The sequence below is a fragment of the Pseudomonas sp. Sample_14 genome, from assembly GCF_004307515.1.
Classification (GTDB): Bacteria; Pseudomonadota; Gammaproteobacteria; order Pseudomonadales; family Pseudomonadaceae; genus Aquipseudomonas; species Aquipseudomonas atacamensis.
In genome coordinates this window covers 1-54,713 of record NZ_RCOC01000045.1, presented here as the reverse complement: position 1 = coordinate 54,713, position 54,713 = coordinate 1, and the positions used below count along the sequence as shown (strand labels likewise).

63 protein-coding genes and 1 pseudogene (1 of these 64 running past the window's edge) are annotated in these 54,713 nt (G+C 60.1%); 51 read left to right on the top strand and 13 right to left on the bottom strand.

Going from position 1 to position 54,713, the window contains the following annotated elements:
* On the bottom strand, positions 1-445 hold the start of the coding sequence (mutS, locus tag D8U61_RS11015) for a DNA mismatch repair protein MutS (protein WP_056783236.1). 2,138 nt of this gene lie to the left of the window's left edge; 445 of the gene's 2,583 nt are visible here — the first part of the coding sequence; it begins with the start codon at positions 443-445; its stop codon lies off the left edge, out of view.
* A gap of 201 nt (positions 446-646) precedes the next feature.
* Here mutS and D8U61_RS11010 point away from each other — a divergent pair, with 201 nt between their 5' ends.
* The 42 genes and pseudogenes from D8U61_RS11010 (at position 647) to recX (ending at position 33,250) form a co-directional block, all read left to right on the top strand.
* Complete coding sequence (locus tag D8U61_RS11010; protein ID WP_110600122.1) at positions 647-1,390, top strand: XRE family transcriptional regulator; 744 nt, start codon at positions 647-649, stop codon at positions 1,388-1,390.
* A 518-nt stretch (positions 1,391-1,908) separates the two neighbouring features.
* Positions 1,909-2,325 (top strand): tail fiber assembly protein, encoded by a 417-nt coding sequence (locus D8U61_RS11005; RefSeq protein ID WP_024011843.1) that lies wholly within the window; start codon positions 1,909-1,911, stop codon positions 2,323-2,325.
* Between the two features lie 263 nt (positions 2,326-2,588).
* Positions 2,589-2,861 carry a tail fiber assembly protein gene (locus D8U61_RS11000; RefSeq protein WP_241663618.1) on the top strand — a complete coding sequence of 91 codons (273 nt, stop codon included), beginning with the start codon at positions 2,589-2,591 and terminating at the stop codon, positions 2,859-2,861.
* Between the two features lie 139 nt (positions 2,862-3,000).
* Complete coding sequence (locus D8U61_RS10995) at positions 3,001-3,339, top strand: phage holin family protein (protein WP_016771446.1); 339 nt, start codon at positions 3,001-3,003, stop codon at positions 3,337-3,339.
* A 71-nt stretch (positions 3,340-3,410) separates the two neighbouring features.
* Positions 3,411-3,932 carry a hypothetical protein gene (locus D8U61_RS10990; RefSeq protein ID WP_130926910.1) on the top strand — a complete coding sequence of 174 codons (522 nt, stop codon included), beginning with the start codon at positions 3,411-3,413 and terminating at the stop codon, positions 3,930-3,932.
* 3 nt (positions 3,933-3,935) lie between these two features.
* Positions 3,936-4,544 (top strand): phage baseplate assembly protein V, encoded by a 609-nt coding sequence (locus tag D8U61_RS10985; protein ID WP_130887792.1) that lies wholly within the window; start codon positions 3,936-3,938, stop codon positions 4,542-4,544.
* 14 nt (positions 4,545-4,558) lie between these two features.
* On the top strand, positions 4,559-4,891 hold the full coding sequence (locus D8U61_RS10980) for a phage baseplate protein (RefSeq protein WP_130926909.1): 333 nt from the start codon (positions 4,559-4,561) through the stop codon (positions 4,889-4,891).
* Positions 4,888-5,883 (top strand): baseplate J/gp47 family protein, encoded by a 996-nt coding sequence (locus tag D8U61_RS10975; RefSeq protein ID WP_130926908.1) that lies wholly within the window; start codon positions 4,888-4,890, stop codon positions 5,881-5,883. Before D8U61_RS10980 ends, D8U61_RS10975 begins: the two co-directional genes overlap by 4 nt.
* Positions 5,880-6,515, top strand: coding sequence for a phage tail protein I (locus D8U61_RS10970; RefSeq protein WP_130926907.1), 636 nt, complete (start codon positions 5,880-5,882; stop codon positions 6,513-6,515). Before D8U61_RS10975 ends, D8U61_RS10970 begins: the two co-directional genes overlap by 4 nt.
* Complete coding sequence (locus D8U61_RS28080) at positions 6,516-8,129, top strand: phage tail protein (RefSeq protein WP_241663617.1); 1,614 nt, start codon at positions 6,516-6,518, stop codon at positions 8,127-8,129. It begins immediately after the preceding gene.
* A gap of 9 nt (positions 8,130-8,138) precedes the next feature.
* Positions 8,139-8,756: a hypothetical protein gene (locus D8U61_RS10960; protein ID WP_110645910.1), complete on the top strand. Its 618-nt coding sequence runs from the start codon at positions 8,139-8,141 to the stop codon at positions 8,754-8,756.
* A gap of 100 nt (positions 8,757-8,856) precedes the next feature.
* A complete protein-coding gene (locus D8U61_RS10955; protein WP_039762525.1) occupies positions 8,857-9,042 on the top strand; it encodes a hypothetical protein in 186 nt (61 codons plus the stop codon).
* A 2-nt stretch (positions 9,043-9,044) separates the two neighbouring features.
* Positions 9,045-10,211: a phage tail protein gene (locus D8U61_RS10950; RefSeq protein WP_110600111.1), complete on the top strand. Its 1,167-nt coding sequence runs from the start codon at positions 9,045-9,047 to the stop codon at positions 10,209-10,211.
* Positions 10,211-10,717 carry a phage major tail tube protein gene (locus D8U61_RS10945; RefSeq protein WP_016771436.1) on the top strand — a complete coding sequence of 169 codons (507 nt, stop codon included), beginning with the start codon at positions 10,211-10,213 and terminating at the stop codon, positions 10,715-10,717. The genes D8U61_RS10950 and D8U61_RS10945 overlap by 1 nt, the downstream gene beginning before the upstream one ends.
* Before the next feature lie 152 nt (positions 10,718-10,869).
* Positions 10,870-11,451 (top strand): phage tail assembly protein, encoded by a 582-nt coding sequence (locus D8U61_RS10935; RefSeq protein WP_024011850.1) that lies wholly within the window; start codon positions 10,870-10,872, stop codon positions 11,449-11,451.
* Between the two features lie 128 nt (positions 11,452-11,579).
* Positions 11,580-13,841 carry a phage tail tape measure protein gene (locus tag D8U61_RS10930; RefSeq protein WP_130926906.1) on the top strand — a complete coding sequence of 754 codons (2,262 nt, stop codon included), beginning with the start codon at positions 11,580-11,582 and terminating at the stop codon, positions 13,839-13,841.
* On the top strand, positions 13,841-14,224 hold the full coding sequence (locus D8U61_RS10925; protein WP_130887800.1) for a phage tail protein: 384 nt from the start codon (positions 13,841-13,843) through the stop codon (positions 14,222-14,224). The genes D8U61_RS10930 and D8U61_RS10925 overlap by 1 nt, the downstream gene beginning before the upstream one ends.
* A complete protein-coding gene (locus D8U61_RS10920; protein ID WP_016771432.1) occupies positions 14,217-14,429 on the top strand; it encodes a tail protein X in 213 nt (70 codons plus the stop codon). The genes D8U61_RS10925 and D8U61_RS10920 overlap by 8 nt, the downstream gene beginning before the upstream one ends.
* A 9-nt stretch (positions 14,430-14,438) precedes the next feature.
* The gene (locus D8U61_RS10915) at positions 14,439-15,461 is read left to right on the top strand and encodes a phage late control D family protein (protein ID WP_130887801.1); all 1,023 of its coding nucleotides are present in this window, start codon (positions 14,439-14,441) and stop codon (positions 15,459-15,461) included.
* A gap of 157 nt (positions 15,462-15,618) precedes the next feature.
* Positions 15,619-16,202 (top strand): annotated as a pseudogene (locus D8U61_RS10910) (hypothetical protein).
* The gene (locus tag D8U61_RS10905; protein ID WP_024011856.1) at positions 16,199-16,381 is read left to right on the top strand and encodes a DUF2635 domain-containing protein; all 183 of its coding nucleotides are present in this window, start codon (positions 16,199-16,201) and stop codon (positions 16,379-16,381) included. The pseudogene D8U61_RS10910 and the gene D8U61_RS10905 overlap by 4 nt, the downstream one beginning before the upstream one ends.
* Complete coding sequence (locus D8U61_RS10900; protein ID WP_130926905.1) at positions 16,381-17,877, top strand: phage tail sheath subtilisin-like domain-containing protein; 1,497 nt, start codon at positions 16,381-16,383, stop codon at positions 17,875-17,877. Before D8U61_RS10905 ends, D8U61_RS10900 begins: the two co-directional genes overlap by 1 nt.
* Positions 17,878-17,944: 67 nt before the next feature.
* Positions 17,945-18,292 carry a phage tail tube protein gene (locus D8U61_RS10895; protein ID WP_007908779.1) on the top strand — a complete coding sequence of 116 codons (348 nt, stop codon included), beginning with the start codon at positions 17,945-17,947 and terminating at the stop codon, positions 18,290-18,292.
* Positions 18,289-18,585: a phage tail assembly protein gene (locus D8U61_RS10890; protein ID WP_024011858.1), complete on the top strand. Its 297-nt coding sequence runs from the start codon at positions 18,289-18,291 to the stop codon at positions 18,583-18,585. Before D8U61_RS10895 ends, D8U61_RS10890 begins: the two co-directional genes overlap by 4 nt.
* Before the next feature lie 130 nt (positions 18,586-18,715).
* Complete coding sequence (locus tag D8U61_RS10885; protein ID WP_130926904.1) at positions 18,716-20,482, top strand: phage tail protein; 1,767 nt, start codon at positions 18,716-18,718, stop codon at positions 20,480-20,482.
* A complete protein-coding gene (locus D8U61_RS10880; RefSeq protein ID WP_130926903.1) occupies positions 20,479-21,714 on the top strand; it encodes a DNA circularization N-terminal domain-containing protein in 1,236 nt (411 codons plus the stop codon). The genes D8U61_RS10885 and D8U61_RS10880 overlap by 4 nt, the downstream gene beginning before the upstream one ends.
* Before the next feature lie 4 nt (positions 21,715-21,718).
* Positions 21,719-22,768 carry a phage baseplate assembly protein gene (locus tag D8U61_RS10875; RefSeq protein WP_130902026.1) on the top strand — a complete coding sequence of 350 codons (1,050 nt, stop codon included), beginning with the start codon at positions 21,719-21,721 and terminating at the stop codon, positions 22,766-22,768.
* 151 nt (positions 22,769-22,919) lie between these two features.
* On the top strand, positions 22,920-23,429 hold the full coding sequence (locus tag D8U61_RS10870; RefSeq protein WP_110645920.1) for a phage baseplate assembly protein: 510 nt from the start codon (positions 22,920-22,922) through the stop codon (positions 23,427-23,429).
* Positions 23,429-23,827 carry a phage GP46 family protein gene (locus D8U61_RS10865; RefSeq protein ID WP_016771422.1) on the top strand — a complete coding sequence of 133 codons (399 nt, stop codon included), beginning with the start codon at positions 23,429-23,431 and terminating at the stop codon, positions 23,825-23,827. Before D8U61_RS10870 ends, D8U61_RS10865 begins: the two co-directional genes overlap by 1 nt.
* Positions 23,817-24,863, top strand: coding sequence for a baseplate J/gp47 family protein (locus tag D8U61_RS10860; RefSeq protein ID WP_130926902.1), 1,047 nt, complete (start codon positions 23,817-23,819; stop codon positions 24,861-24,863). The genes D8U61_RS10865 and D8U61_RS10860 overlap by 11 nt, the downstream gene beginning before the upstream one ends.
* Entirely contained in the window at positions 24,851-25,450 is a 600-nt protein-coding gene (locus D8U61_RS10855) for a putative phage tail protein (RefSeq protein WP_130926901.1), read from the top strand. Before D8U61_RS10860 ends, D8U61_RS10855 begins: the two co-directional genes overlap by 13 nt.
* Before the next feature lie 13 nt (positions 25,451-25,463).
* On the top strand, positions 25,464-26,558 hold the full coding sequence (locus D8U61_RS10850; RefSeq protein ID WP_130902024.1) for a phage tail protein: 1,095 nt from the start codon (positions 25,464-25,466) through the stop codon (positions 26,556-26,558).
* Positions 26,559-26,565: 7 nt separating this feature from the next.
* Positions 26,566-27,138: a tail fiber assembly protein gene (locus D8U61_RS10845; protein ID WP_130902023.1), complete on the top strand. Its 573-nt coding sequence runs from the start codon at positions 26,566-26,568 to the stop codon at positions 27,136-27,138.
* A 15-nt stretch (positions 27,139-27,153) separates the two neighbouring features.
* Positions 27,154-28,080: a hypothetical protein gene (locus D8U61_RS10840; RefSeq protein WP_071174567.1), complete on the top strand. Its 927-nt coding sequence runs from the start codon at positions 27,154-27,156 to the stop codon at positions 28,078-28,080.
* Entirely contained in the window at positions 28,080-28,550 is a 471-nt protein-coding gene (locus D8U61_RS10835; RefSeq protein ID WP_130926900.1) for a phage tail assembly chaperone, read from the top strand. The genes D8U61_RS10840 and D8U61_RS10835 overlap by 1 nt, the downstream gene beginning before the upstream one ends.
* Positions 28,550-29,437 carry a phage tail protein gene (locus D8U61_RS10830; RefSeq protein WP_125925216.1) on the top strand — a complete coding sequence of 296 codons (888 nt, stop codon included), beginning with the start codon at positions 28,550-28,552 and terminating at the stop codon, positions 29,435-29,437. The genes D8U61_RS10835 and D8U61_RS10830 overlap by 1 nt, the downstream gene beginning before the upstream one ends.
* Positions 29,438-29,884, top strand: a complete 447-nt coding sequence (locus D8U61_RS10825; protein WP_125925217.1) for a phage tail assembly chaperone — start codon at positions 29,438-29,440, stop codon at positions 29,882-29,884.
* A gap of 113 nt (positions 29,885-29,997) precedes the next feature.
* Positions 29,998-30,564 carry a glycoside hydrolase family 19 protein gene (locus D8U61_RS10820; protein ID WP_125925218.1) on the top strand — a complete coding sequence of 189 codons (567 nt, stop codon included), beginning with the start codon at positions 29,998-30,000 and terminating at the stop codon, positions 30,562-30,564.
* Complete coding sequence (locus tag D8U61_RS10815; RefSeq protein ID WP_130926899.1) at positions 30,543-31,061, top strand: lysis system i-spanin subunit Rz; 519 nt, start codon at positions 30,543-30,545, stop codon at positions 31,059-31,061. Before D8U61_RS10820 ends, D8U61_RS10815 begins: the two co-directional genes overlap by 22 nt.
* A 67-nt stretch (positions 31,062-31,128) precedes the next feature.
* Positions 31,129-31,629 (top strand): CinA family protein, encoded by a 501-nt coding sequence (locus D8U61_RS10810; RefSeq protein WP_038861108.1) that lies wholly within the window; start codon positions 31,129-31,131, stop codon positions 31,627-31,629.
* Between the two features lie 83 nt (positions 31,630-31,712).
* Complete coding sequence (gene recA, locus D8U61_RS10805) at positions 31,713-32,771, top strand: recombinase RecA (protein ID WP_024011876.1); 1,059 nt, start codon at positions 31,713-31,715, stop codon at positions 32,769-32,771.
* Positions 32,772-32,779: 8 nt separating this feature from the next.
* Entirely contained in the window at positions 32,780-33,250 is a 471-nt protein-coding gene (gene recX, locus D8U61_RS10800; RefSeq protein WP_041478085.1) for a recombination regulator RecX, read from the top strand.
* Between the two features lie 59 nt (positions 33,251-33,309).
* On the opposite strand, the gene D8U61_RS10795 is transcribed toward recX, so the two are convergent.
* Complete coding sequence (locus tag D8U61_RS10795; protein ID WP_130902021.1) at positions 33,310-34,425, bottom strand: TIGR00730 family Rossman fold protein; 1,116 nt, start codon at positions 34,423-34,425, stop codon at positions 33,310-33,312.
* Between the two features lie 341 nt (positions 34,426-34,766).
* On the opposite strand from D8U61_RS10795, the gene D8U61_RS10790 reads away from it, so the two are divergent.
* The gene (locus tag D8U61_RS10790; protein WP_016770569.1) at positions 34,767-34,964 is read left to right on the top strand and encodes a hypothetical protein; all 198 of its coding nucleotides are present in this window, start codon (positions 34,767-34,769) and stop codon (positions 34,962-34,964) included.
* Here D8U61_RS10790 and D8U61_RS10785 read toward each other — a convergent pair whose 3' ends face one another.
* Positions 34,965-35,390, bottom strand: a complete 426-nt coding sequence (locus tag D8U61_RS10785; RefSeq protein ID WP_007908738.1) for a PA3611 family quorum-sensing-regulated virulence factor — start codon at positions 35,388-35,390, stop codon at positions 34,965-34,967. It abuts the gene before it with no gap.
* A 189-nt stretch (positions 35,391-35,579) separates the two neighbouring features.
* Here D8U61_RS10785 and D8U61_RS10780 point away from each other — a divergent pair, with 189 nt between their 5' ends.
* The 3 genes from D8U61_RS10780 to D8U61_RS10770 all read left to right on the top strand — a co-directional run bounded on the left by D8U61_RS10780 (position 35,580) and on the right by D8U61_RS10770 (position 37,636).
* Positions 35,580-36,326, top strand: a complete 747-nt coding sequence (locus D8U61_RS10780) for a tRNA-uridine aminocarboxypropyltransferase (protein WP_125925221.1) — start codon at positions 35,580-35,582, stop codon at positions 36,324-36,326.
* A 223-nt stretch (positions 36,327-36,549) separates the two neighbouring features.
* Positions 36,550-37,200, top strand: coding sequence for a response regulator transcription factor ErdR (gene erdR / locus D8U61_RS10775; protein ID WP_016771412.1), 651 nt, complete (start codon positions 36,550-36,552; stop codon positions 37,198-37,200).
* 73 nt (positions 37,201-37,273) lie between these two features.
* Positions 37,274-37,636 carry a diacylglycerol kinase gene (locus D8U61_RS10770; RefSeq protein WP_016771411.1) on the top strand — a complete coding sequence of 121 codons (363 nt, stop codon included), beginning with the start codon at positions 37,274-37,276 and terminating at the stop codon, positions 37,634-37,636.
* Here the strand turns inward: D8U61_RS10770 and D8U61_RS10765 are convergent.
* On the bottom strand, positions 37,633-38,559 hold the full coding sequence (locus D8U61_RS10765; RefSeq protein WP_024011881.1) for a LysR family transcriptional regulator: 927 nt from the start codon (positions 38,557-38,559) through the stop codon (positions 37,633-37,635). The two genes, D8U61_RS10770 and D8U61_RS10765, sit on opposite strands and share 4 nt — an antisense overlap.
* 132 nt (positions 38,560-38,691) lie before the next feature.
* Between D8U61_RS10765 and fpr the strand changes: the two genes are divergently transcribed.
* Positions 38,692-39,471, top strand: coding sequence for a ferredoxin-NADP reductase (gene fpr / locus D8U61_RS10760; RefSeq protein ID WP_007908723.1), 780 nt, complete (start codon positions 38,692-38,694; stop codon positions 39,469-39,471).
* 173 nt (positions 39,472-39,644) lie between these two features.
* Here the strand turns inward: fpr and tsaA are convergent, their stop codons facing one another.
* The 6 genes from tsaA to rimO all read right to left on the bottom strand — a co-directional run bounded on the left by tsaA (position 39,645) and on the right by rimO (position 44,930).
* Positions 39,645-40,343, bottom strand: a complete 699-nt coding sequence (gene tsaA / locus D8U61_RS10755) for a tRNA (N6-threonylcarbamoyladenosine(37)-N6)-methyltransferase TrmO (RefSeq protein ID WP_130926898.1) — start codon at positions 40,341-40,343, stop codon at positions 39,645-39,647.
* Between the two features lie 166 nt (positions 40,344-40,509).
* Entirely contained in the window at positions 40,510-41,280 is a 771-nt protein-coding gene (locus tag D8U61_RS10750) for an SDR family oxidoreductase (protein WP_130926897.1), read from the bottom strand.
* A gap of 180 nt (positions 41,281-41,460) precedes the next feature.
* Positions 41,461-41,928, bottom strand: a complete 468-nt coding sequence (locus tag D8U61_RS10745; protein ID WP_016771408.1) for a DUF1456 family protein — start codon at positions 41,926-41,928, stop codon at positions 41,461-41,463.
* Positions 41,929-41,998: 70 nt separating this feature from the next.
* The gene (locus D8U61_RS10740; protein WP_024011885.1) at positions 41,999-42,709 is read right to left on the bottom strand and encodes an rRNA pseudouridine synthase; all 711 of its coding nucleotides are present in this window, start codon (positions 42,707-42,709) and stop codon (positions 41,999-42,001) included.
* Between the two features lie 191 nt (positions 42,710-42,900).
* Entirely contained in the window at positions 42,901-43,374 is a 474-nt protein-coding gene (locus D8U61_RS10730) for a GNAT family N-acetyltransferase (protein ID WP_130926896.1), read from the bottom strand.
* Between the two features lie 218 nt (positions 43,375-43,592).
* Positions 43,593-44,930, bottom strand: a complete 1,338-nt coding sequence (rimO, locus tag D8U61_RS10720) for a 30S ribosomal protein S12 methylthiotransferase RimO (RefSeq protein ID WP_024011887.1) — start codon at positions 44,928-44,930, stop codon at positions 43,593-43,595.
* Positions 44,931-45,219: 289 nt separating this feature from the next.
* Between rimO and D8U61_RS10715 the strand changes: the two genes are divergently transcribed.
* Positions 45,220-47,121 (top strand): potassium transporter Kup, encoded by a 1,902-nt coding sequence (locus D8U61_RS10715; RefSeq protein WP_024011888.1) that lies wholly within the window; start codon positions 45,220-45,222, stop codon positions 47,119-47,121.
* 195 nt (positions 47,122-47,316) lie between these two features.
* Here the strand turns inward: D8U61_RS10715 and D8U61_RS10710 are convergent, their stop codons facing one another.
* Positions 47,317-47,643, bottom strand: a complete 327-nt coding sequence (locus tag D8U61_RS10710; RefSeq protein WP_024011889.1) for a DUF3077 domain-containing protein — start codon at positions 47,641-47,643, stop codon at positions 47,317-47,319.
* 474 nt (positions 47,644-48,117) lie between these two features.
* Between D8U61_RS10710 and D8U61_RS10705 the strand changes: the two genes are divergently transcribed.
* From D8U61_RS10705 to D8U61_RS10695, 3 genes are read left to right on the top strand one after another with little or no spacing between them, the layout of a single operon-like run.
* Complete coding sequence (locus D8U61_RS10705) at positions 48,118-48,885, top strand: MarR family transcriptional regulator (RefSeq protein WP_123442999.1); 768 nt, start codon at positions 48,118-48,120, stop codon at positions 48,883-48,885.
* Between the two features lies 1 nt (position 48,886).
* A complete protein-coding gene (locus D8U61_RS10700; protein ID WP_123442998.1) occupies positions 48,887-49,585 on the top strand; it encodes a hypothetical protein in 699 nt (232 codons plus the stop codon).
* Positions 49,582-50,265, top strand: a complete 684-nt coding sequence (locus tag D8U61_RS10695) for a serine/threonine protein phosphatase (protein WP_125925226.1) — start codon at positions 49,582-49,584, stop codon at positions 50,263-50,265. Before D8U61_RS10700 ends, D8U61_RS10695 begins: the two co-directional genes overlap by 4 nt.
* A gap of 186 nt (positions 50,266-50,451) precedes the next feature.
* On the opposite strand, the gene D8U61_RS10690 is transcribed toward D8U61_RS10695, so the two are convergent.
* Positions 50,452-51,747, bottom strand: coding sequence for an AcvB/VirJ family lysyl-phosphatidylglycerol hydrolase (locus D8U61_RS10690; RefSeq protein ID WP_130902016.1), 1,296 nt, complete (start codon positions 51,745-51,747; stop codon positions 50,452-50,454).
* Positions 51,747-54,386, bottom strand: coding sequence for a bifunctional lysylphosphatidylglycerol flippase/synthetase MprF (gene mprF, locus D8U61_RS10685; protein ID WP_125918034.1), 2,640 nt, complete (start codon positions 54,384-54,386; stop codon positions 51,747-51,749). The genes D8U61_RS10690 and mprF overlap by 1 nt, the downstream gene beginning before the upstream one ends.
* Positions 54,387-54,713 lie beyond the last annotated feature (327 nt).

Below are 54,713 nucleotides of genomic sequence, written 5' to 3'. Positions count from 1 at the left end.
GCACGGCCAGACCGAACAGACGCTCGTCGCCCAATACCGCTGCAATCAGGTTATCGCGGCGTTCATCGAGTAACGCTTCGTCGCTGACTGTCCCCGGCGTGATGATCCGTACGACCTGGCGCTCCACCGGGCCTTTGCTGGTGGCCGGGTCGCCGACTTGCTCGCAAATCACCACCGACTCGCCGAGCTTGACCAGTTTCGCCAGGTAACCTTCCGCGGCGTGGTAAGGAATCCCACACATCGGAATCGCCTGACCCGCCGACTGCCCGCGCGCGGTCAGGGTGATGTCCAGCAACTTGGCGGCTTTCTTCGCATCTTCGTAGAAGATTTCGTAGAAATCGCCCATGCGATAGAACATCAGCTGGTCCGGGTGCTGATTCTTCAGGCGCCAGTATTGCTGCATCATCGGAGTGTGGGAGGACAGGTCGGAGACGGCTTTATTCATCGGATGTCGGGCAACTCGTTAAAAGATGTAGGGCAAAGCGCGGGCAGTGGCCGGGCTTTTCCGCGATGGGCGCAAGGTTACCATGGGCAGTCAGCCCGACGCAGGCACTGCGGTCGGGTGAGCGTGGACTTGTAGAGAAAAGTTGATCTATGCACGATTTATGCAAATAAGCATTTGTCTTCGGGAAAAACTTCAAGCACTATGCGCGTTATGCAAAAACGCAACGTTTCCTCCGTCTTAAGAGCACTGCTCGACCAGCACGGGATCTCCCCCACGGAGCTCCACCGTCGCACCGGCGTGCCTCAATCAACGCTCTCGCGGATTCTCAGCGGGAAGATTGTCGATCCTTCGGATAAACACATCTCGAAGATCGCTGAATATTTCAACGTCAGCACCGATCAGTTGCGCGGGCGCGCGGACGTCGCGCCAACGACCGGCGGCACTCGCGCTGACGTGCATGCGGAACTCAAGGACATAAGCCTGTGGGACGACGACACGCCCGTCGATGACGACGAGGTGTCGGTGCCCTTTCTACGCGAGGTTGAATTGGCTGCTGGATCAGGAAGATTCGTCATCGAAGAGAGCGAGCGCTCTAGCCTGCGCTTCGGCAAGCGCAGCCTGCGCCACAACGGCGTGCAATTCGACCAGGCCAAATGCGTGACGGTGCGCGGCAACAGCATGTTGCCGGTTCTGCGTGATGGCGCCACCGTCGGCGTCAACGCCGGCAAGTGCGGCATCGGCGACATCATCGATGGCGATCTGTATGCGATCAATCACAACGGCCAGCTGCGCGTGAAACAACTCTATCGCCTGCCCACCGGCATCCGTCTGCGCAGCTTCAATCGCGACGAGCATCCGGACGAGGACTATAGCTTCCAGGAAATCCAGGAAGAGCAGATCGTCATCCTCGGTCACGTCTTCTGGTGGGGCATGTACGCCCGTTAACCCATTTCGATTTAACTGAAACCTGCCCCTCGGCAGGTTTTTTTTCGCCTGCAGAAATCTCCCCACCCCTTGGCCCGCTTGGTTTTCATGCATACGCGCAAATTTAATGCATAAATAAATGCATTTACGCATTGACTGTATATGCATTCATGCATATTCTTGCCACCAAGCCGCTCGACAAAGCGGCTGGCAAGACAAGCTCTTTAGTTCCACAAGAACAGGCAGCGATGAACCGGCCTCAACGGTTCAGAGGGTTGGCAACTGACCCGGGTGTGCAGCGTAAAACACCAGAAGCAGTTATCCGGCGGGCAGGGACCGCGGTCGGAAAAACAATTTGAATGGACTCGTACCGCGCCAGTAGCGCCGAAAAGTCAGCTCCCTTCATGACTACAGGATTTGAAGGGAGGCGAAGGAGCGCATTACTGAAAAGCCCGGTGTACAAGCGCCGGGCTTTTTGGAATGCCTACCGGGCAGGAACTGAAACGCCGGGATGCCGGCACTCAATAAGGATGATGAACATGAAGAAATACGCACGTGTCGTCGCTGGCAAAGTCGACAACATTTTTGAAACCGCAAACCCGATCACCGATGAGTTTCCGGCGGACCAAGTCTGGGTGGATGTCAGCGCATTGCCCAAGATCGATTATTCCTGGAACGCGGTGAACACCGACGGCGTCTGGACATTTACTGATAGCGATATGTGGGGGCAACCGTCCATGTTGGCTATGCAAATGCGTAACGAAAGAGTGACTCGTTTCGATAAAGTCAACTTCACCCTGACATCGTCCGCGCTGGTACAAAAAGTCGAGCTGGGGCTGGCTACACCTGCTGAAGAGGCCGCACTGCTGGCCTACAAGCAGTTCTTCATCGCGATGAGCCAAGTCAACAAACAGCCGGGCTATCCACTGAGCGTCATTTGGCCTGAAGTGCCATAAGCGACATTTGACGCATCCGCAATATTGAAATGCGCAGTGCATTACTGAAGAGCCTGGCCTTGTTGCCGGGCTTTTAAATACCTGCCAGTTGCACGGCGACATTCCTGCCAAAGAGTAAATGAGGAAGACCCAATGAGTCTTTATGCACTGGTTGAATACAACCGAGTTGTCCAGTTGGAAGAAAGTGAAGTGATTCTTGAACCACCTGCTTCGCCAACCTCGGTTTGGGTTGATGTAACCGGCAGTACGGATATTCGGGTGGGTTGGAGCGCAACCTTCAATGGGGTCTGGACCTTCTCTGCACCGACGAAGAAGAACTGCGAAACAAAGCCGAACAGCAGAAGTGGCAATTGCTGAATGGGGCCGCCAACTGGTTACTGATGAACTCGCTGCAGTTCAAAGCCGACGTCGGCGTCGCCACCAGCGACGACCAGGCTCGGCTGTTGGCCCACGAGCAATACTGCATCGCCCTCAGCGACATCGATCAGCAGTCGGGTTATCCGGCGAACATCGCGTGGCCAGTCGCACCTTACTGATTCCAACTCGAGTAATCGATCGGCGGGACCGCATTGCTGAAAAGCCTGGCGCAAGGCCGGGCTTTTTGGAATGCCTGCCTGAAGAGACATTATTTGAACTCAATTCCCATCTATCACCCACTGCCCACGGAGGCGTGACATGACAAACGAGCAACAAGCGTTGGCGGACATGCCGATCTGGCTGGTCATCCTCCTCGCTGTCGTCGGCGGGGTGTCCGGCGAAATGTGGCGCGCCGACAAGGAGGGCGCCCGCGGCTGGTCGCTGGTGCGGCGTCTGGCTCTGCGTTCCGGCGCCTGCATGATCTGCGGCGTGTCGGCAATCATGCTGCTGTATGCCGCCGGCATGTCGATCTGGGCCGCTGGTGCGTTTGGCTGCCTGACCGCCATGGCCGGCGCCGACGTCGCCATCGGCCTTTACGAACGCTGGGCGGCCAAGCGCATCGGCGTCTGTGACGTGCCGCCGCGCGACCAGCCTTAACCCTGAATATTTTTCCGTGCCGCCATGTCGGCGGCAGGGCTGCACGTGGACGATTGAAAAGGAGGTCATGTATGCCCACACCGATCCAGCAGCCGTCGCAACTGTTCACAGCCATCGCGACGACACTGCGCAACACCGCCGGTCTCAACCTCAATGTCGGCAGTGACGCTGACTTCACAGCAGCGGGCGAACAGGCTTGGGTACTGATTGACTTTGACCGAAATGCGTCCGGCATGCGCGCCGCTGATGGGCGTATCGCTCATGTCATGACGTTGTCACTGCAAGTCATCCCGGCGCTTTCTGCGACCGCTTTTGCAGCGTGCGATCTGATCGCCGTGCTGAAAAACCTGATCACCGACAACCGCTGGGGATTGCCCGGCGATCAATGCGATCTGCCCCTGAATATCGATGGCTTGCCGTCGTTGCTTATCAGTGCTGATCAACAATACAAAACCTGGACCCTGACGTTCAACCAGACACTCTACCTCGGCTCGACCTTGCTCGACGATCCACTGGGCATGCCGAAATTCGCTCGCACCTGGGAAGTCAGCGACATCGACGATCCAGACCAGTACACCGCGCTGGAGGGCTGACCGATGTTCGATGCATTACTGCGTATGCAGCTTGGCCCGATCATTGAGCGTCTGGCGGAAATGGAAGCGGAAATCGAAGACCTGCATCGCCGTGCCGAGAGTTTCTGTCGTATTGGCATCTGCCAGTTAATTGATGCGGCGAGTAACACTTGCCAGGTCAGCCATGGTGGATTGCTCACCCCGGCGATCAAGTTCTTCAACCCTAGCGCCGGTGCGCAAAGCGAATCGCGCATCCCCACGGTGGGCGAGCAGTGCCTGCTGTTCAACTATGGCAGCGGTGAAAGCGGTGCGCAGAGTGTCGCGTTGTTCGGCTTGAACAGTGACCGCTTTCCTCCCGCCTCGACTGTGCCGACGCTGACCCGTCGGGTGCATCGGGACGGCAGCGAAAGCGGTTACGACGACGCCAGCCACGCCTTGCACTGGCTGAACGGACCCGCGCAATTCAACGGGTCTCGCGAGTCGCTCGAACTGAGCATCGGCCCTGCACGTCTGGCCATGACGCCACAACTGATCACCCTGCAACTGGGCGCCGTCGGCCTGAGTATCGACGCCTCGGGCGTGCACTTCAGCGGCCCCTTGGTCGATCACCAGGGCCGCGTCATCAGCCCCTGATTCAAGAGCCTCCCATGATCGGAATCGATAGAGACAGCGGGGCCACGGTCGACGACTGGCTGCAATTCGTGCAGCGCGCGACCCGAGCCCTGACCACACCGCTGGGCACCCGGCAAAAACGGCCATTGTACGGATCGCTGATCCCCTCGCTGTTGGGACAGAACCTCGGTGACGACATTCTGCTTCTGGCACAGAGCCACGCCGCCCAAGCGTTCTACAACTCGCAAAACGGCATCGACGATTTTCAGCCGCAAGTGATTGTCGCCAGTCGTCACGGCGACGGCCTGCTGCTGCGCTTCGCCGGCACCTGGAAAAACCGCCAACAAACCTTCGAGGTGCTGACATGAGCATGCTGATCCCTGGCCAGAATCAGCTGGCCGAACCCGCGCTGATCACGGTCGAAGCGTTCGAAGACTTGCTCGCCGAGTTCAAGACTTTCGTCATCGAATACGTGGGGGCTCGCTCGCCGGCCAGCGCCGTGAAACTCAAGGCGAGTCTGGAAAACGAAAGCGAATTGCTGACCCTGGCGCTGGAAGCGTTCTGCGTGCGTCTGCAAACCCATGAGCGTAAATACAATGCACGCATCAAGCAGATGCTGGCGTGGTGGGCGACCGGCAGCAATCTCGATGCGCGGCTGGCGGACATGGGCTTGGAGCGGCAGTTGCTCGATCCCGGCGACCCGGCGGCATTCCCGCCGGTACCGGCGATTTACGAAAGTGATGACGATGCTCGGCTGCGTTATTACCTCGCGCCCCATGCACCGTCGGCGGGTTCGCGGATGCAGTATCGCCGCGAAGTCTTTACGCTCGGCGAGCGTCCGACGGTGCAAGTCGAATCCACCGAGGCGGGTGTGGTAAATGTCACTTACACCTTCAACCCGGACGGCCTCGCCGCGCAGGTCAAGGATGGCAATGGGCGGCGCACTGCGCCGGGCGAAGTGCAGGTCACCGTGCTTTCGCGAGAAGGCGATGGCACACCTTCCGAAGCATTGCTCGACGGCGTCCGTCAGCATTTCGCCCGACCGGATGTGCGCCCGGAAACCGACCTCGTCACCGTCAAGGCTGCCGAGATCCAGCGCTACAAAATCCGCGTCGTCGCCAAGATCAATTCCGGTCCCGATTCGGGCCTGACCAAGGTCGCCGCGCAAGCGCAATTGCAGGCCTACGCCGACAGTTGCCATCGCCTCGAAGGTCGGGTCGATCCGAGCTGGATCGACTACACGTTGCACAGCGCCGGCGCCGTACAACTGCAGATTCTCGAACCGCTGGCGCCGATCGTCACCACCGCTTTTCAGGCGCCTTATTGCACCGCGGTCGAAGTCGAGGTGCTGACGCTATGAGTGAAAAAACTCAGCGCCCGACCTTACTGCCAGCCAACAGCTCGGCACTTGAGCGCGGACTGGATCTGGGCTTCGGCGCCTTGCTCGATCGCATCGCACCGCCGTTCCCGGAACTGATGAATCCCAGCGAAACGCCGATGGCCTTCCTGCCTTATCTGGCTGCCGATCGTGGCGTCGCCGAATGGAGCACTGATGCGCCGGTGGCGGAGAAGCGCCTCACCGTCGAACTGGCCTGGCCCACCGCGCGCCAGGCCGGCACTCGCAAGGCACTCGAAAACGCCGCCAAGGGTTTGCAACTGCGCCCGGAAATCCGCGCTTGGTACGAACAGACACCGCCCGGCTCGCCGTACAGCTTTTCCGTGCGTGCCTTCAGCGAACAACCCTATAGCGAAGAAATCGATGCACGTCTCGACCGCCGTCTGGCCGATGCCAAAAGCGAGCGGGACATTCTTTCGGTGTCGGTGGGCTTGAGCGCGTTCGGCAATCACGTCATCGGCGCCGCTACGTTCTGCGGCGAACTGACCACGGTTTATCCGGTGTTCGTCGAAGGCCTTGAAACCTCTGGCGAGGCGTTCATGGCCGCTGCGTTGTACACCGTCGAAACATCCACTATTTATCCTCAGGGGGCCTGAATGGCTGACTATTACACCCTGCTCACCAACGCAGGGATTGCATACGAAACGGCGTGCAAGGCCGCCGGTACGCCGATCAAGCTGACGCAGATTTCGGTCGGCGACGGCGGCGGCGCGGTCTACAACCCGGCTGCCACCGCGACCGCTCTGAAACGCGAAGTCTGGCGCGGACCGCTCAACGCACTGTTCCAGGATGAGAAAAACCCGAGCTGGCTGCTCGCCGAAGTGACCATTCCTCCGGATGTTGGCGGCTGGTATGTACGGGAAGCGGGGCTATGGACTGACACTGGTGTTCTCTATGCCATCGTCAAATATCCGGAGTCGTTCAAACCGGTGCTGGCGACGTCGGGCTCGGGTAAAGAGTTCTACATTCGCTCGATTTTCGAGACCAGCAATGCCTCGCTGGTGACCTTGTTGATCGATGACACCGTGGTAAAAGCCACGCGCGCCTGGGTCATGAGTTATCTGGCCGAAGAACTCGGCAAGCTCGATGGCAAACAATCGGTGCGGGTCGCGGCGACTGGCAATGTCGTGTTGAACGGCGCGCAGCAGATTGATGGTGTGGCGGTGATCGCTGGCGACCGCGTGTTGCTGCCGAGCCAGACCTTGGCCAAGGACAACGGCATGTGGATTGTCGCCAACGGTGACTGGGTGCGGGCGACTGATGCCAACACCAGTGCCAAGGTTACCCCGGGCCTGACGGTAATGGTGGAGGAGGGCGTAACGAATGGAGATTCGCTGTGGCACCTGACCACCAATGCACCGATCACCCTCGGCACGACCGCGCTGACATTCAAGATGCTCGCAGGGCGCACCGGGATTGCTGCGGGGACTTACAAGAGTCTGACTGTTGATGAATATGGTCGGGTGATAGCAGGTGCGAATCCGCAGACGTTGGCTGGATTTGGCATCACTGACGCCCTCGGGATCAATGGAACAGCGGTTGCCGCTCGCAAGCTTGAAACGGCGCGCAGTATTGCCATTTCCGGCGCGGCTAGCGGTAGCACTTCGTTTGACGGCTCGACAAACGCCAACATTTCACTAGCGCTGGCCGACTCGGGCGTTTCTGCCGGTACTTACACAAAAATTGCCGTCAATGCCAAAGGGTTGGCTACCAGCGGCGGGAACCTGATCGCATCGGATGTCCCCGCTCTGGACTGGAGCAAGATCACTTCAGGCAAACCCAATTCGTTGTCGGGATACGGAATCACCGACAGCTACACGCAGGCGCAGACCAACAGCGTAGTCAGCACCGCTTTTGCGAACTTTTCTGCGACGACTCTGAGGGTGCCCGCGCTCGTCAATGGTTTTGCCGACGGCAATGCAACTCGATACTGGAAAGCCAACGGCAATGTCTACGTAAGCATCGACGCTACACGTTGGGTCAGTAACGGTATCGATCCATTGGTCATGTTTACCCTTCCGCCTGGATTTCGGCCTATCACCAGAATGTGTGGAACGGGAGACTGGGCGACCAACAGTCCCCTCGCATTTGGGTGGCTGTCGTGGCGAGCGGAAGTCACAGGCGAGGTCGTTCTGGATTATGCGATGGGCTCCACTGCAGGCGCGGGTGGCTTCGCCTGTCAATTCAGTTTCTGCGTTCAAGCGGTTTAAGGAGGCAATATGATTTTTGTGATCGATCAGGATGGCAAGTTTCTGTATGCCGCCGACGCTCCGGAGGGGGCGATGAACTGGACTCGCGCGCAATTGCCTCAACCGTGCTGGAATCCCCGCTTCAAAGGGACGCGTATTCCCGATACCGGCGAATGGAATGGCGAATGGGAGCATGACGGCGAGCCCATGCCCACCCTCGCGGACTTGTGCGCAAGGATTGATGAGTACGCTGATCAAGCGCGGCAGGCTGTTTCAGGCGATCCATTGCGCGCAGTTGAATACGAGCGAGCTGCTGCCGAGGCGCTAGCCTTCAAAAATAATGGCTATCCGGCCGACGCGGTGCCGCGCAGCGTTGCTGCCTGGGCAATCATGGGGCGCACGGCTCAGGACGCTGCCGATGACATCCTGACCGAAGCCGCCCAATACGCAGAACGGCTTTACCTTATCCGAGAGCGGCGCCTGGAGGCGAAAGAGTCGATCAGGCACAAGCTTGCAGCGGGTGCAGCCGATGAGGCCAGGCAGATCGCTGACGAGGTGATCTCAAATATTCAGTCGGCCGTTGGCAGCCCGCGTTTTTCGGCAGATCACCGAGTTGACCCCATCCAGGCTGTTACCTCGATTCAATGAGCGTCCCGAGTCAGGGCAACGTTTTCCCGACACCAGCTGTTCAACACCCGCCAAAGCCCCTCCCTCCCGAGGGGCTTTCCCGTTTATGGAGAAACGAAAAATGGCAACCCGCCAAACCTACACCGTGCTCGTCCCATTCCCCACCGGAGGTGGGCATTGGTCGAGCGTTGGTCAAGAACTTGATCTGCTCGACGTCGAGGCCAGTGCCTTGCACTTTGCCGGTCGACTTGAGCCGAAAACCCCTATCACCCAGGCCAAAAAGGCCGCTGCCAAGAAGGCTGACTGAACATGGCTGAGGTTCTGAACTTCGAGCACAACGGCATTACCGTCAATGCCACTGAATCCCCCGAGGCCATGGGTGGCCTGGGCGACAACGTCATCGGTCTGGTCGGCACCGCGCCGAAAGCCGATCCGCTGATTCCGCGAAACGCGCCGTTTCGCATCAACAGCTTCACCACCCATGCGCTGCTCGATCCGACTGGGTCGGAAGAGGGCACGCTGTATCACGCGGTTTACCAGATCCTCAAAGTGGTCAAGGTGCCGGTATACGTGGTCATCGTCGAGGCCGGCGCAACTCCGGCCGACACGGTCAACAATGTGATCGGCGGTGTCGAGCCGTCGACTGGTCGCAAGCTGGGTCTGGCGGCGCTGGGCAGTGTCCCGGAAGACCTGACCATCATCGGCGCGCCGGGCTTCACCGGCACTAAAGCGGTGGCCGGTGAGTTCGCCGCGTTCGGCAAGCGCATCAAGGCCCGTGTGGTGCTGGACGGCAAGGATGTGTCGGTGGCCGATCAGGTGTTGTACAGCCAGGAACTCGGCGGCGCCGAACTCGGATTCGACCGTTGCCTGGTGGTGCACAACATGCCCGCCGTGTACTCGAAAGCAGCGAAGAAAAACGTCTTCCTGTCGCCGTCCAGTCTGGCGATTGCCGCGCTGGCCAAGGTCAAGCAATGGGAGAGCCCGGGCAACCAGGTGACCTTCGCCGAAGACGTTTCGCGGGTCGTCGAGTACAACATTCTCGACACGTCCACCGAAGGCGATCTGCTCAACCGTTACGGCGTCAGCTACTACGCTCGCACCGTGCTTGGCGGCTTCTCGCTACTGGGTAACCGCTCGATCACCGGCAAGTTCATCAGCTACGTCGGCCTCGAAGATGCGATCAGCCGCAAGCTGGTCAAGGCCGGCCAGAAAGCCATGGCCAAGAACCTCACCAAATCCTTCATGGATCAAGAGGTCAAGCGCATCAACGACTGGCTGCAGACCCTGGTCGCCGACGAAACCATTCCCGGCGGCAGCGTGTATCTGCACCCGGAACTCAACAGCGTCGAGAAGTACAAGAACGGCACTTGGTACGTGGTCATCGACTACGGCCGCTACGCGCCGAACGAACACATGGTTTATCAACTCAACGCCCGCGATGAAATCATCGAGCAGTTCCTGGAGGACGTTCTCTAATGTTTACCAACCGCGTAAGACAGGCCATCGCGGCCACCCTGCAAGGCCTGCCGTTGTCGGCGACCGTTGAGGAATTCACCCCGCCGAAAATCGAATTCGACATGGAAGAGATGCGCGGCGGACGCTTCATCGTCGAAGAAATGGCCAAGGGCGGCAAAGCGCTCAGCGCCAAGCTGACCCTGCAAGGCCTCGGCGCCGAGGTGCTGCTGGCGCTGGGCGTGAAGCTCGGCGACGACATCCTGCTCAACGTGCGTGAAGCCGGTCAGGATCAGGACGGCAATACCTGGTTCACCTACCACACCGTCGGCGGCCAGTTGAAATCCCTTGAGGAAACCGCAGTGAAAATGGGCGAGAAGCCCAAGACCAACCTGGAACTGTCCTGCCGCACCTACAACCGCCTGGAAAACGGCGTGCCGGTGATCGACATCGACGTGCGCACGCAGAAGTTCGTCCTCAACGGCGTCGACATCCTTGGTGATGCACGGCGTGCGGTGTTGATGCCGTAAACCCCGCTTTACCGGCAAATCACAAAACCCTGTGGGAGCGAGCCTGCTCGCGAAAGCGGTCGTTCAGGTACATCAATGTCGAATGTGCCAAAGCCTTCGCGAGCAGGCTCGCTCCCACAGTGGATCTAAACGAATCACCAAGGAATTCATACATGCCGTGGATGCCACCCCAACACGAACTGCTGTCACCGATCACCGGCGACGATGGCTCGCAGATCGAATCGATCCAGCTCAAACCGCTGCTCTACGCCGCACAGAAAGAAGCGCTGGAACGCGCCGGCGATGACGAAGACGATCAGTTCTTCGAGCTGGCGCTGCTCGCCACCGGCCTGTCGGTCAAGGAACTCGATCAGCTCAAGCGCCCGGACTACGTGAGCATCGCCCAGTACGTCCATGAGATGTCGACCCGGCCGAGTTCGTACTTTCTCGACCAGATCGAGGACGCGGAGAAATCCAACGATCCCGACCAGGTGCAATTGCTGCAGCCGCTCGCCGTAACCGGCCGCACCGTCGACTCGCTGAGCCTGGAAATGCCCGTGCTGCGCGCAACCAAAGTGATGAAGAAACTGAAAACGGCCAAGGAACGCGCCGAATTCATCACTGCCCACTGCACGGGCCTGATGATCCCCGATCTGGCCCAGCTGACCGTCCCCGACTGGACGCAATTGCAGGTGCGCATCGACGATTTTTTAAACCAGCCGGCGGCCTACTTTCGGAACGCGACATCGAAGTAATCCTCGATATCGTCCCGCTCATTTACCCGGTAAGTGAAGCGGAGATTCTGGAATGGGACGCCGAAAAGGCGTTGCGCCGCTACGACATAGCGATCACTCGCCTTGGCGTGAAACAGGAGTAGAGCGGCATGGCAGAGAGCAAATATGCGCTCACGTACGCCGGTGAGAGCGGCAATGCAACGGACGGATTTTCGTTGCCCGACAACCTCGGCAAACCGCTGCAGGATTTGAATGTGACGCTCGCGTTGGCAAGCGTGGATATTCGTTTGCTGACCCAGGAACAGATCAGGCTTCGCGAGTTGTTGGCAAGCCAGCAATCGCTATTCAAGGCCGGCGCTGCACCGGTCGCGACGAGCGAACCAAAGTCAAAACTCAACGCCGGGATCGAGCAGCGTCCGCCGCCGAAGCTGATGCAGCCGGCGATGGCCAACGAGACTGCGCTGGTTGAACTCAATCAGTTGCTCAAGATGAGCAACGACCAGCTGCAAACGCATTCACAAAGCACTCTGGAACTCGCCAGCGAGAAACAGGTGGCGGCCAGTGGTGCCACCAACGCTGACCTGTTGCAAGTTCAAGTCGCCGCAGCACGATCCGGTATTGCCGATGGCGCCAAGGGTGAGCAACGGGCGAACGAGCTGAAGTGGTTCTCCCGTGATGCCGCGATCAACGCAGCGGCGTTCAGGATGGACGTCAAAACGGCTGGTGAGATGTTGGCGGCCTGGCGTTCATCGCTGAAGCTGGATCGCTATCAGAGCCAGGATCTGGCCGATGCAACGAGCTATCTCGGCAACAGTGGCCTGGATGCCAAGGCCGCCGACATCGGTTCGGTCGTGCAACGTTCCGGCGAGGCTGCAATTACTGCCGGTATGACTCCGGAACAAGCGGCCGCGTTTGCGGCGGCACTGCTCAACAGTGGCGCAGACAAGGAGGGCGCCAGCGCCGCGTTGAAGGGTGTTACTTCGCTGCTGGCGAAGGGCGCAGATGTATCGACCGAGCAACGTACGGCTCTGAGCCAGTTAGGGTTGAATCCCGAATCGTTGGCAGGAGAGATGCGCAAGGACGCTCCCGCTGCCATCAACTCGGTGCTTGCTGCACTCAATAAACAACCGCTGCAAGAACGGGCAACACTGACGAAGACGCTGTTTGGCGAAAACGACGTCAGAGTTCTTGAACTGCTGAAGAAACCAGAGGATGTAAAAAACGCATTCTCCCAAGTGGCCGACAAGCGCCAATACGCGACATCGGAACTGGGCGCCGATTCGGGGGCAGCCGCGAAATCCGCCGAAGTATTTGGCAATACGTCGCAAGGGCGCTGGAATGCGCTCGATGCGAGTCTGACCCGGATGACCACCGCATTCGGCACGGCATTGGCGCCGTTGGCCGATGGTGCCGCAGTGGTGCTCACCGCGCTGGCCAATGGCGTGAGTACTGCGGCGCAGGCTTTCCCGGCCCTTACTGCAGGATTGGTTCTGCTTGGTGCCGCTGCTCTTCCTTTTGTTGGAGGGGCGCTGAAAACCGGCGTTGCGTCAGTCATCGACACCGTTTCCGCGAAGCTGTTGCGTCTGGCGACGACGCGATTGCCCCCCGATATTGCTGATGCCATCGTCGGTGACGATGTCTCTGATGGCGGGCGGAAAAACAAACGAGCGGGTCGTCGACCGGGTCGACGCACGCCGGCCAGAACATCGACGCGCACGACAGTTCCACGCGCCAGTGGGAGCAGTCGTTTGGGGGGGCTCACGGCCAAGGTCGCGCCTCTGTTTGATGACATCAAAATGGGCTTCAAACTGTTCACCGATGGCTTGGGCAACAGCGAGATGGTATCGCGACTCAAAGGCGCCGTTGCCAAGCTTATGCCCTTGGTCGAAAGCGTTGGCGCCAAGGTCATGCCAAAAATCGCCCAAGCGCTGCCGGCGGTAAAACTGGGAGCGCCGCTGGCCATTGCGCACGCGGCCTATACCGGACTGAAAGGTTGGCGCGAAGGCGATGACCAAGCGGTCAAAGGTGCCGCCGGCGAGCTGGCCGGCACTGCCATTGGCGCCACGATCGGTACTTTCATTGCGCCCGGTATTGGGACATTCCTCGGTGGGACTCTGGGCGGAATACTCGGTTCTTACGTCGGTGAACAATGGGGCAAGCCTGCCGAGGACAAACTCGCGCCTCCCGCGCAAGTGGCCAAGGACCTGAGCAACGCTCAGACGCAAAACCAGCAGATCACCTATGCGCCGTCGATTCAGATCAGCGGCAGCGAAATCGCCAGCTCGGAAAAAGTCGGCGCGGTGATCTCTCAAGTGATGCAAAACCATTTCAGTACTCAGTTCATGTCGACAATGAGTACCAACCCCCTCGCCACCCGCCGCGACGCAGCCCTGACCGATGGAGTCGCCTGATGAAACAACAAATGGCACTGGGCAATTTCATCTTCGGCCTGTCGCGCAACTTTGCGTACCACCAGTTGCTGCGCAAGTCTGACGGCGGCTGGACCGAGATACAGATCCTCACCAGCAAACCCAAGTCCAGCCAGACCGGACAGAAACCGGAAACCCTGACCATTACCGGCAAGTCGATGTACGCCGTGGCCATGGATCGACTCGATGAGTTGCGTGCGCTACAGGCGCTGCGTACCCCGCTGCCGTTGATTGATGGCGTCGGTCGCAACTGGGGGTTGTGGCGGATCAATTCGGTTCAGGAAACACAGGGGCAGATCATCGATGACGGCACGGCGATGGTAGTCGATTGGGTCATCGAACTGGCGGAGTTCAACAATGCGTAAAGCACGAAGCGTGGCCGGTGATTCGGTGAATCTGCTGCTCTACCGCGAAACCGGGCGCAGTGATGACGCTGCCGAAGAAGCGCTGTGGAAGCTCAACCCGACCCTGGCCGAACACGGGCCGATTCTGCCCGCTGGCGTGTGGATCGTGCTGCCGGAACTGGATGTGAAACCCGCCGTGGTCAAAGCAGTAACGGCCTGGGATTAAGGAGGTGACATGGCACTGGGATTTACGCCCGCGGTAAATATCTACGGGGCCAACGCGGCCTTGCTCAATCAACGCCTGATCAGTTGGGAGCACATCGATGCCGCTGGATTCGAGTCCGATCAACTGACGCTGACCATCGATCTCGAGGGCCTTGAAGGGCTGCCGAGTCTGGGTGGAAAAATTGGCCTGCAAGTCGGTTATCGAGAAAACGCAATGGTCGATAAAGGCCAGTTCAAAGTGACGCGTCTGACGCCGACGCTGTTTCCGTTTCGCCTCACCCTGGTGGCCACTGCGGCGCCATTCAGCAAGGATGATGAAACCGGCTTCAAGCAGCGCCGCACCGCCAGTCATGGGCCAACGACGCTGGGTGGATTATTTCGCAAGCTGGTGGAGTCGCACGGTTTTTCGCCACGGGTTGCGCCGGAGATTTCGTTGATCCGCATCGAGCACATCGACCAGTCCAACGAAACTGATATGGGTTTCGTCACGCGGCTGGCGAAAAAATACAACGTCGTCGCCAAGCCGTATGGCGATGTCTATGTGCTGGCGCGGCCCGGGCAGACCAAGTCTTTGTCGGGGCAGATTCTGCCGGACGTGACGCTGTCGGTTACCCACAACAATCGCCCCGGTGATCACGCATTCATCAGCGCCACGCTGGAAGAATCGGCCCGCGAGCAGGCCAAGGGCTGCAAGACCTGTTTCTGGGATGCGGCGGCCGGGGTGTTGCGTTGGGTCGAGACGGGCGTAGCGCCGTTCAAGACGCTGCGCCAGAAGCAGCCCAGCGAAGCGGATGCCATCGCAGTAGGCGAGGGCGAAGTACGAAAGATGTTGCGCCACAAGTACAAAGTGAAAATCACCTGCCCGGGCGATCCACGCCTGGCGGCCGAAGGTCTGCTGTTGCTCGATGAGAGCTGGCCGGACTTCATGCGCGGACGCTGGTCGATCGACAAGGTCACCGCCAGCGGCAGTCGCGAGAACAGCTATCGCTGCCTGATTGATGCGTCGTGCCTGGATCCGAAGGCGGAACAGTAATCCTGAACCGAGTGCTTATTCCTGTGGGAGCGAGCCTGCTCGCGAAAGGGGCGTCAGCTTCAGCATCGATGTGACTGATCGACCGCTTTCGCGAGCAGGCTCGCTCCCACAGGGACTGCGGCGTTCACTGTAATTTCTCTTACTTCGGAACACCCCCATGAAGATCACCCCGATCCTCACGCAATTGCGTGGGCAATGCCCTGGGCTTGCCAATCATATTTCGGTGGGTGTCGATCTGGCGTTGCTGCAAAGCAACACCGATCTGCCAACACCTTCGGCCCACGTGCTGCCAATCGCCGATCTGGCCAGCAACAGCACCACCCAAAACCTCACCACCCAACCAATCCGCGACCGCTTTGAAATCGTCCTGGCCCTTGACGCTACCGACGCGACAAAAGCGCTGGATGGGTTGCACGACCTGCGCGCTGAACTGTGGCGCGCGCTGGTGGGGTTCAAGCCCGATGCCGACTACAGCGCCATCGCCTACGACGGCGGCGAGATGGTCTCGATCAACAGCAGCCGTGCCTTCTATCGGCTGCGTTTTTATGCCGAGTTCCAGCTCGGCCGCAATCTGCCAAGTCAGCCTGCGGAGAGTTGGCACGAGCGCGAACTGGACGCTTTGTCGTCCTTTACCGGGATGACGGTGCGGGTCGATGCGATCGATCCGGCTGACCCCAACCTGCACCGCCCGGGTCCGGATGGCCGGGTGGAATGACTTTCTCTGGAGACGTAAACCCATGAGCAACCGCATCACCGTAGTGCCGGCCGCTGGCCGTGTCGTACCTGACCCGGAGGCGGGCGACCTGTTGCCGGCTGCAGGCCGTGAAGTGCTGGACAGCGCCTGGTGGCGCCGGCGTCTGGCCGACGGCGATATCACACTCAAAACCGCAAAAGCGGCTAAACCACAGGGAGCCAAATAATGGCGATCGGATTCAGCAACATCCCGGCGGACATTCGTGTGCCGCTGTTCTATGCCGAAATGGACAACTCGGCCGCCAACAGCGCGACCTCGGCCATGCGCCGTTTGATCGTCGCCCAGGTCAACGACAATATTGCCCCGAGTGAAGTCGGCAAACTGGTGCTGGTTTCCAGCGTGGCGCTGGCGAAAAGCATCGGCGGCCAGGGCTCGATGCTCGCCTCGATGTACGAGACCTTCCGCAAGGCCGACCCGATCGGCGAGATCTGGTGCCTGCCGCTGCACAACACTGAAGGCGCAATCGCCAAGGGTGTGCTGACCCTGACCGGCACTGCGACTCAGGCGGGCATGCTCAACCTGTATGTCGGCGGCGTGCGCGTGCAGGCCACCGTGGTCAACGGCGCCACCGCCGCTCAAGCGGCCACCGCACTGGCGCAGAAAATCAACGCCACTGCCGACCTGCCGGTCAGCGCTGCGGCTGCTGAAGGTGTGGTCACCCTGAACGCCAAATGGACCGGCGACAGCGGTAACGACATCAGCCTGCAATTCAATCGCTTGGGCAAGAGCAACGGCGAAGAAACTCCGGCCGGTCTGACCAGCGCAATCACCGCCATGACCGGCGGCGCCGGTGTGCCGGATCAGATCGCCGCCGTCGCGGCTCTAGGCGATGAGCCATTCGAATTCATCGCCTTGCCGTGGTCCGATCTGGCCACCCTCAACACTTGGCAAGCGGTCATGGATGACAGCACCGGGCGCTGGTCGTGGGCCAAGCAACTGTTCGGTCACGTCTACAGCGCCAAGCGCGGCACCGTTGGCACTCTGGTCGCCGCAGGCCAGACGCGCAACGATCAGCACATGACCATCCAGGCGCTGGAGCCGGGCGTACCGCAACCGTTCTGGGTTCAGGCCGCCGCGCTGGCTGCGCGCACGGCGGTGTTCATCTCCGCCGATGCCAGCCGTCCGACGCAAAGTGGCAGCCTGCCGGGTGTTGACCCGGCGCCGGCCAGCGAGCGCTTCACCCTGACCGAGCGTCAGTCGCTGCTCAACTACGGCATCGCCACCGCCTACTACGAGGGCGGTTACGTGCGCATCCAGCGTTCGATCACCACCTACCAGAAGAACGCCTACGGCCAGGCCGACAACTCCTATCTGGACAGTGAAACCATGCACCAGTCGGCGTTCATCGTGCGTCGTCTGCAAAACGTGATCACCAGCAAATACGGCCGCCACAAACTGGCCTCCGACGGCACCCGTTTCGGCGCCGGCCAGCCTATCGTCACGCCAGCGACCATTCGCGGCGAGCTGATCGCGCAGTACGCCAAGCTGGAGCTGGAAGGTCATGTGGAGAACGCCGAGCTGTTCGCCGAGCACCTGATCGTCGAGCGCGACGTGCAGGATCCGAGCCGGGTGAACGTGCTGTTCCCGCCGGATTACATCAACGGCCTGCGCGTGTTCGCACTGCTCAACCAGTTCCGTCTGCAGTACGACGACGCGGCCTGATCGGCGCAGTCGGCGCTAAGCATGCAGCCCACCTCGCGTGGGCTTTTTATTTGAAGGGAGAAACACCATGGGTCAACTGATTGCAGGCACCTGCTACGTCAAGGTCGACGGCGCACAACTGACCATCAATGGCGGCTGCGAAGCCCCGCTGATGGCCGTCAAACGTGAAACCGTCGTGCCCGGTTTCTACAAGGAAACCGACATCGCACCGTCGTTCAAAGTGACCGCGCTGCACACCGCCGACTTCCCGCTGAAGAAGCTGATCGAAGGCACCGATATCACGGTCACCTGCGAGTTCAGCAACGGCAAAGTCTACGTGCTGGCCGGCGCCTATCTGGTCGAGGAGCCAGTCTCCAAGGGCGACGACGCCACCATCGAACTGAAATTCGAAGGCATCAAGGGGACCTGGCAATGAGCGCCGCCGTGAAGCTTCAAGTAGCAATCGAAGCCCACGGCGAGCCTCTGACCGAACTCGTTCTGCGCCGTCCGACGGTGCAGGAAGTGCGAGCGATCAAGGCGCTGCCGTACAAGATCGACAAGAGCGAAGAAGTCAGCCTCGACATGGACGTGGCGGCCAAATACATCGCCGTGTGCGCCGGCATCCCGCCGTCGTCGGTGAACCAGCTCGATCTGGCTGACCTCAATGCGCTGAGCTGGGCCGTCGCGAGTTTTTTCATGAGTGCGGCGTCGGCGCCATCACCGACCTGATCGCCGTCGCCTATGACCTGGCCTGGTTCTGGAAGGTTGACCCCGAACAGATGATGGCCAGGCCACTGGATGTGCTCCGCGAATCGCTGGAGCACGCGCAACGGATCAATGCGATGCAGCAGGTGCAGTGATGGCAGACGAAGAGAAGAAAACCCCGAAACCGGTGCTGATCACCGGCATCGATGAACTCTCGCCCAAACTGGGCGCCCTGCGCATGAAGGTTGAGAGTTTTAAAAACAATCTCGAGCAGACCGGCCTCGGCAAACTGGACATCAGTGGTCTGTTCAACGGCGGCAGCGTGATCACGCCGTTTGTAGACGGCATCAAATCGGCCGCAGCGTTCCAGGGCAAATTGAGCGAAGTCAGCGACACGGCGAAAACCGTCGATCTGCCCGCCGCGCCGACTGCTGCCACGCAGAACATGAACGTGTTCAGTGCGTCGATGCAGAAGGTTTCGGCGGCGGTGGACGCTGCACTGGTGCCGGCGGTGGGGGCCTTGGTGGTCGGACTGGAGCCGATGCTGACGCAGGTCGGCAGCCTGCTCGCCGACAATCCGAAACTGGTCGAGGGCCTGGCGGCGGGGGCGATTGCCTTCTCCGCCATGCAAACCGCGGTCACCGGTATGACCCAGGTGATGGACGTCATGAGCATGGTGCTCAAGACCAACCCGATCATGCTGATCGCCCTGGGCATTGCCGTGGCGGCCGGTTTGATCGTGGCCAACTGGACACCGATCAGCGCGTTTTTCACAGGGATGTGGGAAGGCGTGAAAAACGCCGGGGCGAGTGCGATGGCGACGTTGCGCTCGGTACTTGACTGGCGACCGCTGGCGGCACTGGCGGCGTTGTGGGAACCGGTCACCGGATTTTTCTCCGGAGTCTGGGACAAGGTGATGGCCGTGACGGCGCCAGTGATCGACTTCTTCAAGTCGGTTTTCGCGTGGTCGCCTGCGGGGATGATCATCGAAAACTGGGGGCCGCTGACCGGTTTGTTCTGGGCGATCTGGGAATTGCTCGAGGCCTTGAGTGTGCCGGTGATGGCGTTTCTCAGAAACCTGTTCGATTTCTCGCCGATGCAGATGATTACCGATGCGTGGGGTGGTGTCGTGACGTTCTTCGAACCGATGTTAACCACGCTGCAATCGGCCGTACAAAGCACCCGGGATATCCTGCGCACGCTGTTCGATTTTTTCCCGATGCAAATGCTCACCAGCGCCTGGGGTGGAGTTGTCGGGTTCTTCGAACCGATCTGGATGGCGCTGCAAACGTCTGTGCAGCGAGTCAGGGGCTTTTTCACCAGCCTTTTCGAGTGGTCACCGCTGGAGCAGATTGCCCAGTATTGGCAGCCGATCGGTGAGGTCTTTTCGGCGCTCTGGGGCGTTGTGTTGGCGCTGTCCGCGCCGGTCGTGGACTTTCTGCACAGTCTGTTCGAATGGAAACCGCTGGATCAGATCATCGAGAGTTGGGGGCCGATCACCGAGTGGTTCGGCGAGTTGTGGCAAAAGCTGCAAACCGTCATCGCGCCGATCAAGGAGTTGTTCGACGGTGGCTTCGCCGGACTGATCGCCAACGTCACCGGCAAGGTTGAAACTCTCACTGAAGCACAACGCCAAACCAATGCCGAAGGCAAAGGCGAACTGGCGCCGGCGTTCTTCGCTGCCAGTCCGGCGCCTGCTGGCAACGGCACACTGCAAAGCGGTTCGTTGCCACAAACCTCCAGCGCGCTGATCCAGCAAAGCGCCGCCAACAACCGCACGCAGCTCGAAGGCGGGCTGACGGTGCGCTTCGAAAATGCGCCGGCCGGCCTGCGCACCGAACAACCGCAAACCAATCAACCTGGCCTGGCCGTGTCTTCACGCATCGGCTATCGCTCACTGTCGATGGGAGGTTCCCAATGAACTGGCGTGATCGTTTATTGCCGGCATCCTTTCGCGGTGTCGGTTTCTGGATCGACCAGGCGAAAACCCCGGTCGGGCGCAAAGGGCAGTTGCATGAATACCCGCAACGCGACCTGCCGTATTTCGAGAACCTCGGCCAGCAGGCCAAGACCCACGATCTGACCGCGTTCATCATCGGCCCCGATTGCCTCGAGCAGCGCGACAAGTTGCTCAAGGCGCTGGAGCAGGGCCGTGGCGAACTGGTGCATCCGTGGCTCGGACGCCTGCAAGTCAAGGTCGGCGAATGCGACATGACCCACACCCGCCAGGACGGTGGGTTGGTGACGTTCGCCCTGAAGTTCTATCCCGACCAACCCCTGCCGTTTCCGACCGCCACGGTCAGCACGCAGAAAGTGCTGCTGGCCAAAGCCGACACTCTGCTGGGTTCGGCGGTGGCGCGTTTCGAACAAGCGATGACGCTGATCAAGGCTGCGCGGATCGGCATCACCAACCTGCGCAACAGCCTCACCGGGGTTTACGAGGTGATCAAAGAGCAACTGAAACCTTTGATCGAGCAGTACCGCCAGATCACTGAGCTGGTCAAAGCCGTGAAGGAACTGCCCAAGGAAGTGGCGGCGGAATTCAAGGGTTTGCTCGGCGATATCAAGGAGCTGAAAGCGTTCGCCAAGGAAGGCTACCGTGGCGTGATAGCCGACGTGTCGCAGCAACTCGAAGCGATTCGCAAAGCCGATGCGCCGAAGATCACCACGGGCAAGGACACCAATGCCGCCGCGCAGGCGATGGCGGATCTGGTGCAGGACACGCTGCTGGTCAAAGTCGCGCAGTGGGTCGCGTCGATGCCGGTGGCGACCACGCCGGTAAAACTGGCGTCGACACCGTCGGTGGCTCAACAGTCGACGTCGCCGGTCAGCCGTCAGGAAGTCCCTGTCAGCGATGACATGCAAGCCTTGCGCGCTGCGGTAACTGCCGCCATTGATCCAATGCTGGCGAAAGCCGGACCTGCGCACTTCCAGGCCATCAACGATGTAAAGGAAGCGCTCGTGGCTCATCTCAAAGCGGTGGCGTCCTCCGGCGTGCGTCAAGTCAGCAAATCGTTTCAGGAAAGCTTTCCGGCAGTGGTCGTGGCCTACAAACAGTTTGGCGACGCCACGCGGGTCGAAGAAGTGACTCAGCGTAACGCGATTACCCATCCCGGTTTCTCGCCCAACGATGTGAAAGTCTCGCGGGAGTGATGCCATGAACGAGATGGACAATCACGTCACGCTGACGGTCAACAATATGGAATACGGCGGCTGGAAAAGCGTCGAAATCACTGCTGATCTGGAGCGTCAGTTCCGCACTTTCAAACTCGACATCACCTGGCAATGGCCAGGGCAGGCCGTAGACCAAAGGATCAAACCCGGCGACCCCTGCGAGGTAAAAATCGGCAAGGACCTGGTGCTCACCGGTTACGTGTTCAAAGCACCGATCCGCTATGACGGGCGGCAGATCAGCCTGACCATCGAAGGCAGTTCCAAGACCCAGGATCTGGTCGATTGCGCCGCTCGCAACCTGCCCAGCCAATGGCAGCAACAACCCTTGCTGACTATCGTCCGCGATCTGGCGAGCGAATATGGGCTGTCAGTGGTCAACGAGATCAGCGAAACCACACGCCTGACCAAACACACCATCGTGCCGGGTGAAACGGCATTCCAGTCGATCGACCGATTGCTCTCGCTGCTGCGGGTGTTTTCCACCGACAACGAGCTGGGCCAGTTGGTGCTGGCCAAACCCGGCAGCGGCGGCCGCGCCAGCGATGCGCTGGAGCTGGGCAAGAACATCCTGTCGGCCAGTGCGCCAATGGATTTCAGCCAGGTGTTCTCCGAGTACCGGGTGATCGGCCAGCAAAAAGGCTCGGATGCGAAGAGCGGCGCGGCGGTCAGCGAAGTCGAGTCGACCGCGGCTGACCTGAGTTTCAAACGTCGACGCACCACGGTGATCAATGAAGGCACGCAACTGACCTTTGAGTTGGCGCAGCAGCGTGCTCTATGGGAAAGCGCGACCCGCATGGGCCGCGCACAGACCACCACCTATCAGGTGCAGGGCTGGCGGCAGAGCAATGGCGATTTGTGGCGCCATAACACGCTGGTCAAGGTCAAGGATCCGGTGCTGGATTTCGATGGTGACATGCTGATTTCCAAGGTCACTTATTCGCTGTCGGCGCAGGGATCGGTGACCACCTTGCAAGTGGCGCCGCCGCATACCTTTGATCCTGATCCGACTCCCCCGAAGCAAACCCAGGCCTGACGCAGGATCCTGCTGGCGACAATGGCCCCTGTGGGAGCGGGCTTGCCCGCGATAGCGGTCGTGACAACAAATACATTTTTTCCCTGACACACCGCCATCGCGGGCAAGCCCGCTCCCACAGGGTTTGTGTCGACAAAGTCTAAGGAAACCCATGAGCCTACTGACACGCCTGCTGGCGCGCGGCACTGTCGTGCTCGCCAATTCGGCTTCGAAACTGCAATCGCTGCAAATGCGCCTCACCGCCGGTGAAATCAACGACGACCTCGAACACTTCGAACCCTACGGTTTCACCAGCCATCCGCTGGCGGGAGCCGAAGGGGTCGTCACCTTCATCGGCGGCGACCGTTCCCACGCTATCGCCCTGGTCATCGCCGACCGTCGCTATCGCCTGCAAGCACTCGCCGCCGGTGAAGTGGCGATCTACACCGACGAGGGCGACAAAATTCATTTCAAGCGCGGACGGATCATCGACATCGAAACCGCCACGCTGAACATCCGCGCCAGCAGCGCGGTGAACTTCGATACGCCGGTGATAAACCAGACCGGCAAAATCGTTTCCACTGGTGATCAACTGGCCGGCGGCATCAGCCAGATCAAACACGTGCATGTTGGCGTCCAGGCCGGTAACGGTCAGACCGGCGCGCCGGCAGGAGGTCAGTGATGTTCATCAGCCAGAACCTCCATGCCGCACTGACCCGCGCGGTGCTGATCAGCCTGTTCACCTGGCGTCGCGCCGCCGATGACGACGCCCTCGATGACGAGGAGCGCTTCGGCTGGTGGGGCGACAGTTTTCCCACGGTTGCCGACGATCGCATCGGCTCGCGGCTGTGGCTGCTGCGCCGGGTCAAGCTGACCCGACAAACGCAGATGGACGCCGAGTTCTATGCCCGCGAAGCCCTGCAATGGCTGCTCGACGACGGCCACTGCAGCGCCATCGACATCATCAGCGAACGCCTCGACGCCCAGCGCCTGAACCTGCGCACGGTCCTGACCCTGGCCGACGGCGAACGTCTGGACATCAACCCCGATAACAGTTGGCAGGTGATCTATGCCGTTTGAAACCCCTTCGCTGCCGGTGCTGATCAAGCGCACCCAAAGCGACCTGGCCGGCGATTCGCTGCGCCAGTCCGATGCGCAAGTGCTCGCCCGCACCCTCGGCGGCGCCGCTTATGGTCTGTACGGTTATCTCGACTGGATTGCCGAGCAGATCCTGCCCGACAAAGCCGATGAGTCAACCCTGGAACGCATCGCCGCGCTGCGCCTGAATCAGCCGCGCAAAGCTGCGCAAGTGGCTACCGGCAGCGTCAGTTTTACCGCCACTGCCGGCGCGGTGCTCGACGTCGACACGCTGCTGCAAGCGAACGATGGCCGCACCTACAAAGTCACCGCCGCGCGCACCACGGTCAATGGCAGCAACAACACCACAATTGCCGCGTTGGAGGCCGGCAGCCTCGGCAACGCTGACGCCGGTCTGGCGCTCACGCCGGTGCAACCGATTGCCGGCATCGTCGGCAACAGTTTCGTGGTGCTGGCGTCGGGCCTGAGCGGCGGTGTGGCGCGGGAAAGCCTCGAATCGCTGCGCTCGCGGGTCATCCGTTCCTACCGCGTGATTCCCCACGGTGGCGCGGCCAGCGACTACGAAACCTGGGCATTGGAAGTGCCGGGCGTGACGCGGGCGTGGTGCCGTGGTGGCTTGCTCGGCCCAGGCACCGTAACCGTGTTCATCATGCGCGACGACGACCCGCAACCGGTGCCGAACGATGAGCAGTTGGCGGAGGTTCAGGAGTACATCGAACCGCTGCGTCCGGTGACCGCGGAAGTGCACGTGCAGCGACCGGTTCAGGTGCCGGTGGTGTATCGCTTCAAGAGCGTCAATCCGGACACCACTGCGGTGCGCGCCGCCGTCGAAGCGCAGTTGCGCGATCTGCACAACCGCGAGGCTGACCTCGGCGTGCCGCTGCTGATCAGCCATATCCGCGAAGCCATCAGCAGCGCCGGCGGCGAATACGATCACACGCTCACTGCTCCAGCCGCTGACGTGCCGGCCGGGCAAAGCGAACTGCTGACTTTCGGAGGCTGCGTATGGGGGGCATAAGAACCGCCGCGCAATACCAAGCGCAACTGCACGCCTTGCTTCCCAGCGGCCCGGCGTGGGATCCGGAACGCGTGCCGGAACTCGAAGAAGTGTTGCAAGGCGTCGCCGTCGAATTGGCCCGTCTTGACGCGCGCGCCGCTGATCTGCTCAACGAGATGGACCCAGCCGGCGTCAGCGAACTGGTGCCGGACTGGGAGCGGGTGATGAACCTGCCCGACCCGTGCCTGGGCACCACGCCCCTGTTCGACGACCGCCGCCTCGCCGTACGCCGCCGCCTGCTCGCGGTCGGCAGCCAGGCTGTCGGCTATTACCTCGACATCGCCAAAAGCCAGGGTTACCCCAACGCCAGCATCACCGAACACGAAGCCCCACGCATGGGCCGCGCCCGGTTTGGTTCGGCGCACTGGGGCACCTGGGAAGCGCAATTCATGTGGACGCTCAACACCGGCGGCCGCCTGCTGCTCGGCCGGCGTTACGGCGCGAGCTACTGGGGCGAGCGCTTCGGCGTCAACCCCGGCTCGGCGCTGGAATGCCTGATCCACCGCAGCGCGCCGGCGCATACCAAGGTGCACATCAATTATGACTAGGAAGGAATGAGGGATGGATTATCCGAAGAGTGTGCCGAGCGTAGGCCTGGTCGATGGACGGTTTGTTGATGAAAACCCGGTTGCGGGGACGCCGGGCTCGTTGATTCCGGCCGTGTGGGGTAACAGCGTGACTCAGGAAATCCTGAGTGTGATTACCGGCGGGGGGCTGGAGGCTTCCGAAGCGGACAACGGTCAGTTGTTCAAGGCGATTCAGGCGATTGTCGGCGGCGCCAGTCCGATGCGTTCGGTGATTACCCGGCTGGCGGCCACGAAAACGCTCAGCGAACAAGAACTCGGGCTCGTGCTGATCGACGGCAGTCCCGGTTCCGTCACGTTGACGCTGCCGCCCGCCAATGCCGCGCTAGGTGTGCGCGATGTGATCGTTCGCCGGGTGGACAATAGTGGCAGTCGCATGGTGATCCAGGCGGCCGGTACTGACCGGATCCGTTTTCATACCCACCTCTCGCCGAATGGTTATGCGTTTTTCGTATTGATGGGGAGTGGCGATTGGTGGCATTTGCGCAGTGATGGGGCAGGGAATTGGTGGCCAGTGGGGCGTTACGACAACACCCCTGTTGGCAGGCCATTTTTCGACACGACCATCGCGCTTAGTCCGGGCGGATACGGTGCGTTGAATGGCGCCGTCATGAAGCGCGCTGAATGGCCGTGGCTGTGGGACCACGCTCAGCAATCAGGAATGCTTGGATCGGAAGCTTTGCGCGCGGGCACTGAAGGGAAATGGACCACGGGTGACGGTGCCACTACATTTCGCGGCCCTGAGGGCCGGGGCGAATTCCTGCGGGTGCTGGACGAAGGGCGTGGTGTTGACTCGGGGCGTGTGATGGGGACTTTTCAGCCCGGCTCGACTCACTCCTTTGCCTTGGGCGCGAACGGCGGCGGGGCAGTGGGCTCGCGCTGGTCGGACAGCCTGATCGGCTTCGGCGCCGACACCCGTGAAGAAGCTCAACACGTTTCCGGGCTCGTCAATGGCGGCCCCACCTTCCCGGCCGGAACCAACTATCAAATGGATCCCGGCGCCACGCTGCTTTACACGTTCAAATCCCGCCCCCGCAACATCGCCTATCCCGGCCGCATCAAACTCATCTGAGGCGCATATGTTCAATTATCTATTTGATGGCTCGGGTGCCCTGTCCGGGCCGGTCGAGTTTCCCCTCACGCCTGGAATAGGCATTCAGCTTCCCGCCAACGCGGTCGAGCTGACGTACGAATTGCCGGAACCGGAAGCCGGTCGCAGCTGGGCGTTGATCAATGGCATCCCGCGCGAAGTGGTTGACCGCCGTGGTTTGGTCTACCGCAAGGATGGTGGTGCTCAGCAGGTCTGGACCGAGCTGGGCGAGCTACCTGACGCTCTGACGGCAGAGCCGTGGCCCGGAGATTTTCATGTTTGGCGCGACAACGCCTGGCAGCCTGATGAGCAGATCCGCCTGGCGGATGCAAGGGAGCGGATCCTGGCAACACGCGACGGGTTGCTGCGCGACGCTGTTCTGCGCATCGCGCCCCTGCAATACGCCGAAGACATCGGCGACGCCAGCCACGACGAACAATTGCTGCTGATCGAGTGGAAACTCTACAGCGTCGAGCTGAACCGCATCGAAAAGCAGAGCGGTTTTCCCCACGTGGTCACCTGGCCGGTGGTGCCTGGTGCCACGGTAGCCGTGATTGCATAACCAGGAGCCGGACAAATGGATTATCCGAAAAGTATCCCCGGGGTGGGACTGGTCAACGGTGGCTTTGTTGATGAAAACCCCGTCGCTGGAACGCCGGGTTCGTTGATTCCCGCTGCGTGGGGCAACAGCGTTACACAAGAGATTCTCAACGTGATCAAGGCGGCCGGGTTGACACCCGATGAGGCCAAAACGGATCAACTCGCCAGTGCGATCGGTGCACTGGTCGATTTCACCAAACTGAAAAATACCCCGACCACATTGGCCGGTTACGGCATCACCGATGCGGTGGGGCGGCTGCTGGCGGTCAGGCAGTTCGAGAAGGTCGGGATTACGCTTTACAAGCCAAACCCCAAAGCCAAGAGGATCCATGTGCGGCTGGTCGGCGCGGGGGGGAGCGGTGGTGGGTGTTCGCCCGTTGCCGCCGGTTATCAGGGTATTGGTGGCGGCGGAGGCTCTGGGGCCTTTGCTCAAAGCCTGTATGACGTGACCCCGGAAATACTTGCAGGCGTGCCCGTTACGCTGGGTGGCGGTGGCGCTGCGAGTAATGTGATGGGGCTGGCCGGCGGAGGTGCTTCGTTCGGCACCTACATGAGCGCTGCGGGCGGTGGAGGCGGGCAGGTCCTTACCGTCGCCGTAACAGCCACAACAGTTGGTTTCGTTCAGGGCGGTGCAGGAGGGCAAGCCGTCACAGGCGGCAATCTTGCCAATGCTCGGGGCGCACCCGGCGAATACGCGATGTACAACGCCAATTGGGGCGTCCTCTCGGGTGCGGGCGGTGCCAGCCCGTATGACGGCGGTGGTACCCGAGTGGGGGTCAACGGGATTGGCATCACCGGCGGACGCGGTTCCGGCGGCAGCGGCTCCTGTTCGACCAACGCTTCGGCTGCCGTACTCAGCGGCGCCGGCGGCAACGCCTTCTGTGAAATCTGGGAGTACGAATAATGGCCATTTATGCACGGGTCGAGAACGGCGTGGTCGTCGAACGGATCGACGCCGGTGAGTACGCCATCTGCGAGCTGTTTGCTCCATCCTTCGTCGAGACGATGGTTCGCGTGCCGGAGGGTCAAGAGGTCGAGATCGGTGCGCCGATCAGCGGGCTTCCGACAGTCGCCGAAGAACTGCCTGCACAGCAGAACCGTGTGGTAGCTCAGGCTCCCATTGTTGCGGAAGAGGAACCTGCGGCCGCACTTGTCTGGCGCCAAGCCTCTCTGACCACGACCGAATGGTTAGTCACGCGGCATCGCGATGAACAGGATCTGGGACGCGGCACATCGCTCAAGCCCACGCAGTATCTGGAACTGCTTGAGTACCGACAGGCATTGCGCGACTGGCCTGACTCAGCGCTTTTCCCGGCGTTGAATGCCCGCCCTCTGGCACCCGCATGGCTCGCTATCAAAACAGGAGAACAGTAATGGATTACCCAAAAAGCGTCCCCAGCGCAGGGTTGGTGGATGGTAGCTTTGTTGATGAAGACCCGCTGAACGGCAGACCGGGATCGCTGATTCCGGCGAGTTGGGGCAATGGTGTCACCCAGGAAATCCTGAATGTCGTTCAAGCCGGCGGGCTGACGCCGAGTGAAGCGTCCAACACGCAAATGCTGGGCGCACTGCGCAGCGCTCAGCTTTTTAGGACCGCCGCACCTTTCGATATCAGCCGTTCGGCGGCGACTTGCGAGTATGTTCAGCGGGCTCTTGGCAACTACGCGGGGGCGCGTGACATCCTTGCCACTACGCAACTAACTCTCGCTGATCTGGGCTGGTCGTTAGGTCTGGGTGGTAACTCGCCTTACACCGTGACCCTGCCGGACATCGACAAGGTTCCAATGGGCGCCGCCATTGCATTTCACTGCCGCAGCAATGCTCCGGTCACGATTGCTCACCCGGGCGCCGCCAAGATAAGCCCGCAGGGCGTCTTGTTGAATTCGATAGTGATCAACAGTGGCGAGAGCGCCACCATCGTCAGGGAAAGTGGAGCCTGGGCGGTACACGGGACGGCGAGTCTGAAATATGCCTCGCTTTTTTCCGGATTGACGAGTGCCCAGGGATATCAAAAACACGCCAGCGGCAATATCGATCAATGGGGCTCAGGTCTGTCGAATGCTGCTGGACTGGTCTACGTGACATTTCCAATCTCGTTTCCGAGGGCCTATTTCTCGCTCGTGGCCACACATGCGGGAGGCGATACCGCAATGATCGTGCTGAATGCCGCCAACCAGCAGGGCTGCACCTTGAAAATTCGCGATGCGAATGCGCAGTTGGCTGCCAATTGCACCGTCAACTATTTTGTAAAGGGCTATTGAATGAACACCTTCAACGTTTTATTCAGCGCCACCACCCGAGGTGTTTACGTACCCGGCATCAACTCGACGGACATCCCCGACGACGTCATCGAAATTCCTCACGGCTACTGGATCTCGCTGCTGCAGCAACTGGCGGTCAGCGCGAAAATGATCGGGGTGCGTGCGGACAACGGCTACCCGATTCTGGTTGATCCACCGCCAGCCTCGGCAAAAGAAGTCGAGGACATGGAGCGTCTATGGCGTGATGCGCAATTGGCAGCCACCGATGGCATGGTTGCACGCGATCGCGATGAACTGGAGGATGGCGGTGGCACGACGCTGACTACTGAACAATATGCTGAACTGCAAGGCTATCGACGTGAATTACGCGATTGGCCGCAAGGGTCCTCTTTTCCCTTCAGCGAGCATCGCCCGGTGGCGCCGCGTTGGTTGGTAGCGGCGCTCTGACCCAGCGTCACTTCACGAATACTTTCGCGGAAAACTCCGGAAAACAATGGCTGGCAAGCATCAGCCGCCAACCATGATTCAATCGGGACAACATCCAGGGAGGATCAAGCATCATGCAATTAACTGAAAAACACCTTGTCGACATCATGCCCACCGCCCGCTCCCAAGCGGGCGTTTTCGTTTCGGCCCTCAACACCGCGATGGCCAGACATCGCATCGATACGCCGAAACGTATAGCGGCGTTCCTCGCACAGGTCGGCCACGAGTCGGGACAGTTGCGCTACGTGCGCGAACTGGGCAACAACCAGTACCTGAGCAAATACGACACCGGCACGCTGGCGCTGCGTCTGGGCAATACTCCGGAAGCCGACGGCGACGGGCAAAAGTATCGCGGGCGTGGACTGATTCAGATCACCGGCCGGGCAAATTATCGTCAGTGCAGTCTCGGCTTGTTTGGTGATGAGCGTCTGTTGTCGTTGCCCGAACTGCTCGAACAACCGCAGTGGGCGGCCGAATCGGCGGCGTGGTTCTGGGCGCAGAAGGGCTTGAACGAACTGGCCGACGCGGACCAGTTCAACACCATCACCCGGCGGATCAACGGCGGGTTGAACGGCTTGCAGGATCGACTCGAGATCTGGGCACGGGCGAGGGCGGTGCTATGTCCGGCTCCTGGCGGGTGATTGGCCTGTTGTTGCTGGTGGCGGGGGCTTTCGCCGCGGCGTGGCAGTTTCAGGACTGGCGTTACGGGCGGCAATTGGCCGAGCAGGCGCGGTTAAACGCCGAATCCCTCAATCAACTGACGCACACCGCCGCGACCGCACAACAGGCCGAGCAGGACAAACGCCTGGCGCTGGAGCAGCTGCTCGCGGCCAGTGAACAAACCCATTATCGAGCGCTGAGCGATGCCCAACGTGATCAGGATCGCCTGCGCGATCGCCTTGCTACTGCCGATGTGCGGCTGTCAGTCCTTCTCGACGCCGACGACGTTGCCCACGGCTGTGCGCTGCCAGCCACCGCCGGCACCGGCGGCGTGGATTCTGCAACCGTACGCGCCCGACTTGACCCGGCGCATGCTCAACGAATTATCGCCATCACCGACACCGGCGACCGTGGATTGATTGCGTTGCAGGCCTGTCAGGCCTATGTCAGAGCGTTGGCGCCCGAACATCTTGAATGATTCTGTGTATTGAAAGCATGGCCGGCTCGTGTACGGTGAAGGCATTCCACACGATCTGGAGCTCGCCGTGAAAGAGACCACCCAACTGGCTGCAGAACTGGGCCGGCGTCTGCAAGTGCTCAATGCCCATGTCACCACCGCCGAGTCCTGTACCGGTGGCGGTATCGCCGAAGCGATTACGCGGATTCCGGGCAGTTCGGCCTGGTTTGAAGCGGGGTACGTGACGTATTCCAATCGGCAGAAGACCCGGCAGCTGGATGTGCCGGGCGATTTGTTCGAGACGGTAGGGGCGGTCAGTCGCGAAGTGGTCGAGGCCATGGTGCGCGGTGCGCAGCAGCACAGCCTGGCGCATTTTGCCGTGGCGGTCAGCGGTGTCGCCGGCCCCGACGGTGGCACACCGAACAAGCCAGTCGGCACGGTATGGCTGGCCTGGGGTGTTGGCGACGAGGTTTACAGTGAGGTTCAGCACTTCCCCGGCAACCGTGATGAAGTCCGCCGACAAACGGTGAAGGCCGCGCTAGAGGGACTTGTGCGACTAGCGGCACGAGAAATCGAAAATCAGGGGTAGGCGATCTTCGAACGCTGTGGAATAATACTGGCTACTTATACAGGTGTTGGCCGTCAGGCCTTATTGATTACGTGAGGACTTTAATGGACGACAACAAGAAGAAAGCCTTGGCTGCGGCCCTGGGTCAGATCGAACGTCAATTCGGCAAGGGTGCCGTAATGCGTATGGGCGATCAGGACCGTCAGGCGATCCCGGCCATCTCTACTGGCTCTCTGGGTCTGGATATCGCACTCGGCATCGGCGGTCTGCCAAAAGGCCGTATTGTTGAAATCTACGGTCCTGAATCCTCCGGTAAAACCACACTGACCTTGTCCGTGATCGCCCAGGCGCAGAAAGCCGGCGCGACCTGCGCATTCGTCGACGCCGAACACGCGCTCGATCCAGAGTACGCCGGCAAGCTGGGCGTCAACGTCGATGATCTGCTGGTTTCCCAGCCGGACACCGGCGAACAGGCCCTGGAAATCACCGACATGCTGGTGCGCTCCAACGCCGTTGACGTGATCATCGTCGACTCCGTGGCGGCACTGGTACCGAAGGCTGAAATCGAAGGTGAAATGGGCGACATGCACGTCGGCCTGCAAGCACGTCTGATGTCTCAGGCGCTGCGTAAAATCACCGGTAACATCAAGAACGCCAACTGCCTGGTCATCTTCATCAACCAGATCCGTATGAAGATCGGCGTGATGTTCGGCAGCCCGGAAACCACCACCGGTGGTAACGCGCTGAAGTTCTACGCCTCGGTTCGTCTCGACATCCGCCGTACTGGCGCGGTGAAGGAAGGCGACGAAGTGGTCGGCAGCGAAACCCGTGTCAAGGTTGTGAAGAACAAGGTGGCTTCGCCGTTCCGTCAGGCCGAGTTCCAGATTCTTTACGGCAAAGGCATCTACCTCAACGGCGAGATGATCGACCTGGGTGTGCTGCACGGTTTTGTCGAGAAGTCCGGCGCCTGGTACGCCTACGAAGGCACCAAGATCGGTCAGGGCAAGGCCAACTCGGCCAAGTTCCTGGCGGACAACCCGGAAATTGCCGCGAAGCTCGAGAAGCAGCTGCGTGACAAGCTGCTGTCGCCAGCGGTGATCGCGGACTCCAAGGCTTCGGCGGTCAAAGAGACCGAAGACGACCTGGCCGACGCTGACCTCTGATACCGGCGATGACCACCGCCGTACTGGATACCCTCGTCGCGGTGCGGCGAACCGCCATGGACCTGCTCGCACGTCGCGAGCATGGTCGAGTCGAGTTGACGCGTAAGCTGCGTCAGCGCGGCGCCGAGGCGGAGCTGATCGAAACAGCCCTCGACCGTTTGACGGAAGAGGGGCTGCTTTCCGAAGCCCGTTACCTTGAAAGTTTTGTCTCCTACCGTGCCCGTTCCGGCTATGGCCCCCTGCGAATTCGCGAGGAGCTCAGCCAGCGGGGTTTGCAACGTACCGATATCGAAATCGCCCTGCGCGAAAGCGGTATCAATTGGCAGGCGCAGCTTCAGGATACGTGGCAACGCAAGTTCTCCGGACATTTACCGATTGATGCGAAAGAACGGGCCAGGCAAGGCCGGTTTCTGGCGTATCGGGGGTTCTCGATGGAGATGATCAACCGCTTGTTCAGCGGTCGAGGGATGGACGATTAGACCGAGCCAACAAAAAAGGCCCGCTATTTTTTAGAAAATAGCGGGCCTTTTTTTTGCCTTCAAATTACGTTGAAAGGCTCGCGTGAGCGTTGTGCAGTGGGCGGTTTTGAATCGGCCCAGTTTTCCGGCAGATTGATGAAGTCCACCAACTCCCTCAGACGACCATGGGTACGGCCATTGAAGGCAAACGCCAGCCGTGCCAGATGGCTGAACTGTGCATCGTCGTGTTCTTCACCGCTGTAGGCGTGTTGATGAAACTCGTCGCTCAGGCACAGATCAGCGAATTCCTCCTGCATCTGAGCCAGCGCCTGGTCGCTGAGCTTGTGGTTCATGCGAATCACAAACTGCCGCTTGAGCCAGCGACTGGAGTGGAAGTTGCTATAGAACTGATTGATCTCGTTCACCGCGTCTTCAACGCTGTAAACCAGTCGCATCAACTTCATATCGGTCGGCAGGATATAGCGGTTTTCTTCCAGCTGATTGCGGATGAAGTCCAGCGCTCCCTGCCAGAAGTTACCGCCCGGAACATCCAGCAACACCACCGGCACCAATGGGCTTTTGCCGGTCTGAATCAGCGTCAGCACTTCCAGCGCTTCATCAAGGGTGCCGAAACCGCCCGGGCACAGTACCAGCGCGTCTGCCTCTTTGACGAAGAACAGTTTTCGGGTGAAGAAAAAGTGGAAGGGCAACAGATTGTCGGTGCCGTTGACGGTGGGGTTGGCATGTTGTTCGAAGGGCAGGGTGATGTTGAAACCCAAGCTGTGATCTCGACCGGCTCCTTCGTGGGCGGCGGCCATGATGCCGCCGCCGGCGCCGGTGATGACCATCATGTCCGCACGCGTCAGCGCTGCGCCGAGTTCGCGGGCCATCGCGTATAGCGGATGTTCCACCGGCGTGCGTGCCGAACCGAAAACGGTGACTTTGCGCCGGCCCTTGAATTGTTCGAGCACGCGGAACGCCTGCTCCAGTTCACGCAGGGCTTGCAGGGTGATCTTGGCGTTCCAGCGGTTGTGGTCTTCCTGAGCCATGCGCAGCACGGTGAGGATCATGTCGCGGTAGATGGGGATGTTCGGGCTGTCGGTGGAAACACGGTTGAGTTGGGCTTCGACCTGGCTGATGAGGTCGCCGCTTTCTTGAAAATGACGGCTCAAGAGGTCATTCGGTTGATAAGGCATTCAACGTCTCCTTCTGTACAGAGCGGTTAGCCCTGACAACCAGCGTCCGGGTCGCACTGCAAAAACACACAGGGCCGGCAGTTCCATTTCTGCCGTTAACGAATGAACGGGAATACTCTCAATCTAGACCCTCGCACGCATTCGCGCTGACTTGAACAGTGCGCTGTAACGTTTTGCCTGGCAACCGCTTACTGATTTGCGCCAAAGCCCCGCCGCTCGTCTGAACGTATCGCAAAGGGCCATCACTCTGATTTACTCAAATACAGACGTCGCAAGACAACCTTGCGTTTGCGCAAGGCCAGGCAATTCAAGGATTCGTGGGTGGCAAGGAGGCGGGATGCATGGTCAGAGTGGTTCTGGAGATCGATACTCAGCTGTATCGAATGTTGCAGGAGTCGGCCGAGACGCATCAATTGAGTCTCGAAGAAGAGTGCTGCCGACGATTGGCCGGCGGCGAACGCCGCTCGCGCTATCTGCAGGCGCTAGTGGCGGAACTGCGCGCCGAGGATGAACAGCGGCGCGCCAAGGCTTCGCGCTGATTACTTCTTTTTCGCTGGCGCGGCTTTCGGGCAATCGGATTCCTGATAGCTGGCCGAGCCGATCGCTTTGTTGGTTTTCACTTCGGTGAAGTCGTAACGCATGATCGCGCCCTTGGCCATCAGCTTGCGGTACGACGGGTTGTTGCACACCGACGCGCCCAACTGGAAATACACAGCCTTGGGATCGGCGCGCATCTTGTCGGCGTGGCTCTTTTGCACGCTCAGATGGTTGATCAGCTGTGTGCCTTCGACGGTGTAGCCTTGATCAAGAATGTCTTCATTGATCGCCCGTGGCGTGCCGACGCTGCTTTGGGCGGCGACGTTGCGCAGCTCTCGGTTCAGATTCTGCTCACTCAGGGACGCAGCCTGAGCGGTAAAGGACGACGCCAGCAGAATGGCAGCGGTGGGAACGATAAGGCGCAGCATGAAACTCTCCTGATTCGGTGACTGGTGGTTCGACCCGTCACGGGGCGGTGCGTTCAGTGGCGGCGAATTATAGGTGAGCCGGTCTGGACGGTACAGGCTTGTGGCCGTCGCTCTGGTAAACTGCCGGCCTTTATTGCCCTGCCGAGTGTCATTCGTGTCGAGTTTCCCTGTCTGCCGGTGTTGCCTGCGATGAACCATGCCCCCAACGCCGTGGCCCGCCTGCGCGATCAGCGCGAGGACGAAGGTATCAAGCCGATTCAGGCGCGCGGCTTTCGCTCCGAGCGTTGCCGCGATTGCCGGGTCATTATCAGTCATTGCCTGTGCGCGTGGCGGCCAAGCGTCGACACCCGTTCTGGCGTGTGCCTGATCATGACCGGCAAGGAAGTGTTCAAGCCAAGCAACACCGGTTGGCTGATTGCCGATGTGGTGCGCGACAACCATGCGTTCATCTGGTCACGCACCGAGCCCGACCCGCAGATGCTTGCACTGCTCAACGATCCGCAGTGGCAGCCGTATCTGGTGTTTCCGGGTGAGTATGTCGAACCGTCGCGGGTGACCAACACGGTGACAGTCAATAGCAGCAAGCGCCCGCTGTTCATACTGCTGGATGCGACCTGGACCGAGGCGCGCAAGATCTTTCGCAAGAGTCCGTATTTCGACCGCTTGCCGATCCTCAGCCTGCTGCCCGACAAACTCTCGCGCTATCGCCTGCGCCGTTCGACCCGCAGCGAGCACCTGTGCACCGCCGAAGTCGCGGCGTTGTGCCTGGAACTGGCCGGTGACAGCGATGCCGCCTCGGCGCTGGACGCCTATTTCGATGTGTTCAGCCAGCATTACCTCGGTGCCAAGCAGCAACTGGACATGAATGAATCAACCCCCGCTCACACCGAGCTGCTGCCCTATATACGAAAGCCGCAGCCGGAGTTGGCCCGATAGTGGCCCATACTGTCCACAGCGCTGGCCATCTTGCTTGACCACCCCGGCTGCGCTGGGCATGCTTGGCGCCGATTAGGGTGCGGCCAAGGTTTGAGACGCCGTGTTTGCTGTTGATTGGCGTCGAACGTGCCCCTGTGGATATCGCTTCCAACCGCTGCCTCGAGTTGCTTTGGCCAGACCGGAATCTACCGCGTCTGCCATCAAAAACAGGATCATTTGAAAAATGGCCACATACGACATCCTGATTGCCGATGATCACCCCCTGTTTCGCAGCGCCCTGCACCAAGCGGTGACGCTGGGCCTTGGCCCGGACGTGCGACTGGTGGAAGTGGCGAGCATCGCCGAACTGGAAGCGCGCCTGACCGAAAAGGCTGACTGGGATCTGGTCCTGCTGGATCTGAACATGCCCGGCGCCTATGGTTTTTCCGGGCTGGTGCTGCTGCGCGGGCAGTATCCGCAGATTCCGGTGGTGATGGTCTCTGCCCAGGAAGAAGCTTCGGTGATGGTCAAATCCCGCGAGTTCGGCGCCAGTGGCTTCATTCCCAAATCCAGCGATCTGAGCGTGATTCAGGAAGCGGTGCGCAAGGTGCTCGATGGCGACGTGTTCTGGCCGCCGCAAGCGTTCGAAGCGGTGAGTGTGTCGGATGAAGCGAAAGCCGCCAGCGATGGCCTCGCCAGCCTGACGCCGCAACAGTTCCGCGTGCTGACCATGGTCTGCGAAGGTCTGCTGAACAAGCAGATCGCTTATGAGCTGAGCGTGTCGGAAGCGACCATCAAGGCCCACGTCACGGCGATCTTTCGCAAATTGAACGTGCGCACCCGCACGCAAGCGGCTTTACTGCTGCAACAACTTGAGTCAATTCCGAGCCAGTGATGGCTGGCGTTTCACGCTTTTTTGACTTTCGTTGATCTAGCTTCCCCACACCTTTTTGGCTGGTTTCTTTCTTATGTCACCTTTCAAGGGCCAGACCGGCCTGAAACGCATCCTCAACGCGTCCGGCTATTCGCTCGATGGCCTGCGCGCCGCCTTCACTGGCGAAGCGGCATTCCGCCAATTGGTGCTGCTCAACGTGGTGCTGATTCCGCTGACATTCTTCCTTAATGTCAGCCGGGTCGAGCAGGCGGTGTTGATCGCGGTTTGCTTGCTGGCGCTGATTGTCGAGCTGCTGAATTCGGCGGTGGAAGCGGCCATTGACCGCATCTCGCTGGAATTGCATCCGCTGTCGAAGAACGCCAAGGACATGGGCAGCGCCGCGCAATTCGTGGCGCTGAGCATGATCGGACTGGTGTGGGCGGTGATTCTGCTTTAAGCGATGGTCGGCAAGACGATCTCGTCGCTGCGCTGCACCCCGGCGGTGAAAGCGCGACACAGCTCGAGAAACTCGCGCATGGCCGAGGTCTGGTATTTCTGTTTGTGCCAGATGAAATAGAACTGCCGGGCCAGGTCCAGATCCGGCGTCTCCACCGGCACCAGACTGCCGCGCCGGAAGGCATCGCGCAGCGCCAGCCGCGAAATGCAGCCAATCCCCAGCCCTGATTCCACTGCGCGCTTGATCGCTTCGGTGTGTTCCAGCTCGAGACGAATGTTCAGCGCGCTGCGATGGTGGCGCATGGCCTGGTCGAAGGTCAGCCGCGTGCCGGAACCCTGTTCCCGCAGAATCCATGCCTCATGGGTCAGTTCTTCCATCGTCGCACTGCCGCGCTTGGCCAACGGATGCTGCGGCGCACAAAACACCACCAGCTCATCCTCGACCCAACTCTGCACTTCGATGTCCGGGTGGCTGCAATCGCCTTCGATTAGACCCAGATCAATTTCGTAGTGGGCGACCTGCTGCACGATATTGGCAGTGTTCTGCACGTGCAGCTTGACCTGACTTTCCGGGTGGCGCTGCATGAAGCTGCCGATCAGCAGGGTGGCCAGATAGTTGCCTATGGTCAGCGTCGCCCCCACTGATAGAGAGCCGAAACCGGATTTGCCATTGAGCAGGTCTTCGATTTCCTTGGCCTGGTCGAGCAGGGCGACCGCTTGCGGCAACAGTTGTTTGCCCAGGGCGTTGAGGCTCAGGCGTTTGCCGGCGCGGTCGAACAGCTGGCAGCTGGACTGGCGCTCGAGCTCGGTGATCGAAGTGCTGGCCGCCGATTGCGAGAGGTTGAGCAGACCCGCAGCACGGGATACGCTTTCCTGCTGGGCGACGGCGACGAAAACTTGCAGTTGACGGAGAGTAAATCGCATATCGATATAACCGATAACCCTTATCTTAATAATCCAGTTAACAGATATTGTCGTCGCTATTAGAATGCGATGCAATTGCGCACGTTGAGCCTCATTGAGCCGCGCAGACCAATCTCCAGGAGTCAAACGTACATGAGCAACATGAACCACGAGCGTGTCCTCAGTGTTCATCACTGGAACGACACTCTGTTCAGCTTCAAGTGCACCCGCGATCCGGGCCTGCGCTTCGAGAACGGTCAGTTCGTGATGATCGGCCTGCAACAGCCCAACGGCCGCCCGCTTATGCGCGCTTACTCGATCGCCAGCCCGAACTGGGAAGAGCATCTCGAGTTCTTCAGCATCAAAGTGCAGGACGGTCCGCTGACGTCCCAGTTGCAGCACTTGAAGGAAGGCGACGAGATCATCATCTCGAAGAAGCCTACCGGCACGCTGGTTCTTGATGACCTGAACCCGGGCAAGCACCTGTACCTGCTGAGCACCGGTACCGGTCTGGCGCCGTTCATGAGCGTCATTCAGGACCCGGAAACCTACGAGCGTTTTGAGAAAGTGATCCTGGTTCACGGTGTGCGCTACGTCAACGAAGTCGCCTACCGCGAGTTCATCACCGAGCACCTGCCGCAGAACGAGTTCTTCGGCGAGGCGCTGCGTGACAAGCTGATCTACTACCCGACCGTGACCCGCGAGCCGTTCGAGAATCAGGGCCGCCTGACTGACCTGATGCGCAGCGGCAAGCTGTTCAGCGACATCGGCCTGCCACCGATCAACCCGCAGGACGACCGCGCGATGATTTGCGGCAGCCCGAGCATGCTCGACGAGACCAGCGAAGTGCTCGACAGCTTCGGCCTGAAGATCTCGGCGCGGATGCGCGAGCCGGGTGATTACCTGATCGAGCGTGCGTTCGTCGAAAAATAACCTGCGATACCTGTGGGAGCGAGCCCGCTCGCGAATGCGGTCTGTCATCAACGTTGATGTTGCATGACACGACGCCTTCGCGAGCAGGCTCGCTCCCACAGTTGGTTTTTCGGTGTGAGAGTAAAAGCCCGCGTTGCCTGAGAAGGCAGCGCGGGCTTTTTCGTTTGCGGGCTTTATGCCTCGGCCGGGATGACTTCCAGCACGCGGATCTGTTCGGGCGTCGGGTAATGCCAGCGCACGTCCAGGTCCCAGAACTGCGCACCATATTCACGTTCCGGTGCCGGTGTCTGATACGCCGGGCGCGGATCCTGAGCCAGACATTGTTCAATCAGCTCAACCAATGGCTCTTCAAGCCGCTGAGCGTGGGTGTGCGCTTGTTTCAAGGCTGAATCCGCCCACTGCACGTCGATCAGCTGCGGCGCGGCGCTGGCGATGTCATTGGTCGCCCCAGGGATGATGTCGGCATACGGCACATAGGGTTTGATATCCAGCACCGGCGTGCCGTCGAGCAGATCGATGCCGGAAATAAACAGGCGATTGCCTTCGATTTTGTCCAGCTTCACCACCGATTGGCCGATGCCGTTTGGCCGGTGCGTGGCGCGGGTGGCGAACACGCCCATCGACTTGTTGCCGCCCAGGCGAGGCGGGCGCACTTTCAGGCGCGGCTTGTCTTCCAGGGCTTGGTGGAACAGAAACAACAGCCACACATGGCTGACCTGTTCCAGCCCCTGCACGGCGTCACCCTGATCGAACGGCGCGACCAGTTCCAGCACGCCACGGGCGGCCGGTGCCAGTTGCGGCTGGCGGGGGATGGCGAACTTCTCCTTGAAGCAGGAGCGCACGAAGCCGATGGGGGAGACGCTGTAAGTCATGGTCTGGGATCGAAGCGGGTAGGGCGGGCATGATAACCCGGCTCGCTTCAAGTCTGGTGGTGACAGGGCTGGCCTCTTCGCGAGCAGGCTCGCTCCCACAATGTAGCTGCGTCGTGTATGAAATCCCTGTGGGAGCGAGCCTGCTCGCGAATGCCGCACCGCCGACCTACAGACTGAACCCTCCATCCAGCGGAATGATGTTCCCGGTCATATAAGCCCCCGCCGTACTCGCCAGGCTGATCGCCAGCGCCGCCATCTCTTCCTCACGCCCCCAGCGCTTCATCGGAATCAGCGCCGTATCCTCAGCCAACGCCTGCTCATCATTACCAATATGCTGGGTCATCTTGCTCGGAAACCGTCCCGGCGCAATCACGTTGACGTTGATGTGCTGGCTCACCAGTTCTCGCGCCAGAATGCGCGACAACTGATGCAGGGCGGCCTTGCTCGGCCCATAGGCATACGCCTGCTCGCCAAATGAAGAAATCCCCGCCACAGAACCGATATTGATGATCCGCGCCGGATTCGCCGCCGAGCCAGCCCTGCGCAGCAACGGCAGAAACTGCTGGATGCAACTGAACACCGACGTCACGTTGAGCTGCATGACCTTTTCCCAGCCCTTGACCGGATAACTCTCCAGCGGCGCGCCCCACGTGGTGCCGGCGTTGTTCACCAGAATGTCCACATGAGTGATCTGCTCGCTCAGGCGCGCGGCCAGTTCCCGCACGCCTTCTTCGGTCGCCAGATTCGCCGCCACGCCGTGGCAACTGCCCAGCGCGCCAAGTTCTTCGGCGGTTTGATGGCAGGCTTCGACGTCGCGCGAGCACACGTAGACATGGGCGCCGGCCTCGACGAACGCCTTGGCGATCATCTTGCCGATACCACGGGTGCCGCCGGTCACCAGAGCGGTGCGGCCTTGCAGGGAAAAGTAGGGATGCATGGCGAGTCCTGAAGATTAGGGATCAGTCCACCCTAGTCGTCAGCTGCGAAAAGCGGAGCCATTATTTTTGCAGGGAATGAGGTGCCATGCGGCCAGCTTCGAGTTGCAAGCCACAAGCGGCAAGTTAAAGCAGGGGCTAACTTGCAGCTTGCAGCTTGCAGCTTGCAGCTTGTAGCTGCTTTACGCTCTAACGCGCAGCGTGAGCCCTTTGAGGAAGTTACGCAGCAACTGGTCGCCACACGGGCGATAGTTGGTGTGGCCGACCTTGCGGAACAGCGCGCTCAGTTCAGGCTTGGATACCGGAAACTCGGCGGCCTTGAGGATCGCGTGCATGTCGTCTTCTTTCAGTTCGAAGGCCACGCGCAGTTTTTTCAGAATGATGTTGTTGGTCACCGGCACTTCGATCGGTTGCGGCGGACGGCTTTCGTCCTTGCCGCGCTTGAAGATCACCAGACCGTCGAGGAAGTGCGCGATGACTTCGTCCGGGCAGCGTACGAAGCCTTCTTCGTCTTCTTCTTTCTTGTCGAGCCAGGTGATGACATCGGCGAGCGTGACGTCCATGCCGCCCAGTTTGATGATCTCGACAACTTTCTTGTCGCTGATGTCGAGCATGTAGCGCACGCTGCGCAGTACGTCGTTATGAACCATGTCGGTATTCCTGATGCGTTGTGGGCAGCGCTCGTAAGCGCTGCCGGAATGTGGGGCGGCAGTGGAAGTTCTAGAACTTCTCTTTGCCGGACAGGTAGCGCCATTGGCCAACCGGGACCTTGCCGATCGACACGCCGCCGATGCGGATGCGACGGATGCCGATGACCTTCAGGCCAACCGCTTCGCAGAACTGCGCAATGATTCCCGGCTGCGGGTTTTTCATGGCGAAGCGCAGACGGTTTTCGTTCTGCCAGCTGGCCTTGACCGGCGGCAGCTCCTTGCCCTTGTGCGTCAGGCCGTGTTGCAGGCGGTTGAGGCCGTGGGCAGCCATCTCACCTTCGACTTCGACGATGTATTCCTGCTCGATCTTCGCCGCGTCGGCGGTGAGCTTGCGCAGGATTTTCCAGTCCTGGGTGAACACCAGCAGGCCGCTGGCCTTGGGCTGCAGGTCGGCGCTGGCGGTCAGGCGCAGGAAATGCCCGCGCAACGGACGCTTGCCGTAGCGGTGCTCTTCGCTGAGAGTTTCGGCGCTGAGCGTTTGCATGGCGCTGTCGACATCCATGCCGGCGGGCGCGTTGAGCAGGATGGTCACCGGCTCCGGCGCAGTGGCCTTGGCGTCCTTGTCGAGCTCGACCTTTTGCTCGCCGACCTTGAATTGCGGCTCATCGATGACTTCGCCGTCCACGGTGACCCAGCCGCCCTCGATGAACAGCTCGGCCTCCCGGCGGGAGCAACCGACCAGTTCGATGAGGCGTTTGGAGAGGCGAATCGGGTCAGTCATGACGGGGCCGTAACAAAAAAGGGGTGGGCATTGTACCTGTGTGGAAGCGGTTAAGCCCGGTTCCATTTGCAGGCGCTATATTCAATGTGGAAGCGAGCCTGCTCGCGAAGGCGTCCTGCCAGTCTATGTATGCAGTGACTGATACACCGCATTCGCGAGCAGGCTCGCTCCCACAGGGGGTCCATGGTGTGTCAGCCGTTGCTTGAGCGCTGTGGGGACTGCCGCAAGCGCATATGCAGCAGCGGATACGGCTGGCCCATGCCATCGACCTCGGAGCGGCCGATCACTTCAAATCCCTGCTTTTCATAAAAGCCCAAGGCTTGCGGGTTCTGCTCATTGACGTCGAGTTCATCGGCATTGAGCCGTTCGATCGCATAGCGCAGCAATTGCTTGCCCAGTCCCTGACCACGATGATCAGGATCGATGAACAACATTTCAATCTTGCCCGCCGCCACACCGGCAAACCCGGTGATGCGCTGCTGGCGGTCCTTGGTGCAGATCAGCATGACCGCATCGAGATAGCGGGTGAGCACCAGATTGCGCAGCAGCTCGATGTAGCTGTCCGGCAGGAACTGGTGAGTCGCACGGACCGAGGCCTCCCAGACCCGGGTCAGTTCTTCGTAATCGCTGATTTTCGGTGTGTGAATGACCGAATGCTGACGCATGTGCGTGTGCCTCTTGTGCGGTTCAAGGGAGTCCGTCCCCCGCTAAACGATAGCCGCAAAAAAGCCCCGTATCTCGGAAAAGAGCGGGGCTTCTGGATACAGCGCTATCCCCCTGTGGGAGCGAGCCTGCTCGCGAAGGCATTGTGTCAGGCAATATTTACAGCGACTGACCCAGCGCATTCGCGAGCAGGCTCGCTCCCACAGGTATTTTGCGGTGCTTAGATCTGCTCAGCCCACAAATCATATTCGTCGGCATCAGTCACCTTGCACCAGACCTTGTCGCCCGGCTTCAGGTTGCTGCCATTGTCGATAAACACGTTGCCATCGATTTCCGGGGCGTCGAAGAAGCAACGGCCGACCGCACCTTGTTCGTCAACCTCGTCCACCAGCACTTCAATCTCACGACCGATGCGCATTTGCAGGCGTGCCGAGCTGATCGCCTGCTGGTGCGCCATGAAGCGCTCCCAACGATCCTGCTTGACGTCGTCCGGTACCACTTCCAGATCCAGATCATTCGCTGGTGCGCCGTCAACCGGCGAGTACTGGAAGCAGCCGACGCGGTCGAGCTGGGCTTCGGTCAGCCAGTTGAGCAGGTACTGGAAGTCTTCTTCGGTTTCGCCCGGGAAGCCGACGATGAAGGTCGAACGGATGATCAGGTCCGGGCAGATTTCGCGCCAGTTCTTGATGCGCGCCAGGGTCTTGTCTTCGAACGCCGGGCGTTTCATCGATTTCAGGACTTTCGGGCTGGCGTGCTGGAACGGGATATCCAGGTACGGCAGGATCTTGCCGGCGGCCATCAGTGGAATCAGCTCGTCGACGTGCGGGTACGGATAAACGTAGTGCAGGCGGACCCAGACGCCCAGCGTGCTCAGCGCCTCGCAAAGCTCGGTCATGCGGGTTTTCACCGGCGCGCCGTTCCAGAAGCCGGTGCGATATTTCACATCAACGCCGTAAGCGCTGGTGTCTTGCGAGATCACCAGCAGCTCTTTGACGCCGGATTTCACCAGGCGCTGAGCTTCGTCGAGCACATCACCGACCGGACGGCTGACCAGTTTGCCGCGCATCGACGGGATGATGCAGAACGAGCAGCTGTGGTTGCAGCCTTCGGAAATCTTCAGGTAGGCGTAGTGGCGTGGGGTCAGTTTGATGCCTTGCGGCGGCACCAGGTCGATCAGCGGGTTGTGATCCTGACGCGGCGGCACCACTTCGTGCACGGCGTTGACCACTTGCTCGTACTGCTGCGGACCGGTCACGGCGAGCACGCTCGGGTGTACGTCGCGGATGTTGCCTTCTTCCACGCCCATGCAACCGGTGACGATGACCTTGCCGTTTTCCTTGATCGCTTCACCGATTACTTCCAAAGATTCAGCCTTGGCCGAATCGATGAAGCCGCAGGTGTTGACGACTACAACGTCGGCGTCCTGATAGGTGGACACCACGTCATAACCTTCCATGCGCAGCTGGGTCAGGATGCGCTCGGAGTCGACCAGTGCTTTCGGGCAACCCAGAGATACAAAGCCAACCTTTGGATTGGCCGGCGCAGGAGTGGTGGACATGTCTAACCTCGGTGTTTTGTGACGTCGCTTGCTTGATGCGCAAGCCGACGGATGGGCGCTTGAGATGCGCCTCTGATCAAAAAGTGCGCAATTCTAGCGGCGGGCAACGCACTTGACCAGCTTTATACGGGGAAATACGACGAGTGCTGCGCTATGCTTCGCGCCGTTGAGCTTTACCGATTTCGTGCAGTCAATCATTGGTCTGTAACAACAGGTAAAACAGCGCATGCTGCAACTCAAAGCATAGTGCTTCCTTCAAAGAAGCCGGTATCGAGATCAGGAGTGTTGGATGGGTCAGGCAAGTAGTCATGCGGCGGGCGCCGAGGGTTCGGCAAGCAGACCGCTGAGCATGCTGGTCGCGGCGGTCGGGGTGGTTTATGGCGACATTGGCACGAGCCCGTTGTACACCCTCAAGGAAGTGTTTTCCGGCGGTTATGGTGTGCCGGTCAATCACGACGGTGTGCTCGGCATTCTGTCGTTGATCTTCTGGTCGCTGATCTGGGTGGTCTCGATCAAATACATGATGTTCGTCCTGCGCGCCGACAACCAGGGCGAGGGCGGCATCATGGCCCTGACGGCACTGGCACGGCGGGCAGCGGCGGGGCGCAAGCGCCTGCGCACGTTGTTGGTGGTGTGCGGGCTGATCGGCGCGGCGCTGTTCTATGGCGACAGCATGATCACCCCGGCCATTTCGGTGCTGTCGGCGATTGAAGGCCTCGGCCTGGCGTTTGAAGGCATCGATCACTGGGTGGTGCCGCTGTCGCTGGTCGTGCTGGTCGCGCTGTTTCTGATTCAGCGCCACGGTACCGCGCGGATCGGCATTCTGTTCGGGCCGATCATGGTCACCTGGTTCCTCGTCCTCGGCGCCCTCGGTGTGTACGGCATCAGCCACACCCCGGAAGTGCTGCACGCGCTGAACCCGATGTGGGCGGTGAATTTTTTCGTCGTGCACCCGGGCATGGGCGTAGCGATCCTCGGCGCGGTAGTGCTGGCGCTGACCGGCGCCGAAGCGCTGTACGCCGACATGGGCCACTTCGGCCGCAAGCCGATCGCTCGCGCCTGGTTCCTGCTGGTGCTGCCGGCGCTGGTGCTCAACTACTTCGGCCAGGGCGCATTGCTGCTGGAAAACCCTGACGCAGCGCGTAACCCGTTCTACCTGCTGGCACCGAGCTGGGCGCTGATTCCGCTGGTCGGCCTTTCGACCCTGGCCACGGTGATCGCCTCGCAAGCGGTGATTTCCGGCGCGTTCTCCCTGACCCGTCAGGCGATCCAGCTCGGTTACATCCCGCGCATGTACATCCAGCACACCTCCAGCGACGAGCAGGGCCAGATCTACATCGGTGCGGTGAACTGGGCGCTGATGGTCGGCGTGGTCCTGTTGGTGCTGGGCTTCGAATCTTCCGGTGCACTGGCCTCGGCCTACGGCGTGGCAGTGACCGGCACCATGCTGATGACTACCATTCTGGTGTCGGCGGTCATGCTGCTGCTGTGGAAATGGCCACCAATCCTCGCGGTGCCGGTGTTGCTTGGCTTCCTGTTGGTGGACGGTCTGTACTTCGCCGCCAATGTGCCGAAGATCGTTCAGGGCGGCGCGTTCCCGGTGATCGCCGGTATCGCCCTGTTCGTGCTGATGACCACCTGGAAGCGCGGCAAACAACTGCTGGTCGAACGCCTCGACGAAGGCGCGCTGCCGCTGCCGATCTTCATCAGCAGCATCCGCGTGCAACCGCCGCATCGCGTACAGGGCACCGCCGTGTTCCTCACCGCCCGCTCCGACGCCGTGCCCCATGCCTTGTTGCACAACCTGCTGCATAACCAGGTGCTGCATGAGCAAGTGGTGTTGCTGACGGTGGTCTACGAAGACATCCCGCGCGTACCGCCATCGCGGCGCTTCGAGGTCGAAGCGCACGGAGAGGGTTTCTTCCGGGTGATCCTGCACTTTGGTTTCACCGACGAGCCGGACGTGCCGCAAGCGCTGAAGCTGTGTCATCTGGATGATCTGGACTTCAGCCCGATGCGCACAACCTACTTCCTCAGCCGCGAAACGGTGATTGCCTCGAAACTGGAAGGCATGGCGCGTTGGCGTGAGGCGCTGTTTGCGTTCATGTTGAAGAATGCCAATGGCAATTTGCGGTTCTTCAATCTGCCGTTGAACCGAGTGATCGAGTTGGGGACGCAGGTGGAAATGTAAGCCTCGCTTCAACTGAAAAGCCCCCGTCAGCTTCAAGGCTGGCGGGGGCTTTTTTGTGCCCGCACATAAACCTCGAACCCACGCAAATCCCCTGTGGGAGCGAGCTTGCTCGCGAAGGCGTAGTGTCAGTCGACAATCTGTTAACTGACCCTCCGCATTCGCGAGCAAGCTCGCTCCCACAAGGGTTCTGTGGTGTTAGTGGCTTTCAGGCAATTCTTCTTCAGATTCGGTCTTTGTGCGAGCAGGTCGCGGCATCAGCGCTTGAATCACATCATCAATCAAGGCTTTGCCCATCACCGTCAGATAATGCGCCGCCCAGGCATGGCGGTCGGTGTCTCTTATGAAGGCAGCGTCCTCGGCGAAGGATTTGGCGAGGGACAGCAGGTCGGAGGATTGGGACAAGGCATCGATGATCGGGATGCCGGCGCGGACGTTGAAGAACGCTCGATCCGAGTTGTAGAGGAAAGGGGTGAAGCCGATGGTTTTAGCGTTTGCAAGTCCGTGCAGATCAGTTTCGGTCATCGTGTTACTCCTTGGTTCGAAGTGCCGCGACTTTCGTTACCACGCGAAAGGGAGGCAACTGTACGCAGGGTGGTAAACCGGGAACCAAGGAAACCGGCACGCCCGAAAGCGTCCCACGCACAGCCGCCATAACTTGAGGAGCGCGCTGTTGCGATGGTTTCTCCGGGTTACCACACCCGATCGCTGAATGGGTCAGCGACGTCCGGAGAGTATCCCGTCGAAAAACAGCGCAATAGAGCGGCAAAGCGCCCGAACACGAGTTTCGGAGTTTGCCTACAAGGTCTGTGGGCGTCATCTGATATTGCGAAACTGGAAGTAAACGATACTAAACGTCTGACACGAACACAGCCATGACGATATGCGGGCAAGGTATGCAGCGATTAGTGATTTACCCAAGGGCTTGACGACCCGGCCTCGGTAGTGAGACAAGTGTCCACGTTTTATGGAATGTGGACACTTGAGGTTTTGATCTAAATGAAGAGTCAAGACATTTTACTATTGTTCAAAATGGCCAGTCTCCACGCTCAGGAAGAGAACCTCATGGGGGAGATGGAGGCCGAATCGAATTCGGACAGGGTCGAAGAGCTGCTCAGGCCTTATGTCGTCAGCCGAATGACCGCAGGGCAAAGTGTGGGGAAGCCATTGGTCACCTATTCCACTGATGGGGAAGACACTCTCTTCCTGCGCCGCGAATTCGACTCGCCTTTCGCTGATGGGCCAGGTTGGGAGGGATGGGCGGAACCGGCATCTGATCCACCGCTGACAAGTTGGAGTGATCGGTACTCCTTACGTGCGCTGTCTGCCTCTCTCGGACTGAGCAAAAGCGAAGTCTCAAATGCTCTCGCCCGGTGCCGGGAATCTGGATTGCTCATTCATGATTACGACACCGGGCTTGCCAAAGTGCACCGCCGGGAACTGCTGAAAATTACCGAGCACGCGCTGAAGTACTTCTTCCCGGTCAAGCCTGGCGCGATGGTTCGTGGCATACCCACAGGTTTTGCAGCGCCTGCGCTGTCCAAAAGCATCAAGAGTGCGGGTGGTTTGATTCCGGTCTGGCCGGATGCGCAGGGAACCGAGCGAGGCCAAGCGATCGAGCCGCTTTACAAAACAGTGCCGGAAGCGGTGAAAAAAGACCGGATTCTTTACCACTATCTGGCGCTCGCTGATGCAATCCGTCTGGGTGGTCCGCGTGAGTGTGGTGTGGCAATCAGTATTCTGAAGGCAGGGATGGGGCTGAAATAACATGTCGTCAAACGCGGATCACAACTACGAACTCATTGAGTTCGTGGCTGGAGGCTTGGGCGAGGCGTTTCTCGCCGAAGTTGCTTTTGTTGGCGGTTGCACAACCGCCATGCTGGTTACAGATACAGCCGTGCTGGACGACATTCGTTTCACTGATGACGTTGATCTAGTGATCGAGTTGGCCGGTATCAGCGCCTGGAACCAACTCACCGAACGGCTGGCGGCCAAGGGATTCAAGATCACGGGTGAGGACGAGGTGAATTGTCGTTTTCGCTTCAATGACGTTGTCGTGGATGTCATGCCTTCCGACCCTGCAGTGCTCGGCTATGCCAACCGCTGGTTCGTCGAGGGGCTGGCGAGGGCGGATAAATTCACCCTGCCCAGCGGCACTGCCATCCAGATATTCCAGCCCGCGTATTTTCTCGCGACGAAACTGGAAGCTTTCGCCGGTCGGGGAAATGGCGATCCTTATCACAAGGATGTCGAGGATATGATCATCTTGATCGATGGTCGGCCTGAGCTGTTGGAGGAGGTGGTCCAGGCTGACAAGGACCTCAAGGCATTCATTACAGAGGGAGTCCAGAAGCTGATGGCGCTCGATGGGGTTGGCTACGTGATCGAAAGTTCAGGCTCGGTGCAGGCGAATCCAGGCAGAGGGCAGATTATTCACAGGCGTATGAAAGCGCTGGCCAGCGCATGAGATACCTCTCCCGATCAATCACTGGGCAAGCCAGCAGAGCAAATAATGACTATGCCGGAGCTACCTGTGAGGGTGACCGTGGTTTTTTTGTTGTCGCGGATGGCACTTCAAGGCGCGGCAGTGGACAGCTGGCTGAATGCTTCGTAAGCGGCATGTTGGCGGCTCATTCTACACAGTTGGAGCAGGGGGGCTATCCTGCAGAACCCGGAGCTATCGAGCGTCTATTGGGTTCAATACTGTCGGATTTTCATGCGTCGTTGCCTGCTGATCAGACGGGAGCCATCTGTTACCTGATTGGCTTGGTCGCTCATGGCCGACTCACCGTTGCATACGAAGGTGACTGTTCATGCGGGATTGTGACGCTGTTGGGAGCCATCGAGTGGATTACGCCTCCTCACTGCAAGGCCAATTGGCGGCGCGACCGTTCGCACTGTGAGTTGGCGCAAGATCCAGCTCGAAATTCAGTAACGCGATGCTTGAAGATCAACCGGGTTCCGAACCCTGACTTTGTTTGGTGTGAACTGGAGGCTGTTGAGCGCTTGGTATTTGTCACTGATGGCTTTTGGGCGGACTTGACGCAAGTCCAGCAAAGCAGTTTGTTGGCGGCGCCGGATAGCGACTTTAGCGTTGGCGACGATGATGTCACGTGGATAGATGTTCAGCTTGGCCGGCGGGACTGACGAGTTGTCTGAGTCCGGCACAATACCCTGTGGGAGCGCGAAGACGTAGTGTCAGTCGACGAATCTGTAAACTGACCCACCGCTTCGCGAGCAAGCTCGCTCCCACAGGGATTTTGGTGGCGGCTGGAATGTAAAAAGCCCCCGTAACTGCGAAGTTGTGGGGGCCTTTTGTGGATGCGGCTCAGATCACTCTTCGGCGACCGAGTCCTTGCTCTGGCGCTTCTCGATCAAGTCCACCAGACGCTTGGCCAGCGCCGGGTAGTTCTCGTCGAAGTGGTGGCCACCAGGCAGTTTCACCGCTTCACCAACAGCAGTCTTGTCCGTGCAGCCACTCTCATCCGTCTCTTCTTCACCATAGATGCACACAACCTTGGCCGCCGGCAGTTTGGCCATTTCCGGGCCGGTGGCGGCTTCTTTGCCGGCGTTACCCAACCAGCCTTCGACTTCGATTTCAAAGCTGCCGGTGCGGGCGAAGGCGAGCAGGATGATCGCGTCGACGCGTTGCTGTTCGTTTTCTGGCAGGCGGTTGTAGATCGCCGGGAGGACGTCAGCGCCGAACGAGTAGCCGGTGAGGATGAAACGCTTGGTGCCCCATTTCTGCCGGTAGTGCTGCATCAGTTCGGTGAGGTCGAGCGCGCTTTGCTCGGGGCTTTTGTGCTGCCAGTAGTAGCGCAAGGTATCGATGCCGACCACCGGGTAGCCGATCTTGGCCATTTCCCCGGCCACGTCGCGGTCGAGGTCGCGCCAGCCGCCGTCGCCGGAGAGGAACAGGGTCACGGTGTCGTTGGCCTGACCGGCCGGCACTTCCACGACCGGGATCGCCAGACCGCCGTTGGCCTTGTCGCCGCCGACGAGGATTTTGCGCAGTTCGTTGTTCAGCACTTGCGGCAGATTGATGTCGTAGTCGCTGATGCTGGTTTCGGCGTTTGGTTGATCGCGTACGAAACCTGCGCTGGCGTCGTCCGGGTTATCGTTCCACGCCACCAGCCAGTGGCCGTGGGCGGCGGATTTCGGCAGCAGGTGGGTGCAGCCGGGTTTTTCCAGGGCCAGATCGACGGAGATGGCCTGGGCCTTGTCGTCTTTCTGTTCCGCCAGCCAGCGCCACGCCAGTACGGCGCCAGGGCCGATGCCGCTGACCAGGGTGGCCGGGCCATTCAATTCGCGCAGGCCCGATTGCAGGGCACGGCTTTGCAGCAGGCAGTCCTTGGGCAGGATCACCTGAACGATCTGCGCCGAGGCGCTGCGGCTGAGGGTGGTCAGTTGTTTCTCGGAGAGCTTCTGTTCGTCGGTGACGGCAACCAGCACCTGAGCCTTCGGCTTGCTGCCGGGGATCACGCGGGTCATGGCTGTGCCATCGGCGGGTTTCAGTTGTTCGACGGTCGGTTCCGGTGCCGGGCGTTTGAGGTACCAGTAACCGCCGCCGGCAATCACGGCCAGCACGAGCAGGGCGGCCAGGATGTACTTCAGGGAGCGTTGAATCATCAGCGTTTCACCAATCCAGTCAAGCCGCCCGCGATCAGGGCAGCAGTGTCGGCCAGCGCCACGAGCGGATCGAGTCCGGCGGGCACGGCCATATAACGGGGTTCCCAGTCAGGCTGGAACTTGTCTTTGAAACGGCGCAAACCTTGGAAGTTGTACAGCTGCTCACCACGGCGGAAAACCATCGAGCCCAGGCGCTGGGTCAGCGGTGCGCCGCGCCGGGGTTGCAGCCCCGACAACGGCACCATGCCCAGGCTGAAGCGCGCGTATCCGTGACTCTTATAGTGTTGAATCAGGCCGACCATCATGAATTCCATGGTCAGCTTCGGCGCTTCCGGGTGCGCGCGCATCAGATCGAGACTGGCCAGATCGTGGCTGTAGGTCTCGAGCAGATTGGCGAACGCCACCGGGCGGCCTTCGAAGCGAATCACCGCAATGCGGAAATGCTTCAGGTAATCGTCGCTGAAACGGCCGAGGGAGAAGCCTTTCTCACGCACGTTCTTGCCGGTCAGCCAGGCATCGGAAATCACCTTCAGCTCGTCCATCGGCGCCTGGCCCGGCTCATGGATTTCCAGCGACAGACCATCGCGGGTGCCACGGTTCCAGGTGTAGCGCAGGTCCTTCATCTCCTTGCCCTTGGCTTCCAGATCGAAGCGCAGCAGATCGACCCGGGCTTCTTCGCCGAGCTTGATCGCCGTCAGGCCGATGTCCATGTAGTACGGCAGGTTCTCCGCACGTACCTGATAGAAAACCGGGCGCGTATGGTGGATGTCGCAAAGGTCGCGGAACTGCCAGATCATTTCCGCACGTTGCTGGCTCGGCCCGATCGGGTCGTACAGCGCCACCAGACTGCGGCCACGACGGGCGTACATCAGGAACGCCTCATCGTTGGGATGAAACAGCAACGCCTTGTCACCGGTCAGCGCGAGGCCGCCGTCGGGTTGTGACGAGGCCATGAGGATTTTTGCCGCGCGATCCAGTTCGTCCGGCGTCGGCAAATGAATCACCGGGCGCGCGGTGCGCAGCAACCAGGTCAGGGAGATGATCACCAGCAACACCGCCGCGCCGAGCAGCGAGCGCAGGCCACGCGGCGCGTCAGCATCGAGGGTGAACTGCCACCACAATTGATGGCTGTAGGGCACGTCCTGATAGGCGAACAGCAGCAACCAGGCCGAAGCGCCCAGCACGCAGAGACTGGCGACCAGATACAGCGGAGAAAACGGCAGTTCGGTCAAACGGCTCGGGCGATAGAAGGAGCGGCGGAACACGCCGAGCAGCGCGGCCGTAAACGTCATCAGCGTGGCTTCTTCCCAGTCGAAGCCTTTGAGTAGCGAGAGCAGGGCGCCGACCAGCAGCAGAATGACGGTCAGCATCCACGCCGCCGACAGGCGTCGGCGCAGACCTTGGGCGAGCAACAGACACAAAACGCCAATCAGGCTGGCGCCGAAGTGCGACGCGTCGACCAGGCGATGCGGGATCAGAAAACCGATGTGTTCCAGACGCGTGTCGATTTCCGGTGTGGCGCCGGAAAACAGCAGCACCACGCCAGACAGAAACACCAGCACCGCCAGAACCGGCGCGGCCAGACCGGACGCGGCGCGCATGGTCTGGGATTGGAACAGGCGCTGGCCTTCGTTGATCAGCAGCAATACGCAAGCGACCAGCAGCGGCAGCACCACGTAGATCAGGCGATACAGCAGTAGGGCAGCGGCCAGCGGTGCGGCGCCAAGCTTGTCGGCAAACGCGGCGAGCAGAATCGCCTCGAACACACCGACGCCGCCAGGTACATGACTGAGGACACCGGCGGCGAGGGCCAGCAGGTACACCAGCAGGAACGGCGCAAACGGCGGCGCTTCCGGCAGCAACAAATACAGAACGGTGGCGGCAGCCGCGACGTCGAGGGCGGTGATTACGAGTTGAAGAAAGGTCAGGCGCCGACCCGGCAGACGCAGGGTGCGCCGCCCGGCACGGACCAGCAGATTGTCGGGGTAGGGTTGTTCCGGCAGACGACGGCGATAGATGCCGATCGCCAGCACTGCACCGAGGATCAGTACGGCAGCGGCGACCGAGCCGAGCAAGACTTCGGACAGTCCCAGCGCTTGCGAGGCGGCGGGCAGGTTGCTCAGGGTGGCCAGCGCTGCCAGTGGCGGCAAGGCGCAGCCCAGCGAGAGGCTGGCAAATAGCGTCATGTGCGCAACTTCCGACGCACCGACGCCCAGTCGCGCATATAAACGATAACGAACCGAGCCGCCGGACAGCAGCGACAGACCAATGGCATTGCCAATCGCAAATGCAGTGAAGCCGCCGAGCGCGAGGGTGCGCGGCGGCAGTTTCACGCCAGCGTAGCGGCTGGCCGACCATTCATAGCCGAGCAGAATGATGAAACCGACCACGGTCGCGCCAATGGCGCCAAGCAGGGCGGGCTTCGGCACGTCAAGAATCGAGTCATGCAATGCGTCGAGATCAAGCTCGGCGAGCAGATGGCGGCAGGCAATCAGGGCAATGGCAAACAGCAGCAACGTGACGGCCAGACCGATCGGCTGACGGTATTTGCTTAATCGATCCAGCCAGCGCAAACGCTCGGGTTTGATCGGTTGTTCTGCTGTAACGGTGTCTTGTGGATCAGACGAGTTGGCGCGCATCAATCACCTCTTGGATTGTGCGCGACAGGATGGAGGTATCCAGCCAAGTTACCAATCCCTGTAGAAAAAAATAATCACAAAATACTACGCCTCTCGTCGGGCATCGGCGAGGGCAGTTCCTGGATTGCAGAAACCCTGTCTGCGACTCAAGCATAGTCGCAAGTCAGTGGTTCTGATGATCCCCAGCGGTTCACTGCACAGTGACAGATCATTGTTGCGAAAGGACTTTTTCAACAGATACAAAAAAGGCCACTCTTTCGAGTAGCCTTTTTTGATGTTTGGTTGCGGGAGCCGGATTTGAACCGACGACCTTCGGGTTATGAGCCC

Coding starts and splice junctions, on each gene's coding strand:
- D8U61_RS11010 (WP_110600122.1), top strand. CDS start 647: ATGCGCGTTATGCAAAAACGCAACGTTTCCTCCGTCTTAAGAGCACTG.
- D8U61_RS11005 (WP_024011843.1), top strand. CDS start 1,909: ATGAAGAAATACGCACGTGTCGTCGCTGGCAAAGTCGACAACATTTTT.
- D8U61_RS10995 (WP_016771446.1), top strand. CDS start 3,001: ATGACAAACGAGCAACAAGCGTTGGCGGACATGCCGATCTGGCTGGTC.
- D8U61_RS10990 (WP_130926910.1), top strand. CDS start 3,411: ATGCCCACACCGATCCAGCAGCCGTCGCAACTGTTCACAGCCATCGCG.
- D8U61_RS10985 (WP_130887792.1), top strand. CDS start 3,936: ATGTTCGATGCATTACTGCGTATGCAGCTTGGCCCGATCATTGAGCGT.
- D8U61_RS10980 (WP_130926909.1), top strand. CDS start 4,559: ATGATCGGAATCGATAGAGACAGCGGGGCCACGGTCGACGACTGGCTG.
- D8U61_RS10975 (WP_130926908.1), top strand. CDS start 4,888: ATGAGCATGCTGATCCCTGGCCAGAATCAGCTGGCCGAACCCGCGCTG.
- D8U61_RS10970 (WP_130926907.1), top strand. CDS start 5,880: ATGAGTGAAAAAACTCAGCGCCCGACCTTACTGCCAGCCAACAGCTCG.
- D8U61_RS28080 (WP_241663617.1), top strand. CDS start 6,516: ATGGCTGACTATTACACCCTGCTCACCAACGCAGGGATTGCATACGAA.
- D8U61_RS10960 (WP_110645910.1), top strand. CDS start 8,139: ATGATTTTTGTGATCGATCAGGATGGCAAGTTTCTGTATGCCGCCGAC.
- D8U61_RS10955 (WP_039762525.1), top strand. CDS start 8,857: ATGGCAACCCGCCAAACCTACACCGTGCTCGTCCCATTCCCCACCGGA.
- D8U61_RS10950 (WP_110600111.1), top strand. CDS start 9,045: ATGGCTGAGGTTCTGAACTTCGAGCACAACGGCATTACCGTCAATGCC.
- D8U61_RS10945 (WP_016771436.1), top strand. CDS start 10,211: ATGTTTACCAACCGCGTAAGACAGGCCATCGCGGCCACCCTGCAAGGC.
- D8U61_RS10935 (WP_024011850.1), top strand. CDS start 10,870: ATGCCGTGGATGCCACCCCAACACGAACTGCTGTCACCGATCACCGGC.
- D8U61_RS10930 (WP_130926906.1), top strand. CDS start 11,580: ATGGCAGAGAGCAAATATGCGCTCACGTACGCCGGTGAGAGCGGCAAT.
- D8U61_RS10925 (WP_130887800.1), top strand. CDS start 13,841: ATGAAACAACAAATGGCACTGGGCAATTTCATCTTCGGCCTGTCGCGC.
- D8U61_RS10920 (WP_016771432.1), top strand. CDS start 14,217: ATGCGTAAAGCACGAAGCGTGGCCGGTGATTCGGTGAATCTGCTGCTC.
- D8U61_RS10915 (WP_130887801.1), top strand. CDS start 14,439: ATGGCACTGGGATTTACGCCCGCGGTAAATATCTACGGGGCCAACGCG.
- D8U61_RS10905 (WP_024011856.1), top strand. CDS start 16,199: ATGAGCAACCGCATCACCGTAGTGCCGGCCGCTGGCCGTGTCGTACCT.
- D8U61_RS10900 (WP_130926905.1), top strand. CDS start 16,381: ATGGCGATCGGATTCAGCAACATCCCGGCGGACATTCGTGTGCCGCTG.
- D8U61_RS10895 (WP_007908779.1), top strand. CDS start 17,945: ATGGGTCAACTGATTGCAGGCACCTGCTACGTCAAGGTCGACGGCGCA.
- D8U61_RS10890 (WP_024011858.1), top strand. CDS start 18,289: ATGAGCGCCGCCGTGAAGCTTCAAGTAGCAATCGAAGCCCACGGCGAG.
- D8U61_RS10885 (WP_130926904.1), top strand. CDS start 18,716: ATGGCAGACGAAGAGAAGAAAACCCCGAAACCGGTGCTGATCACCGGC.
- D8U61_RS10880 (WP_130926903.1), top strand. CDS start 20,479: ATGAACTGGCGTGATCGTTTATTGCCGGCATCCTTTCGCGGTGTCGGT.
- D8U61_RS10875 (WP_130902026.1), top strand. CDS start 21,719: ATGAACGAGATGGACAATCACGTCACGCTGACGGTCAACAATATGGAA.
- D8U61_RS10870 (WP_110645920.1), top strand. CDS start 22,920: ATGAGCCTACTGACACGCCTGCTGGCGCGCGGCACTGTCGTGCTCGCC.
- D8U61_RS10865 (WP_016771422.1), top strand. CDS start 23,429: ATGTTCATCAGCCAGAACCTCCATGCCGCACTGACCCGCGCGGTGCTG.
- D8U61_RS10860 (WP_130926902.1), top strand. CDS start 23,817: ATGCCGTTTGAAACCCCTTCGCTGCCGGTGCTGATCAAGCGCACCCAA.
- D8U61_RS10855 (WP_130926901.1), top strand. CDS start 24,851: ATGGGGGGCATAAGAACCGCCGCGCAATACCAAGCGCAACTGCACGCC.
- D8U61_RS10850 (WP_130902024.1), top strand. CDS start 25,464: ATGGATTATCCGAAGAGTGTGCCGAGCGTAGGCCTGGTCGATGGACGG.
- D8U61_RS10845 (WP_130902023.1), top strand. CDS start 26,566: ATGTTCAATTATCTATTTGATGGCTCGGGTGCCCTGTCCGGGCCGGTC.
- D8U61_RS10840 (WP_071174567.1), top strand. CDS start 27,154: ATGGATTATCCGAAAAGTATCCCCGGGGTGGGACTGGTCAACGGTGGC.
- D8U61_RS10835 (WP_130926900.1), top strand. CDS start 28,080: ATGGCCATTTATGCACGGGTCGAGAACGGCGTGGTCGTCGAACGGATC.
- D8U61_RS10830 (WP_125925216.1), top strand. CDS start 28,550: ATGGATTACCCAAAAAGCGTCCCCAGCGCAGGGTTGGTGGATGGTAGC.
- D8U61_RS10825 (WP_125925217.1), top strand. CDS start 29,438: ATGAACACCTTCAACGTTTTATTCAGCGCCACCACCCGAGGTGTTTAC.
- D8U61_RS10820 (WP_125925218.1), top strand. CDS start 29,998: ATGCAATTAACTGAAAAACACCTTGTCGACATCATGCCCACCGCCCGC.
- D8U61_RS10815 (WP_130926899.1), top strand. CDS start 30,543: ATGTCCGGCTCCTGGCGGGTGATTGGCCTGTTGTTGCTGGTGGCGGGG.
- recA (WP_024011876.1), top strand. CDS start 31,713: ATGGACGACAACAAGAAGAAAGCCTTGGCTGCGGCCCTGGGTCAGATC.
- recX (WP_041478085.1), top strand. CDS start 32,780: ATGACCACCGCCGTACTGGATACCCTCGTCGCGGTGCGGCGAACCGCC.
- D8U61_RS10795 (WP_130902021.1), bottom strand. CDS start 34,425: ATGCCTTATCAACCGAATGACCTCTTGAGCCGTCATTTTCAAGAAAGC.
- D8U61_RS10790 (WP_016770569.1), top strand. CDS start 34,767: ATGGTCAGAGTGGTTCTGGAGATCGATACTCAGCTGTATCGAATGTTG.
- D8U61_RS10785 (WP_007908738.1), bottom strand. CDS start 35,390: ATGCTGCGCCTTATCGTTCCCACCGCTGCCATTCTGCTGGCGTCGTCC.
- D8U61_RS10780 (WP_125925221.1), top strand. CDS start 35,580: ATGAACCATGCCCCCAACGCCGTGGCCCGCCTGCGCGATCAGCGCGAG.
- erdR (WP_016771412.1), top strand. CDS start 36,550: ATGGCCACATACGACATCCTGATTGCCGATGATCACCCCCTGTTTCGC.
- D8U61_RS10770 (WP_016771411.1), top strand. CDS start 37,274: ATGTCACCTTTCAAGGGCCAGACCGGCCTGAAACGCATCCTCAACGCG.
- D8U61_RS10765 (WP_024011881.1), bottom strand. CDS start 38,559: ATGCGATTTACTCTCCGTCAACTGCAAGTTTTCGTCGCCGTCGCCCAG.
- fpr (WP_007908723.1), top strand. CDS start 38,692: ATGAGCAACATGAACCACGAGCGTGTCCTCAGTGTTCATCACTGGAAC.
- tsaA (WP_130926898.1), bottom strand. CDS start 40,343: ATGACTTACAGCGTCTCCCCCATCGGCTTCGTGCGCTCCTGCTTCAAG.
- D8U61_RS10750 (WP_130926897.1), bottom strand. CDS start 41,280: ATGCATCCCTACTTTTCCCTGCAAGGCCGCACCGCTCTGGTGACCGGC.
- D8U61_RS10745 (WP_016771408.1), bottom strand. CDS start 41,928: ATGGTTCATAACGACGTACTGCGCAGCGTGCGCTACATGCTCGACATC.
- D8U61_RS10740 (WP_024011885.1), bottom strand. CDS start 42,709: ATGACTGACCCGATTCGCCTCTCCAAACGCCTCATCGAACTGGTCGGT.
- D8U61_RS10730 (WP_130926896.1), bottom strand. CDS start 43,374: ATGCGTCAGCATTCGGTCATTCACACACCGAAAATCAGCGATTACGAA.
- rimO (WP_024011887.1), bottom strand. CDS start 44,930: ATGTCCACCACTCCTGCGCCGGCCAATCCAAAGGTTGGCTTTGTATCT.
- D8U61_RS10715 (WP_024011888.1), top strand. CDS start 45,220: ATGGGTCAGGCAAGTAGTCATGCGGCGGGCGCCGAGGGTTCGGCAAGC.
- D8U61_RS10710 (WP_024011889.1), bottom strand. CDS start 47,643: ATGACCGAAACTGATCTGCACGGACTTGCAAACGCTAAAACCATCGGC.
- D8U61_RS10705 (WP_123442999.1), top strand. CDS start 48,118: ATGAAGAGTCAAGACATTTTACTATTGTTCAAAATGGCCAGTCTCCAC.
- D8U61_RS10700 (WP_123442998.1), top strand. CDS start 48,887: ATGTCGTCAAACGCGGATCACAACTACGAACTCATTGAGTTCGTGGCT.
- D8U61_RS10695 (WP_125925226.1), top strand. CDS start 49,582: ATGAGATACCTCTCCCGATCAATCACTGGGCAAGCCAGCAGAGCAAAT.
- D8U61_RS10690 (WP_130902016.1), bottom strand. CDS start 51,747: ATGATTCAACGCTCCCTGAAGTACATCCTGGCCGCCCTGCTCGTGCTG.
- mprF (WP_125918034.1), bottom strand. CDS start 54,386: ATGCGCGCCAACTCGTCTGATCCACAAGACACCGTTACAGCAGAACAA.